This is a genomic window from Pedobacter sp. ASV28, from assembly GCF_016428855.1.
GTDB lineage: Bacteria > Bacteroidota > Bacteroidia > Sphingobacteriales > Sphingobacteriaceae > Pedobacter.
Map to the genome: position 1 here is coordinate 57,672 of NZ_JAELTN010000010.1, position 54,195 is coordinate 111,866.

Annotated in this window: 44 protein-coding genes (1 of these 44 cut by a window edge); 6 read left to right on the plus strand and 38 right to left on the minus strand. The window is 39.0% G+C overall.

Annotated elements, in window-relative coordinates:
• The 26 genes from pgmB to JHD79_RS05515 form a co-directional block, all read right to left on the minus strand.
• Positions 1–31: the 5' end (the start) of a beta-phosphoglucomutase gene (gene pgmB / locus JHD79_RS05390; protein WP_199118186.1), read on the minus strand. 665 nt of this gene lie to the left of the window's left edge; 31 of the gene's 696 nt are visible here — the first part of the coding sequence; its start codon is at positions 29–31; its stop codon lies beyond the left edge, outside the window.
• Positions 32–46: 15 nt separating this feature from the next.
• Positions 47–1,894, minus strand: coding sequence for a glycoside hydrolase family 13 protein (locus JHD79_RS05395; RefSeq protein WP_199118187.1), 1,848 nt, complete (start codon positions 1,892–1,894; stop codon positions 47–49).
• A gap of 11 nt (positions 1,895–1,905) precedes the next feature.
• Positions 1,906–4,347: a TIM-barrel domain-containing protein gene (locus JHD79_RS05400; RefSeq protein ID WP_199118188.1), complete on the minus strand. Its 2,442-nt coding sequence runs from the start codon at positions 4,345–4,347 to the stop codon at positions 1,906–1,908.
• A 67-nt stretch (positions 4,348–4,414) separates the two neighbouring features.
• On the minus strand, positions 4,415–5,881 hold the full coding sequence (locus JHD79_RS05405; RefSeq protein WP_199118189.1) for a SusF/SusE family outer membrane protein: 1,467 nt from the start codon (positions 5,879–5,881) through the stop codon (positions 4,415–4,417).
• A gap of 8 nt (positions 5,882–5,889) precedes the next feature.
• A complete protein-coding gene (locus JHD79_RS05410) occupies positions 5,890–6,660 on the minus strand; it encodes a hypothetical protein (RefSeq protein ID WP_199118190.1) in 771 nt (256 codons plus the stop codon).
• A gap of 7 nt (positions 6,661–6,667) precedes the next feature.
• Complete coding sequence (locus tag JHD79_RS05415; protein ID WP_199118191.1) at positions 6,668–7,165, minus strand: DUF5004 domain-containing protein; 498 nt, start codon at positions 7,163–7,165, stop codon at positions 6,668–6,670.
• Positions 7,166–7,176: 11 nt separating this feature from the next.
• Positions 7,177–8,550: a RagB/SusD family nutrient uptake outer membrane protein gene (locus JHD79_RS05420; RefSeq protein WP_199118192.1), complete on the minus strand. Its 1,374-nt coding sequence runs from the start codon at positions 8,548–8,550 to the stop codon at positions 7,177–7,179.
• A 19-nt stretch (positions 8,551–8,569) separates the two neighbouring features.
• Entirely contained in the window at positions 8,570–11,626 is a 3,057-nt protein-coding gene (locus tag JHD79_RS05425; protein ID WP_199118193.1) for a TonB-dependent receptor, read from the minus strand.
• 429 nt (positions 11,627–12,055) lie between these two features.
• Positions 12,056–13,066 carry a LacI family DNA-binding transcriptional regulator gene (locus tag JHD79_RS05430; RefSeq protein WP_199118194.1) on the minus strand — a complete coding sequence of 337 codons (1,011 nt, stop codon included), beginning with the start codon at positions 13,064–13,066 and terminating at the stop codon, positions 12,056–12,058.
• Positions 13,067–13,150: 84 nt separating this feature from the next.
• Positions 13,151–14,398, minus strand: coding sequence for a beta-ketoacyl-ACP synthase II (gene fabF / locus JHD79_RS05435; protein ID WP_199118195.1), 1,248 nt, complete (start codon positions 14,396–14,398; stop codon positions 13,151–13,153).
• 8 nt (positions 14,399–14,406) lie between these two features.
• A complete protein-coding gene (locus JHD79_RS23125) occupies positions 14,407–14,673 on the minus strand; it encodes a DUF2798 domain-containing protein (protein WP_370583304.1) in 267 nt (88 codons plus the stop codon).
• Positions 14,648–15,403 (minus strand): SDR family oxidoreductase, encoded by a 756-nt coding sequence (locus JHD79_RS05445; RefSeq protein ID WP_199118197.1) that lies wholly within the window; start codon positions 15,401–15,403, stop codon positions 14,648–14,650. Before JHD79_RS05445 ends, JHD79_RS23125 begins: the two co-directional genes overlap by 26 nt.
• Before the next feature lie 25 nt (positions 15,404–15,428).
• Complete coding sequence (locus tag JHD79_RS05450) at positions 15,429–15,914, minus strand: PaaI family thioesterase (RefSeq protein WP_199118198.1); 486 nt, start codon at positions 15,912–15,914, stop codon at positions 15,429–15,431.
• 38 nt (positions 15,915–15,952) lie between these two features.
• Positions 15,953–16,537 carry a TetR/AcrR family transcriptional regulator gene (locus JHD79_RS05455; protein WP_199118199.1) on the minus strand — a complete coding sequence of 195 codons (585 nt, stop codon included), beginning with the start codon at positions 16,535–16,537 and terminating at the stop codon, positions 15,953–15,955.
• Between the two features lie 144 nt (positions 16,538–16,681).
• The gene (locus tag JHD79_RS05460) at positions 16,682–17,950 is read right to left on the minus strand and encodes a DUF1501 domain-containing protein (RefSeq protein WP_199118200.1); all 1,269 of its coding nucleotides are present in this window, start codon (positions 17,948–17,950) and stop codon (positions 16,682–16,684) included.
• Positions 17,951–17,958: 8 nt separating this feature from the next.
• Entirely contained in the window at positions 17,959–19,926 is a 1,968-nt protein-coding gene (locus JHD79_RS05465; RefSeq protein WP_199118201.1) for a DUF1800 domain-containing protein, read from the minus strand.
• Between the two features lie 374 nt (positions 19,927–20,300).
• Positions 20,301–22,376 carry a glycoside hydrolase domain-containing protein gene (locus JHD79_RS05470; protein ID WP_199118202.1) on the minus strand — a complete coding sequence of 692 codons (2,076 nt, stop codon included), beginning with the start codon at positions 22,374–22,376 and terminating at the stop codon, positions 20,301–20,303.
• Between the two features lie 22 nt (positions 22,377–22,398).
• Positions 22,399–23,919 (minus strand): T9SS type A sorting domain-containing protein, encoded by a 1,521-nt coding sequence (locus tag JHD79_RS05475; RefSeq protein WP_199118203.1) that lies wholly within the window; start codon positions 23,917–23,919, stop codon positions 22,399–22,401.
• 13 nt (positions 23,920–23,932) lie between these two features.
• Positions 23,933–25,039 (minus strand): SGNH/GDSL hydrolase family protein, encoded by a 1,107-nt coding sequence (locus JHD79_RS05480; RefSeq protein WP_199118204.1) that lies wholly within the window; start codon positions 25,037–25,039, stop codon positions 23,933–23,935.
• A gap of 1 nt (position 25,040) precedes the next feature.
• Positions 25,041–25,964: an endonuclease/exonuclease/phosphatase family protein gene (locus tag JHD79_RS05485; protein WP_199118205.1), complete on the minus strand. Its 924-nt coding sequence runs from the start codon at positions 25,962–25,964 to the stop codon at positions 25,041–25,043.
• 1 nt (position 25,965) lies between these two features.
• Positions 25,966–26,877 (minus strand): endonuclease/exonuclease/phosphatase family protein, encoded by a 912-nt coding sequence (locus JHD79_RS05490; protein WP_199118206.1) that lies wholly within the window; start codon positions 26,875–26,877, stop codon positions 25,966–25,968.
• Positions 26,865–28,328, minus strand: coding sequence for a SusD/RagB family nutrient-binding outer membrane lipoprotein (locus JHD79_RS05495; protein WP_199118207.1), 1,464 nt, complete (start codon positions 28,326–28,328; stop codon positions 26,865–26,867). The genes JHD79_RS05490 and JHD79_RS05495 overlap by 13 nt, the downstream gene beginning before the upstream one ends.
• Positions 28,329–28,339: 11 nt before the next feature.
• Positions 28,340–31,777 (minus strand): SusC/RagA family TonB-linked outer membrane protein, encoded by a 3,438-nt coding sequence (locus tag JHD79_RS05500; protein WP_199118208.1) that lies wholly within the window; start codon positions 31,775–31,777, stop codon positions 28,340–28,342.
• 219 nt (positions 31,778–31,996) lie between these two features.
• The gene (locus JHD79_RS05505; protein WP_199118209.1) at positions 31,997–32,959 is read right to left on the minus strand and encodes a FecR family protein; all 963 of its coding nucleotides are present in this window, start codon (positions 32,957–32,959) and stop codon (positions 31,997–31,999) included.
• Between the two features lie 102 nt (positions 32,960–33,061).
• Positions 33,062–33,688, minus strand: coding sequence for an RNA polymerase sigma-70 factor (locus tag JHD79_RS05510; RefSeq protein ID WP_199118210.1), 627 nt, complete (start codon positions 33,686–33,688; stop codon positions 33,062–33,064).
• Positions 33,689–33,898: 210 nt separating this feature from the next.
• Positions 33,899–35,173: an Hsp70 family protein gene (locus tag JHD79_RS05515; protein WP_199118211.1), complete on the minus strand. Its 1,275-nt coding sequence runs from the start codon at positions 35,171–35,173 to the stop codon at positions 33,899–33,901.
• Between the two features lie 335 nt (positions 35,174–35,508).
• Between JHD79_RS05515 and JHD79_RS05520 the strand changes: the two genes are divergently transcribed.
• The 5 genes from JHD79_RS05520 to JHD79_RS05540 are packed head-to-tail and all read left to right on the plus strand — an operon-like array spanning position 35,509 to position 41,507.
• Entirely contained in the window at positions 35,509–36,657 is a 1,149-nt protein-coding gene (locus JHD79_RS05520) for a porin (protein ID WP_199118212.1), read from the plus strand.
• Between the two features lie 30 nt (positions 36,658–36,687).
• On the plus strand, positions 36,688–38,118 hold the full coding sequence (locus JHD79_RS05525; protein WP_199118213.1) for an anion permease: 1,431 nt from the start codon (positions 36,688–36,690) through the stop codon (positions 38,116–38,118).
• Between the two features lie 45 nt (positions 38,119–38,163).
• The gene (locus JHD79_RS05530) at positions 38,164–38,829 is read left to right on the plus strand and encodes a succinate dehydrogenase cytochrome b subunit (RefSeq protein ID WP_199118214.1); all 666 of its coding nucleotides are present in this window, start codon (positions 38,164–38,166) and stop codon (positions 38,827–38,829) included.
• Positions 38,826–40,739 carry a fumarate reductase/succinate dehydrogenase flavoprotein subunit gene (locus JHD79_RS05535; protein ID WP_199118215.1) on the plus strand — a complete coding sequence of 638 codons (1,914 nt, stop codon included), beginning with the start codon at positions 38,826–38,828 and terminating at the stop codon, positions 40,737–40,739. Before JHD79_RS05530 ends, JHD79_RS05535 begins: the two co-directional genes overlap by 4 nt.
• Positions 40,740–40,760: 21 nt before the next feature.
• Positions 40,761–41,507 carry a succinate dehydrogenase/fumarate reductase iron-sulfur subunit gene (locus tag JHD79_RS05540; RefSeq protein WP_199118216.1) on the plus strand — a complete coding sequence of 249 codons (747 nt, stop codon included), beginning with the start codon at positions 40,761–40,763 and terminating at the stop codon, positions 41,505–41,507.
• Positions 41,508–41,529: 22 nt separating this feature from the next.
• Here the strand turns inward: JHD79_RS05540 and JHD79_RS05545 are convergent, their stop codons facing one another.
• The 12 genes from JHD79_RS05545 to JHD79_RS05600 all read right to left on the minus strand — a co-directional run bounded on the left by JHD79_RS05545 (position 41,530) and on the right by JHD79_RS05600 (position 53,467).
• Entirely contained in the window at positions 41,530–44,217 is a 2,688-nt protein-coding gene (locus JHD79_RS05545; protein WP_199118217.1) for a TonB-dependent receptor, read from the minus strand.
• A 2-nt stretch (positions 44,218–44,219) separates the two neighbouring features.
• Positions 44,220–45,245: a FecR family protein gene (locus tag JHD79_RS05550; protein ID WP_199118218.1), complete on the minus strand. Its 1,026-nt coding sequence runs from the start codon at positions 45,243–45,245 to the stop codon at positions 44,220–44,222.
• Positions 45,246–45,301: 56 nt separating this feature from the next.
• A complete protein-coding gene (locus tag JHD79_RS05555; RefSeq protein WP_199118219.1) occupies positions 45,302–45,925 on the minus strand; it encodes an RNA polymerase sigma-70 factor in 624 nt (207 codons plus the stop codon).
• Positions 45,926–46,127: 202 nt separating this feature from the next.
• Positions 46,128–46,280: a hypothetical protein gene (locus JHD79_RS05560; protein ID WP_233164581.1), complete on the minus strand. Its 153-nt coding sequence runs from the start codon at positions 46,278–46,280 to the stop codon at positions 46,128–46,130.
• An 82-nt stretch (positions 46,281–46,362) separates the two neighbouring features.
• The gene (locus JHD79_RS05565; protein WP_233164582.1) at positions 46,363–47,610 is read right to left on the minus strand and encodes an RNA polymerase sigma factor; all 1,248 of its coding nucleotides are present in this window, start codon (positions 47,608–47,610) and stop codon (positions 46,363–46,365) included.
• A 27-nt stretch (positions 47,611–47,637) separates the two neighbouring features.
• A complete protein-coding gene (locus tag JHD79_RS05570; RefSeq protein ID WP_199118221.1) occupies positions 47,638–47,979 on the minus strand; it encodes a YciI family protein in 342 nt (113 codons plus the stop codon).
• Positions 47,980–48,112: 133 nt separating this feature from the next.
• The gene (locus tag JHD79_RS05575; RefSeq protein WP_199118222.1) at positions 48,113–49,765 is read right to left on the minus strand and encodes a S41 family peptidase; all 1,653 of its coding nucleotides are present in this window, start codon (positions 49,763–49,765) and stop codon (positions 48,113–48,115) included.
• 75 nt (positions 49,766–49,840) lie between these two features.
• Complete coding sequence (locus JHD79_RS05580) at positions 49,841–50,239, minus strand: hypothetical protein (protein WP_199118223.1); 399 nt, start codon at positions 50,237–50,239, stop codon at positions 49,841–49,843.
• A 38-nt stretch (positions 50,240–50,277) separates the two neighbouring features.
• The gene (locus JHD79_RS05585; protein WP_199118224.1) at positions 50,278–50,736 is read right to left on the minus strand and encodes a hypothetical protein; all 459 of its coding nucleotides are present in this window, start codon (positions 50,734–50,736) and stop codon (positions 50,278–50,280) included.
• A complete protein-coding gene (locus JHD79_RS05590; protein WP_199118225.1) occupies positions 50,733–51,335 on the minus strand; it encodes an RNA polymerase sigma factor in 603 nt (200 codons plus the stop codon). Before JHD79_RS05590 ends, JHD79_RS05585 begins: the two co-directional genes overlap by 4 nt.
• 88 nt (positions 51,336–51,423) lie before the next feature.
• Entirely contained in the window at positions 51,424–53,067 is a 1,644-nt protein-coding gene (locus JHD79_RS05595) for a serine hydrolase (RefSeq protein WP_199118226.1), read from the minus strand.
• Between the two features lie 58 nt (positions 53,068–53,125).
• Positions 53,126–53,467: a DUF6249 domain-containing protein gene (locus JHD79_RS05600; RefSeq protein ID WP_199118227.1), complete on the minus strand. Its 342-nt coding sequence runs from the start codon at positions 53,465–53,467 to the stop codon at positions 53,126–53,128.
• Between the two features lie 120 nt (positions 53,468–53,587).
• Here JHD79_RS05600 and JHD79_RS05605 point away from each other — a divergent pair, with 120 nt between their 5' ends.
• Positions 53,588–54,172: an RNA polymerase sigma factor gene (locus JHD79_RS05605; RefSeq protein WP_199118228.1), complete on the plus strand. Its 585-nt coding sequence runs from the start codon at positions 53,588–53,590 to the stop codon at positions 54,170–54,172.
• Positions 54,173–54,195: the final 23 nt, after the last annotated feature.

Genomic DNA, 54,195 nt, shown 5'->3' on the forward strand with positions numbered 1-54,195 from the left:
ATGATGTATGTGTTGTTCGATCTTCTATCATATTATCTGCTAAAATTTATCGCAACTCTAGCACCAATGTACTTGTTGCTGGAACTTTGATGTTTGAAATATTGTTGAGCACCTCATCAGTCACTATGTTTTTAGCGCTGGTGGAGCTTAAAATCCTTTCTGCAAAACGTATGGTAGGTAATGTCTTTTCTTCAGTATTACTGTTCATAATGACCATGATGGTTTTATTGTCATTGTACCTGAAGTACACATATATACCATCTTCCGGAATAAACTGCATCATTTTTCCCGTTTGTAGCACCTCGTTATTTTTACGGAAATTGGCTAGTTTTTTCACATAATTAAAGGCCTCATTTTCCTTATCTGTTCTACCTGAGGCGGCAAACTTGTTACTTTTGTCGCCCTCCCATCCTCCAGGAAAATCGTTGCGTACCAAACCATCTGGATTGGCATAGTTTTTCATCAATATTTCAGTTCCATAGTAGAACTGTGGAATACCTCTTGTGGTGAGCAGCCAAGCAATGCCCGATTTATATTTGTTAAAATCTTCGCCTACTACAGAATAAAAGCGGCTGATATCATGATTATCCAAGAAAACCACATTACGGGTAGGATCTTTATATAGATAGTCATTGGCGAAAACATTATAAAGCCTTACTACCCCATCCATCCATCCAAATTTTCCGTTTAACGCCTCGTTAATGCCCCAAAGCGCCTGAAAATCTGTTACCCCCTGTAACTTGGTATCTATTCCCTGATTGATTTTGTTCCCTTCGGTAAAATAGGCCTGGTTTGGGACGCCATGTACCCAAGTTTCACCAAAAAATGTGAATCTAGGATATTCAGCAGTAATTTTCTGTGCCCAATCTGCCATAAACTTTAGGTCGTTGTAGGCATAGGTATCTAACCTAAATCCATCCAAGCCCGCATATTCTATCCACCAGATGTGACTTTGGGTGAGGTAATTTTGTACAAAAGCATTGTTTTGGTTTAAGTCGGCCATGTGCCTATCAAACCAACCATTTACCATTAGATCTTTATCTTTTTTAGAGACATAGGGATCCATATGAACCTGCTCGCGATAGGTAGTTTTGGTATAATTAGGCCATTGGTGTACCCAATCTTTCATGGGCATGTCACTAATCGTAAAATGTTCCGTTCCAAAATGATTATGCACCAAGTCTTTGATCATCTTCATTCCACGTTTATGGCATTCTGCTGTTAACTTTTTATATAATTCATTGGTACCCAATCGACTGTCAATTTTATAATTATCTGTGTTGGCATAACCATGATAGGAAGTTTTCGATTGATTATTTTCCAATATGGGATTTAACCAAAGTGTAGTTACCCCTAGTTCCTGTAAATAATCTAGATGGTCAATGATACCCTGTATATCGCCACCATGGCGATAGAATATACTATCCCGATTTAAGGCGGTCTCATTCATTCCCTTCACCACATCGTTAGTTTTATCGCCATTGGCAAAACGATCTGGCATGATCAAATAGATAAAATCTTTCGTGGTAACACCCTGAAATTGTTTAACGTCTTTAAGCCTTTGCTTAAGCTCATAACTGAATTCGGCCTGTTTTTTTCTCTTGACACTAAATATAATAGGAAACCTTCCAGGCTTTACATTTGCAGCCAATTCCAGGTCTAGGAACAGATAATTTGGATTTTCCACCTGATGAACTTTTACCAAGCTCACTCCTTTATAATTAATGGTTACCTTATTTTGGGCTATGTTTTGTCCATGTACCAATAACTGAAGTTTGGAATTATGCATACCTGCCCACCAAAATGAAGGTTCAATACGTGCTAACTTTGGAAGCTGCGCAAACAACCCCATGCTCCAAAAAAGGGCAAAAATGATGGCATATAATTTATTCATGTTAATTTGTCTTAGTATTTAATCTCAAATCGGGTGCTAATGTTTTCCAGTATTACGCTTTTTACCTTACAACCTTCTATAGGACTAGCTGTACCTTGTGGGTCGAAGCGTGAAATTGGATTAAGAAAGGAAAGAAAATCATCTTTTAAGGTCTTACCTGCATTAATTTTATCGATTGCCGTAAATCCATGAAAAACAACTTTTAACTTTGTAAATTTTGACTTGAAGCTCCCTTCTACTTTGTCAAAAACGATCTGTTTTTTTACTGCATCATAGATAATGTTTCTTTTATAGAAATCTCCTTTTTCATAATTATAGCTCTCTCCATCATCTTCATAATAATTAAAGCTATTATTGAGCTCTCCTTTATAGATATGGATCACTAAAGTATCTGTTGGTTTTTCTGCAGTGGTTTGCACCAACGATTGCATGGGCACAATGCTGCTTTCTTTCACAAAGACTGGTAGTTTGTGCAGATTCAAACGTATAATTTTTTCGGTATCGCCTTGCTCTTGCTCATCATTGTAGAGGTTATACCACCTTCCTTGTGGAAAGTAAATATTTCCAAAATCTTTTGTACTCTCGAAAGGTGCAACCAAAAAGGCCTGTCCGAACAAAAACTGATTTTGAAACTGTGTATTATACACTTTTGGCTCAAATGTATAATCGATGGCCAGACTACGTACCACGGGCAAGCCTTTATTTACGGCTTCATTAAATGTAGCGTATAGATAGGGCAATAAATGATAGCGCAAATTGATATAGTTTCTGGAGATCTCGGTTACTTCTTCACCATAGCTCCAGGGCTCTGAAGATTTGGTATTTACTGCGGTATGGTTACGAAAATAGGGGTTAAATGCACCTATTTGTATCCAACGGGCATATAAGCTCACCGAGGGGTTGCCAGTAAAACCACCAATATCCATACCTGTAAAAGCAACTCCGCTCACACCTAAACTGCTCATTAATCGCACCCCCAACAACATATGGTCCTCTTCAGAACGATTATCACCGGTCCAAATGGCGGTATAACGTTGTAAACCTGCATAACCTGCCCTCGTTAAATTAAATGGACGTTTGTGGGTGGCCGCTATGGCCCCCTCAAAGCTGGCCCTTGCCATTTGCATACCATATACATTATGCGCTTGTTTGTGGCTTGCCAAAGCACCATCGTAATTAAAAATAATGTTCGATGGCATTTTTTGTCCCCAACTGGCAATTTCATTCATATCATTCCAAATGCCATCCACACCAGTATTGGAAAAAAAACTGATTTTTTCTTTCCACCAATCCCTACCCTTAACCGCGGTAAAATCGGGAAAATGACACCAGCCCGGCCAAACCTGTGCCGTAAAATCGCTACTGTCTGGATACTTTACAAAAACCCCCTTTTTAACGCCATCTTCATAGGCATCATAGCCTTTTTCTACTTTAATACCAGGATCAACAATTACCGTTGTCCTAAGCCCCATGGCATTTAATTTCTTATTCATGGCCAAGGGATCACCAAATCTCGTTTTGTCCCAAGTAAATAATTTATACTGGTCCATATAATGGATGTCCAACGTAATCCCATCTGCCGGAATTTTCTTTTCCCGCAAGGTTTGTGCTATACGCATCACTTCTGTTTCCGGATAGTAGCTATACCTATTTTGTTGATAGCCCAAACTCCATAAAGGGGGCATTTTCATACGACCTGTTAAAGTGGTATAAGAACCAATGATATCGGCTAATTTTTTATGATAGATGAAATAATAGTTCAATTCGCCACCCTGAGCTGAAAAAGAGGAAAAACGATTGTTGCTAGCGCCAAAATTAAAATCAGTTTGATAAGTATTATCTAAGAAGATACCATAATTCAGTCCATGATGAATGCCGATATAAAAAGGAATAGAAGAATATAATGGATCTTGGCCTGTGGAGTAACCAAAGGCATCATAGTTCCAATTGGTATAACCATTTCCCCTCCTATCAAGATTGCCTGTTTTTTCTCCCAATCCAATAAAACGTTCTGCTTCCTGCATATGCTTATAAGCCGTAGCCTCCTCGGCAACCCAAGAATGCTGCAGACCCTTTTCATCTTCATTAATCACTTTTCCATCTAAGGTATAAAAGGTTATTGCAAAAGGTTTTTTGCTAATAGTCGTGCTTAATGAATCGGTTAGGATGGTTATCTTTTTGTCATCTTGCTTAATGCTGCACTTCGTTTGCTGCGGCGGCATAACTACTGCATAAGAAAAATCATTTCCCAGTATTTTTTTATCTAATCTTACCCTAATTATACTGGGACTGAAAATAGTGATCTCGCCATAGGCATGGTCGGTCTGGAAAGTTATTTTTTGTTTTTCTATGTTAACGGTTTTGATATTTCCAGCAACTAAAACAGGACTATTTTGCGCATCGGCACTAAGCGCAATAACAAAGCAAAAGAGATAGAAAAAAAGTCGTTTCATTTATCGAAGAAGTGAAACACATCCAAAAATTGAGCAAGTTCAACTTCTGGATGTGCTCTTAGCTATTTTATTGATTATAAAAAATATACTCGGAAGTTAAATCGTTAAAAAAGATCTTATAATTACCTGTTTTAACAAATAGATTATTTCCATCTCTTACCCCTACTCCATACTTGCGATTTACATCAGCTGCTGAAGTGCCCCAATTCACATCCCAACCTGTAGCAATTCTAAATTTAAGTTCGCTGTCTTGATCAAATCGTTGGGTAACTTGCCAGATATGAGGATTAAATGTTGTTTTGGTCATTGCATTGATATCGCCCCAACCATTAAAACCTCCAATAATACCAATTGAGGCATATACAGTAGCAGATGAGGCATTATAGGCCACCATAGAAAAAGTAAGTGCCTTGATATCTATCTTGACTGTATAATATCCTGCGGTGGTTACCTGAAATGTTCCAGGATCGGGGTCGGCACTTTGTGGCTTTACGGCCACGCCACCACTTCCGTTGCTACCATATTGTGTATTCCAACTTCCAACCGTTGTGATAAACTTGAATTCACCACTTTGCAAATAACCAGTATAGGTATACAAATTAGAGTTAGCCAAATCCCTAAACATATAAGTTGGATTACCATTATCCCACTGGTGTTCACTGGCCGAACCTACCATAAACAGGTTAACCTCCCTGATTATGCTCAAATCATTTACATAATCGGCGTATTTCTTTACGTTACCCGAAGTAGCTTCTACAGTCCATTGTAATTTTGCCGGAGCTGCCTGATCGGTAAAACCTTTGGAGGTCAGCAACAAGTCCAATGCCTGATGGCTGATGGTAAAGGTAGAATCCAATCCTGCATTATTAGAAGCCACTTCGTAAATTGGGGCATCAAAACTTCCCCCCTCAGCAACCAATTTTAGTTTATAGGTAGTTGGATTGGCTGATTTTCCAGGAAAAGCCTTTTGCCACTTAAAAGTAAACAGATCTACTGTTGAATTGGGGTTGACCACTATACTTGTAGGAGAGGAAACGGGGCCATATAACAGAAAATTACTAATGCCGTCACCAAATCTGGTAATGGCGATATTATAGCTTGTACCAGCCATTTCTTTCTTGCTTCCATTATCGGCCCTTACATTCCAAATCAAATCTGTCTTGGTGCCTTCGGCAACATTCTTCGCTTTAAGTAGATCGTCCAATTGCTTTTGGGTAAGAGTTAACTTATTGCTTTTTCCATTATCATCGGCTGGCACTTCCAACAAAGGTTGTGTCAAAGACCCCGTTTTTAATGCAGCAATAAAAGTATAAGTGGGTGCGGTTGATACGCCAGGTTTAGCGGCAGCCCAAGTAATACGTATTTGGGCATTAGGTGTAGCACTGTTCAATACCAAAATGGCATTGTTATCAGGTGTAGTTAGGTTAAAGGTGCCTAAAGCCTCCCCTTTAACGCTTTCATCAAAATTGATTTTTTTACACCCACCAATTATTACTGATAATGACAGTAATAAATGAAATAGTTTATTCTTCATATCAATAATTAATTAAAAGTTAAATAAGCGACTTCTACAACAGGGCCACTAGTTGCTGTATTTCCTCCATTTGCATCTTTAAGATTTCCCGTAAACTGATAGCTGAATTTTGACAACACCGTTCCCGATGGGATGGTGACCAAACGATCGGGAATAAAGGAATAGGCATACAGTTTATCCGTTTCCTTTTTGGCAATCATATCTACCCTTCTGGCAAATTCATTCCCTGCTGCATCATAAAAAACAATGGTTACCTTCACATCAAATAACCGTTGCAAAGATTGTTCTGTAGCCAGATCTTGATGAAAATAGACTGTAGCCATGTCTGTTTGATCTAACTTGGCAGGAAAAACCCTAAATTGGGTTGGAACAAACACCAATGGATCGAACTTATAAGGCTTATAATCTGGGGTTTGTTTGCTACCATCTTTTGTTTTGGCCAAAAAACCAAAATTGATCAGCTCTGCCGGGCTCTGGCCAAACAGGGTGGTGCCTGTAAATTTGAAAGTAAATTTATTGGTTGCAATCTTGGTGAATTTCGCGGCATCGGAAGAATTCCCCCATTGCCCATTTACCAAACCGTCCTTCCCTCCCCCTACACCATCGTTGGAAAAAGTCCAGATATAAATATCATCTATACCTGCCAAAGGAGTTCCAGTTACATCAAGTGTAATGGTTACTTCATCTTCAGCAGTAAATGTGACTGGACTAAAAGTTACCTGCGAAAAAGCCCACAGTGTACTTAAACTAAATATAATTGATAATATTAACTTCTTCATAACCATATTACTTTTTGGTAAACTCATATTGATAGGAAAGGATCACTTTTCCATTAATTGATTTATTTCTCACCAGATAGAGCTTGCCACTACTCAAACCTGTATAAGAACCTAATGACAAAGCATTAGTAACGGTCCCATTTTTTAAGGCAATGGTTGTGGGAGCCAAATTTTGATCTACCGACCAGTTGCCAGAAGTTAAATCCACAATTTTGGGAGCATTACCATTGGTAATGGTAAAGGTCGAAGGATTCCCCAAAGCGTCTAACTGTAAAGCAATGACCAGATCCTTATAGGCATATACATTGGTAATGTCCAATTCCTTATAGGGAAAGCCCTTTGTTTTAGCGTCTTGATCTACCTGTACTACTTTAGTAAGCCCCCAAGTACCCTGCAATTGTTTAACCACTGCTACATTACTGGTTATCGGACCAAACTTCTCTGGCTTGCATCCGAAAAAAGCAACGGTGCAAAGTGCTATTAATAAATATTTTAATGCTTTCATACGATTTATTTTTAGTTACATCCTCCTTCAGGATTGCGTACAAAACTGGTATTACTTGAAATTTCTCCCTGTGGAAACTGCAACACCAATCCATTACAATTCCAAGCTGCACCTCGTTTATCTATGTTTTCTCCCCTAGCGCCTATACGTTTGATTTCGTACAAACGATCTCCTTCCGCCACCATTTCTATTGCTCGTTCAAATCGGGCGTTGGTTTTAACAAGTAAAGCCGATGAACCTACAGGAATACTTTTGGTACCAGCGTATGCCCGGTTTAGAATATCATTAATATCACCTATAGCCACGTTCAGGTTCTCATTACGCTCTGCAGCAGATTCGGCCCTAATCAATTTCATATCGGTAAGGTGAATCACAGAAACATTAAACCTTTCCTTATTATATTTTGTGGTGGGTATTTCTCCCGGATACTTCACAATATTAAACCATGCTTTTCTAATATCATTAGGCGTATTCACCGCACTATAGACCGCGGCGGTAAACCGAAGGGTAGGTAAATTAAAATCCGATCTGAATTGCCCTCGCAATTCTCCTCCTGTATCATAAGAACCAACGGTATTTACGATCTGAAAAATGGCCTCTGTACTTTGCCCTTCTGAAAATCTTTTTGAATAATCGGTTTCAAAAGTAAATTTGCCACTTGAGATCACTTGATTGGCATAATTATAGGCATTGGCAAAATCATTCATCGAGAAATATACCTTGGCCAATAAAGCTTTTGCCGCCCATTTGGTCGGATATCCCGGGTTTACATCGTTCATTTTATTCTCTGCAATTTTAAGGTCGCTTATAATGAGGTCATAAACCTGTTTAACCGTTGCCCTTACCCCTGCGTCCTTAGCTGTGCTTATTCTCAAAGGCACCCCCAAGTGATCATTATTAGCAGAATAACCATAGGGTTGTGCAAATAGCCTCACAGAAATAAAGTGGGCAAAAGCCCTTACAAATCTTGCCTGACCTTCCAGGTCGTCCCTTTTTGCAGCAGTAACCTCTAAATTTTCCAAGACAGTATTGGCCCTAAAATTGGCCTGATAGATCTCGGTATAGAAATTATTTTTATAATCACCAAAAACCGAAGTTTTTCTACCATAGATTTCTCCAAAATCGCCAGAAAGCAGGTTTCCCTGAATCTGATCGGCCATTAATTCAGAAATGACCTGATATCTTCCTCCAAACACATTCCCGCCACCCAAAATTTGATAGGCCGAATTCATGACTGCAGCAACACCAGCTTCATCTTTAAGCGCCTCTGCTTTGGTAACCACATTCAGCGGTGGAGCATCCAAAAATTTCTTACATCCGGCAAAGGCCGATAAGCATAGAAGAAAAATTAGCCCCTTTATAAATAGTTGTGAAATAGTTTTCATCCTTAATATTCTTTAGTAATTAAAATGATGTAGATAAGCCTATCAACACAGATTTCTGTTGAGGCGTTGTTAAATAAGTCACATTCGGGCTCATGTTCCTGTCTTGAGGAGTGTCAAAATCACGGGCAATTTCAGGATCTCCCCCGGGATACTTGGTGAACGTCAGCAAGTTCATTCCCGTTGCAAAAATCCTAGTCTTGCTCAAGCCAATTTTCTTGGTAAAAGAAGAAGGTAGGTTATAGGCCAAGGTTAATTCCCTTAATCTCATAAAAGAAGCATCGTACAAGAACATGGTTGAATTATAATTCCATTCGCTGGAAAGGCCAGGGTAAGTATTGGTACTCATGGTCAACCTAGGAAACTTGGCTATATCACCTGGTTTCTGCCACCGGTCCGCGATATCTGTCCTTATATTCCAATCTGTCACAATACCTAATTGACGTTTAGCAGAGCCATCATATATATTGCCACCTATGGCAAAAGTGAAAAGTGAAGTCAATTCAAATCCCCTAAAACTGAACGTATTGGTTAAGCCGCCCACATAATCTGGGATGACCTTGCCTACAGCCACCCGATTATCGAGCGAAAAGGTTTTAGTTTGATAACCATCTTTGTCCAACCAGATGGGCAAACCGTCTGCAGGATCAACCCCATGAAACCTAACCAGGTAGTTGGTTCCCACTGGCTTGCCCAATATGATGCGGGTATCGTTGGTTCCACCACCAATGGCATCTGCAGATAAGCTACCTATACTGACTACTTCATTATAATTTTTTGAGATGTTAAAATTTGTCGTCCATTTAAAATTCTTACTTTGAATATTAATTGTATTCAGACTTAATTCCAATCCTTCGTTCAGTATTTCACCCACATTCTGGTAGGCCGTACCAAATCCAGTTGAGGGAGATATGCCACCGTTAATCAACACATCAGTTGTATTTTTACGATAATAGGCAAACTCTCCGCTTATTCTTCCCTTAAACAGTCCGAACTCCAAAGCCAGATCAATGCTCTTAAGCTCTTCCCAATGAAGGTCAGGGTTTTCTACGTTTTGTGGACTAACCGCAACCTGACCGTTATAAGAACCGCTATTACCAAACTTGGCGTAGTATTCTCCTGGCGGAATATTTGCATTTCCCGTAATACCATAGCTGGCTTTTAATTTCAGGTTACTGATGACCTTGTTATTTTTAAGGAAATTTTCTTCACTAACTGTCCATGCTCCTGAGATCGCCGGAAAGAAACCGTACTTACGATTAGGTCCAAATTTGGAAGAACCATCTCTACGGGCCAGTACCTGTAGATAATACTTATTGGCATAAGAATAATTTGCACGGCCAAACAAACTGGCAAATGTTGTTCTATTTAATCCATTCACATAGTACAGCCCATTTTGTCCCGCCAGTTGTTGCATACGCAGATACATGGCATCCAAGTTCTTAGCATAAGGCTCGTTGGCTTCACCACTTATACCATTCGGATATCCATTTTGTTGATAAGCCTGCGATTCGGCTCCGGCAATTAGATTAATTTTATGTTCTTTTCCTAAATAGATGTCGTAAGTAGCCGTACCCGTTACGTTTCTGTTCAATATTTTATTGTCCCACCTATTTGCGAAACCATTGGCATTTCCGGTCAGCTCTCTTGGAGAGAACTGATCTTCTGTCACTTGGAGATTATCCATGTTGGCAATGGCCTTCAGTGCAAAATTCTTGAAGGGCTTTAATTCAAAAGTGATACCGGCCAACAAGCGTTCATCTATACTTTTCCAGTTCATGTAATTAATGGTACGCATAGGGTTTGCACCATTAGTCCAAAAAGAACCGTCGGCATTATATACCGGATAGATAGGTAATGCGGTCGACATGGCATCGCCAATACCACCACTCCACGCCGCACTTACCCGAGTATTTGTTCCCTTACTGTATCCAATATTGATGCTGGTAGAAAAATAACTGGTTGGTTTAACATCCAAATTAACTCTGGCACCATATTTCCCATACGAGTTTCCTTTTAAAAAGCTCTGGAGATCGCTATAATTAGCACTTACATAAGTTCTTATCTTATCTGTACCTTGGCTAAAGGAAATATTTTGTTCATTCAATTTACCGGTTTCGGTTACCAGGTCAAACCAATCTGTATTATTCTGACTAGCTTGTGCCCAGGTTAAGCCCTGAGGAAGTGGGGCCAATCCAGTATTGCCATCGTTGGTCCATGCCTCCTGACGAAGTGTCAACCATTCTGGTCCTGAAACAAAATCTGGTTTGTTGGCATAAGTACTCAAACCAAATTTAGTTGAAAGACTAAATGTTGGCTTGCCGAGCTTTCCCCTTTTAGTTGTAACCAGGATTACCCCATTCGCTCCCCGCGAACCATAAATACCCGCTGCACCAGCATCTTTTAAAATTTCAACAGATTCTATATCTTCTGCATTTAGGGTGGCCAAAGGATTTTGGTTCATTCCGCCTCGGTTGCCATTGAGAAAAGGATCGGCAGTAACGGGAATACCATCTACCACATACAAAGGATCACCTCCCGCACTGATAGAACCCACTCCCCTTATCCTGATCACTGAACCACTGCCAGCCAAACCGCTGCCCTGCGTAACTTGCACTCCTGCGGCCCTTCCCTGTAAACTTGCTTCAAAACTGGGCGTAGGCAAGGCCGCAATCTTATCGCCAGAAACTTTGGCAATAGATCCCGTAACCTCTCTCCTCGTTTGTGTACCATAGCCCACAATCACCACATCATCCAACATTTGATTGTCTGATTCTAAGGTTAAGGTTACATTGGAATTTCCAGCTGTCTTTAGGGAGCGCTCCAAAGTTTTATAACCCATAGAGCGGATCTGCAAGATGACCTCTTCGCTTGTCAATCCCGTAAACCTGAATAACCCGTTATTATCTGTCAATGTGACTTTTGTTGTTCCTTTAATAAAAACAGAGGCTCCTGGTAAAGGCAAACCAGTTTCATCAAGCACTTTCCCGGAGATGACTCCTGTTTGTGCCTGAACTTTAAGCACCGTTAAAAAAAACAGCACCAAAAGACCCTGTTTTAACAGGTAAAAAACTTTCATACTTAAAGCGATTTTTAGTTAATAAATTTGGTTAGATATTTAGTTAAAATACACGAAGAACTAATTTACAAGCTGAAACTGTAATTCAAAATTTATTTGAAAATTAATTTCAAGACCTAAAAATGACATCAAAAACAGCAGCAACATTCACACTTAGCCTCAAACACCCTTTATTCACAAGACCATCAAAAAACCATTAAAAACATTGAAAAACAATACATTATGACCTAAAATAAAAATCACATTGTGTAAAATTAACACTAAGTTATTTTTTACACTAACAATTGGGAACGTTCCCAATTTAAAGAAGCGGTTTTTGACCAAATTTTCGGGAACGTTCCCGAAAAAAGAATAAAATTATTCTTAAAATACACTAAGTGAGAGAAAAATTTAATTTTTGACAAGCAAAAATAGCCCTTATAAAAAGGGCTATTTGGAGGTAGAATTCCTCACGAATAATTTTGATTTTAATACTACTTCTTGAATGGTATTAACGGACTGTCCTCCTTCTAACATATCAAACAATAATTGTGCGGCCTGCCCACCTATTTCTGTAGCTGGCTGCGTAACCGTAGTTAGGGAAGGATTGAGCAATGGAGCAATTTCCAAACTCGAAAATCCAATTACCTTTACTTCTTTAGGAATATTCATTTTCAGATCGAAACAGGCATAATAGGTAGCAAAAGCCAAACGCTCTACAGCGGCAAAAATACCATCGGGCTTTAATTGTTTGAGTGCATCTTTGATAATTACATCATTCTCCTCATAGCTATTACTACAATCAATTACGTATTTATCCTCAAATTTGATATGATGTTTTTCCAAAGCATCAACGTAGCCCTGCATACGTGTTTTACCAATACTCAAACTTTTATTCACTACCAGATAGGCAATTTTCTTACATCCCTGCTCAATGAGGTGCTCTGTAGCCTTAAAGCTACTGTCGTAGTCATTTGTGACTACCCTAGGGGTATCAATATCTTCGTAAACCCTATCAAAAAAAACCAGTGGGAGACGTTTTCCGCCCAAACGGTTCAAATAGTTGTGGTTATTGGCCTCTCCGGAAACAGACATGATGATTCCATCTGCCCTACCGTTATGTAAATGTCTGATAAAGTCAATTTCCTTTTGGTAATCGTCGTCGGTAACATAGATTAGAATATGGTAATTATGCAGTCGGGCAATACGTTCTATACCATGTATAGCTTGCGAAAAGTAATTATTGGCCAGTTCGGGAACGATAATGGCAATGGTGCGGCTCTTTTGTTCCCTCAAATTACTGGCGTAATGGTTAGGCTGATAGTTAAGCTCTTTGGCCTTAGCCAAAATACGGGCCTTTGTATCAGCCTTGATATCACTATTGTCTCTAAATGCCCTGGAAACCGTTGATTTAGATAAATTCAAAGCTTCCGCTAATTGCTTAATATTGATATGATCCATTAGGTATATACAGAACTACAGCAACAAAGATAAAGCATAATCTATGAGTATTTACTACAACAATAGCTACCTGTTCAATTTTATCTATATATACTTCTTAAACAAGCTGCTGGCCGTATGTCCACCAAAACCAAATGTATTGTTCAACACATAGTTCAATGGCTTATAAACGGGCTTACCCAATATAATATTCATTCCTTCCGGAATTTCGCTATCCAGTTCATGTGTATTGATGGTAGCTGGTATAACCCCATGCTTAATGGCCAAAACAGAGATGATACTTTCGATGGCACCTGCAGCGCCCAATAAATGACCGGTCATCGATTTGGTTCCACTGATGGCCACAGGTAAATTGCCGAATAATTTCTTAATACCAACCAGCTCACTGATATCCCCAATTCCGGTAGATGTGGCATGTGCATTAATATAATCCACCTCCTCTGGCGTAATACCAGCCTCCTGTAAAGCTTTCTGCATACCCAATACGGCCCCCAAACCTTCAGGATGTGTACCGGTAAGGTGATAGGCATCTGCCGCCATTCCACCGCCAACCAATTCGGCATAGATCGTAGCTCCCCTATTCAGGGCATGGTCTAAATCTTCCAATATCAATGCACCTGCGCCTTCTCCCATTACAAAACCATCTCTGGCCACATCAAATGGTCTGGAGGCTTCTTGCGGATTTTCATTGTTTTTTGACAAAGCTTGCGCAGAACTGAATCCACCTACCGAAGCTTCGGTAATGGCAGCTTCTGAGCCACCTGCAATCATTACTTTTGCCTTTCCAAGACGTATGGTATCGAAAGCACTAATTACCGCTGTATTCGATGAAGCACAGGCAGAGACCGTACAATAATTTGGCCCATGTAGCTGGTGTCTGATCGAAATTACACCGGCAGCTATATCCACAATCATTTTCGGGATAAAGAAGGGGTTAAATCTTGGGGTGCCATCACCTGCATTAAACTCTTTTAATTGCTGTTCAAAAGTACCAATTCCCCCATTTCCCGTGGCCCAAATCACTCCCACTTCATAACGGTCAACTTCGGGCATGGCCGCAAAATCCAAACCTGCATCAGCAATAGCCTGATCACTTGCCGCTATGGCATATTGGCTAAACAAATCATATTTCTTGATTTCCTTTTTATCAAGATATTCCTCTACGTTAAATCCTTTTACCTCACAGGCAAAATGGGTCTTAAATTTACTACTGTCGAACTTTGTAATTGGGCCTGCTGCACTTTTACCAGCGATGATATGATCCCAAAATTCATTTACCGAGTTTCCCAAAGGCGTAATGGCGCCAAGTCCAGTAATCACTACTCTTTTCATCTTGTTAGTTATCTTAAAATCTTTCGTTCCAATAAATAGTCTATCCACCTTTCCATTGGTGGCGCTATCCTCAATATTGAAGAAACGGCCACAAGATAAGCTATTGGCCACGATTTTAGCCATATTATTAGAAAATGGTGTGTAAAACCTATGTTAATTGCACTCTTCGTAAGCGCTGCTATGCCTTTAGTTATTGCTTCCATTGTTAAAGTAAGCCTTATTCTTTCTTCCTCTGCCGATCGAACTGCTTCAATCCAATGCAGCGCTATTTGCATTCATTACCTTTAATGCTTCTACCGGTGAGGACAAGAATAATTCATAAATCTTCGCTGTGTCTCCAACCCTGATTTCAAACACATCGTCCCTTAAGGAAGTTAACAACTCTTCTGCAACTACCGACGGATGAATTCCTTTGTGGCCATTTATTTCTTTCGAAAATGTAGTGTTCACCAATGGAGGCATAAGCTCGAAAACCTTAACAGAAGTATTGGATAAGGTTAGCCTTAATGAAGTGGTATATGAATGTAATGCCGCCTTGCTAGCTGCATAAGTAGGCAATATAAGGCCAGGAACATAAGCCACCACCGAAGAAACATTTACAATTGCAGCCTCTTTTTGCCCTTTTAATGTTGGCAAGAGCAATTGGTTCAACCTAATTACCGATAAATAATTTGTCAGCATCTCATCTTCTGCAATTAGATAAGAATCTTGGTTTATATTATCTAGCGGGTGTAACATGGCTCTTCCTGCATTGTTGATCACCATATTTAGGGCAGGGAACAACCTATTTAATGTGGCCACCAACTGCTTTACATCATTTGCCTTACTTACATCGGCCCTAATAGCCTTAACCTTAGGCAATTTTATTTTAGCTTCTTCCAAACGGCTTTCATCTCTACCCACAATAATGACTTCATTGCCATTTTCGCTGAGCAGTTTTGCGATTTCGAATCCAATGCCAGCACTTCCGCCGGTAATCAATACGGCATTATTTGTTGTTTTCATTGTCTTTATTATTTTTTATAGTGAATTAAAATTTGAAGATCATGCAAGTACTGGTGGCATGTGCATATAGTTGCCCTTTTTCATCTACCAATTGTGCTTCAACCAATGCTGTTCTACCTCCCACATAAACAACTTTACCTACCGCTTTTAACTCTTCGGTCTTAGTGGTCACTGCTTTTAGAAAATTAACTTTAAGTTCAAGTGTGGTATACGCTTTACCTATTTCGAGTAAAGTATGTAATGAACAGCCCATAGCCGAATCCAAAATAGCTGAAATTACACCCCCATGTACCGTACCGATAGGGTTATAATGAAATTCTTGTGGACGGAAAGAAAAAGATACACTCCCCTCCTCGAGCTCGCCAATCTTAAAATCCAAGGTATATAACAAAGGAGGCAAAGGCAGTTGGCCTGCCCCCATTGCGTTGAGGTAATCTATACCACTCATTTTTAGCGCTTGTTTCGCTGCTGGTTCGGGATTTTCCCAATGGATCTGTCTTGTTCTTTTCATAATTTTATACCAATTGGTATATTTTAGGTTAAAAAAATTTATAGTTCCTCTATCATTTTTTTCATGGATTTCATAATGAGTTCCATAGATTTTGAACTATCTGTTAACTTGGCAATCATAATCCCTCCCTCTATCATGGCAATCATGGTTAAGGCTATGCACTCTGTATCAAGTTCTGTCATAAACTCACCATTTTGTTTTCCTTCCTCAATAATACGCCTGATTTTGTTTTTCCAGGAAAGTATAGCTGAAATGGCTTTTTCTCTTAACGCCGGATGTGTATCATCTGCTTCTGTTGCCGTGTTAAGGATTGGGCAACCTCCTTCAGTAAGCAGGGGATTAAAGATTTGTTGATAATGGGTAGCATATACCATCAACTTATTCCTAGCGGTAACCTGACTGGCAAGTGCCGAAGCAAAAATATTGTTCAATTTCCCAAGGTTATAATCAAAAACAGCCAATGCCACTTCATCTTTGTTCATGAAATTACCATAAACACTGCCCTTCGTAAGCCCAGTAGCTGTTGTTATATCAGCTAGAGATGTACCCGCAAACCCTTTTTTATTAAAAATAGGCGCCGTTTTCTCAATAATAAATGCTTTGGTTCTTTCTGTTTTTGACATATTTCAATTTAACCACACAAATATATACCAATCGGTATTATTTAACAAAACAATTACTCCTAAAATGATCTTTCAAAGACAAAGGCTATAAAAAATCCCCCTAGGTATTATCCTAAAGGGATTTCTATAAATTAATATCTACAGCTATGCCCTCATTACCCCTATTTTCTTTCCATCAAAATCTGGAAATAATACCTTATCATTATTGATGCCCAAATGCATATCTGCCACTTCACTAAATACACTTCTAAAATCAGTAGTTACGGCCAGATCCCTACCATCTTCCAAGTTCTCTTTAGCCAATGGGTTGATCAATCCATGTACCAAACCACCATTTACGCTGTTGCCCAATATAAAGTTACATGAAGCCCTACCATGATCTGTTCCTCCCGTACCATTCTGCGCAACAGTACGACCAAATTCGGTCATGGTCATTACCGTTACCTCATCCTGATAGCGCGACAAATCATTCCAAAAAGCCATGATACTATCACTCAGGTCATTCACGTTACGCGCAAACACGCCCGTATCCTTACCTTGGTTAAAATGCGTATCCCATCCACCAGATTCGGCAAAAGCGACTTCCATACCCACGTCCATTTTAATCAATTGCGCAATTTGTTTCAAAGAACTTCCCAATGCGCTTGTTGGATATGTTACATTATTTTCAGGTTGATAACTTTTCACATCCGTTTTCTTCAACATTTTTATGGCTTCGAAACTTTCCTTTCCAGTGTTTTTCAAGAGATCGGAAGAGGTTTGATCATACAGATCTTCAAAGCTTTTTGAAGCTATGTTTGCTCCTGCCTGGTTCCCTTTCAACTGGATGTTGAAATCGGCCAAGTTTTTTATAGCTACAGCAGCATTCTCTCCATAAAAAGATCTTGGCAAGGAAGAAGTTAAGCTTACGCCCTGAAATGGGGTGGCTGCATCATGACCCAACAGGCCTACGGCCCTATTGAGCCAACCTGAGGAGGTTCCCTTTTTAAATGGGGTACCTGATTCCATAAAATCTTGCGCATCGAAATGTGAACGGGTATTATTAGGCGAACCTATTCCATGTACAATAGCCATTCTTTTTTCCCTAAACATAGGCTCAAAAGCCGCCATTGATGGGTGTAATCCAAATCTGCCATCTAAATCTATCAAAGGTTTTTCTGCACCTGCTTTAGCGGCCGACATAAACAAACCCGGACGAACTGCTTTAAGATAGTTATCGGTAAACGGAGTAACTGCCATTAGGCCATCCATTGCTCCACGTTGGAAAATACAAACCAATATCTTTCTCTTTTTAAAAAGCGAAGGGGCAACTGTACCTGCAACCGCATCGGCCAGAAATCCAGGTATACCACCCAAACCAATTCCAAATAGGGCTAAACCGCCTGCTTTTATAAATCCTCTTCTAGTTGTCATGATTAAAATTATTTACGTTGAAACTCTGGAGAGCCTATAATTACACCAACCACTTGTGCCAACATGGTATTGTTGCCTGCTTGTTGTTTAATGACTGGATTTTCGTTGGCCTTTTTACCACTTCCTATCTTGGCTGTTTGCTTATTGCCTGTTATCATTTCCATATCCTCTCTACCCATCATATCTTGTTGTTTGCCCGCCTTATTTTGTTCTGCGGCATTTGCCACTTTCTGCACCAGGTTAGGATCATTCAGCATGGGCTTCAAACGGCTTATCGTTTCCTCCAAGTTACGCTCTGGCATAATCAGCTTGCTATAAATGGTCAACGCCGACTCTATACTTTCTGGCTCCCGATTATTATTCATAGCAGGAAGATTAAGGCTAATACCAGGAATACGTTGCGAAGCCAAAGCTAAACCAAAGTTCATACGGTTCAATAGCGAACCTGTATTGATCCAATACTGGCCTTGATCTGGAAAACCGGTTGGTGCTTGATAATAATACATCTGCTGTCCCATTTTATTGATCCAACTATAAAGCTCATAAGGCTGTTTAATTGTCGCATCTAAACTTCTTACCGCACTCATGGCCAATTCAAAAGGCGATTTTGTTTTTTCCCTTAGTGAATCTGATGACCAAAATTCGGGTGCATTTACCATCGCAATCAATACACTTTGAATATTCCCATTGGAAGATTGAAACGTTTTGGCCATTTTATCGATCAGGCTTTTCGGAGGTTCATCGCTAACAAAACGGGTAGCCAGTTTCTTAGAAATAAATTGCGCAGTTGATTGATGATGAGCCAACATTTTTAACAGCTCCACCCCTTCTTCATAGCCTCCACCCGCAGCGAACTTCTTACCCAGCACTACTTTTTCCCCATTATCGTGTCTATTCATGGCAAACATAAAGTCACCATCTCTTACAAAACCATTTTTCTCCAGTTTATCTTCACCTATTCTTTCTACTACCTTGCGCATGGCCGAACCATAACCAATTTCTCCCATTGGGGCAATGGTCCAACCTGTAAGCACTCGGGCCGCTTGTGTTACATCACTTTGTGTATAACCTCCATCAACACCAAGTGTATGCAGTTCCATTACCTCACGTGCATAATTTTCATTTAACCCACCTTTGCTATTTTGTTCTTTTAGTTTTTGTATTCTTTCTTTTGCTCTTTTAAGCTGTACAGGGTTCATATTGGCCATCTGCATTTCCATATCCTGATTTTGCATCGGATCATTTTTACCAGAACTGGTAAAATTATCGAGATAGAGTAGCATAGCTGGAGATTTGGCTGTTTTGAGCAACAAATCTTCAAAATTGCCAAAGACATTAGGACGTATCACATCTCGCTCATAAGCCGGGACATAGCTTGCACATTGTGGTTTATTTAAGGCTACATTAAAATGATTAAACCAAAAATCTGTCATGATTTCCCTAAACTGGTTATTGGTGTAGGCTGCTCTTAGTATTTTTTGGCTAAAAAACTGACGATAAAGTTCCTGTAGGGGTTTATATCCCTTTGCTTTCATATAGGCGGCAAGCCCATCACGTTCGTACTTGCTATTACCGCTACTTACTGAATCTTTATTGATATAGCCTTCGTTAATGGCCAGCCTTTTAATTGAAGGTGTTCTCGGATATATATTTTCTACTTCTGTATTTGTAAGACGGATGGCATCATATTTCTCCAACATCTTATCCAAATCTTGGTCTTCTAAATTCCCTTCCAATTGTTTTTTGAGCCACTTATCCAATCCCATTTTTACCACTTCATCAACCTCCCCTACTTTAGCACCATAAGTAAATCTGCTCAATAGGTGTGCAGCCGCCTGTTGCTCGGTTAACCCCGCTTTTTTATAAGGCATATTGAGTTTCTGGCCAACTCCTACATACCGAACAAACGACGAAAACACCAACGCGGAACAGAATAAAATTACGCACAGGTAAAAATTGCGAATATTATATTTCATATCTTTTGGTTTAGTTCTATGGTAAGACATTAGAAGTTTGTGAAAGATTAATTGATCCTAAAATAATTTGGGCCATACTAAAAATTCATGCTTAACTATTCTTTAACAATGGTTTATCCATTTGGTTTACCATATTGAACCTAAAAAATTATTTGATAAAAAACAATTTTCAGCCAATATCAGGTAACATTGTACAACAGCGAATGACACTATCCTATAATACCAATAGGTTTTATCAATTACCTTCATCAAAAAAAAGGATTTTGAGTTGGTAATGGCCAAGACGATTTTTGAACAAAAAAAGCGCTAGTTTTCTTGAGTTAAGCTTTTTAAATACTTTTTAGACAGGTGTAAAACGATAAGTTGGCATTACATTAACGTATTTCCGACATCCAAACTTCTAATGGCACATCTTTTTCAATTTTGGCAGAGGCTTCAAAAACTAAATTTCCACCTTGCATCATTTCATCTTGCGTTAAATAATTACGCTGTAACGGTTTACCATTTAAAGTTATTGATTTAATGTATTTATTGTGAGCACCATAATTATTCACCTTAATATGGAAAGTTTTATGATTTGCCAATGAAATGGTAACTGAGCTAAAAAGTGGTACATTCAGGTAATAAATGGGCCAACCTGGACAAGCTGGCATTATTCCACATGCCGTTAACGCATACCATGCGGACATCGCGCCACCATCATCGTCCATGGTACGGATATAAGCTTTGGGCTCATTTTTATAAACCACACCTATAAAGGGATCAATGCCTTTACTGTTATCGTTAAAATAATATTGAATAACTGTATCAACGGCAAACCGATGCATCAACTCCTGTGATTTCCAAGGCATAGTGGTTACATTATACATGCCGGGCACCTGCAAATCTGGTTCATTGGCATGATTATACATATCTTCATCAAAAAAATGATCCAATTGTTTTACATATTGGTCCATGCCACCCATCAAGGCCACCAAACCTTTTACATCGAACGGCACAAACCAACGATATTGCCAGATGGTACCTTGATATAAACCACGTGCTTGTACTTTATCTACATCAGGCTTGCTAATATCCTTGAAATCCTTGTTCCAGTATTTTTTATAATCTAATGCTTTCTGTTTATATTTTTCACTTAGCTCGGGCTTTTTCAGTATACTTAAAATCTCCGATAAGGCCCAAGTATCATAACTCGATTCCAGCGCCTTATCGGGCTTGGAAAAATCCAGATGATCTACTTCCTTAATAAGCGAATCCGCTATTTTTGAAAAATCTACGTGATAGCCTTTTCGGTAAGAATCCAATAATACTACTATGGCATGTTCCGTTCTTACGGTATTGCTAGGTTCTGTTTGTGTAGCAAAATCCTTTTTACCAGACTCATAAAGATGGGCCAGTGAATTTACCATGCCCTGATATTGATTTGGCCACCCTATGGACAACAAAGGCAGTTGGGTACGGTAATTGTCCCAAACGGCCCAACCATTGTACCTAACCTCATTTACCTGCCTCACTTGTCCATCCGTAGACCTAAATGTACCATCACTTTCCGAAATTATATAAGGTGATTGAAGCGTTCTGTAAAGTAAGGAGTAAAAAAGTTTTTTCCTGGCCGAGTCGCCATTAACAATAATTTTGCTCAATGCTTCATTCCATCCTTTATGTGACTTATCTCTTATTTGGTCAAAACTACTCTTTGACAAGGACGCCTCAGCATAATTCATGCTCACAGAAGAGAAAGCGACTTTAATTTCGGCATTTCTGGAAGTTTCTGGAAGTTGAACCATTAATTTATGTGGTTCAGTTTCTGTTATTTTTACACCTTGACCAAACTCCAAATAATAATAGATCTTATAGGTCCCCGCATTACAAGTAGTACGGGCCTGGATCCAACCACTTATCGTATTTTTTCCCAACTGATGCTCTTCTGCCACAAATTTATTGGCCAATGTATAAGACAGATCAATATAAAATCCTTTTTCTCCCAAGGGGAATTGGTAGCGGTGCATGCCCATTTTTTCAAACACGGTCAACTCTGCCTTAATCTTATTCGTAAAATTTACCTGGTAATAACCTGGGCTTCCCTTTTGGGAAGATTTGATCAGGTCTAAAGAAGGATCCTTTCCTAAAAATGGCTTGATCAATAAATTACCCCCACTACCTTGACAACCTACCCCTTCAAATCTGTTGTGGGTAAATCCTAAAAAACGTTTAGCTTCATATTCATAGCCTGCATGTAGCTTCGGATAAGTTTGTGGGCCAATACTCAACATACTGAAAGGGTAACTGGCCGCAGGCGATAATTGACCATGATCGCCTGAAGTTCCCAAAAACACATTGACTTTACCTGCTATATCATCATTTTGCAAGCTATTTTGCGCCACACTAGCACTAGCCTGTACTATTAAAAAGAATGCCAAAACTGAATTGACGAAAGTTTTTTTTATCATGAGTAAATTGATGTAAACCGATCTAATACATAAATTTCACCGTAGTTATTGCGTTAGCTGTTTTAAAGTTAGCCACATATAAGCCTTTTTGAAAATTAGCAGGAACATTTATACGATTATGCCCCTTGGAAACTGCAATGCTTTTATCCAACATTTTCTTTCCATTAACATCTATGATCTTAAGACTTGACACTCCATGATCATTAGCATAGAAAGTAAGTTCTATGGCTTGCTGTGCTGGCTTTGCCACTACCTTGAACAGGGTTTGATCTTCCAAAGATTTAACAGCCAGCATTTTTGACAAAGACGAATTTCCATCGAAATCTACTTGTTTCAATTGATAATAGCTTGTACCAGAAAGTGGTTTGTAATCTACATAGGTATATCTTTGTGTTGCCGATGTAGTTCCATTACCTTTTATTGTACCTATTGAAGAAAAGCTAATTCCATTGTTAGAGCGTAATAGTTCAAAATGAGAATTATTCGTTTCTGTTTCGGTGGTCCAGTTTAATTTAATACTATTGTTTTGAGGAAAGACATTAAATGCACTTAATTGGATAGGCAGCGCTATCAAATCTGCCATATAATTAGCATAGGTAAAATCATCCAGATAAGCTTGTGCAGTATTACCCGTAGCGTTATAGCCTAAGAACACAAATGCATTGAGTGCTGCATCAGCGGCTAAGTTGTTGTCTGCATCCTTAAAGTTGGCATTACCAGTACTATAAATCAACTGAATACCATTCACCCAGATATGACTTGAACGGGCAGCAACAGTATATGTGGTACCCATATGGGTAGTAGTATTAATTTTAGTATATGTAGCATTTGTTGCTGAGTTATTAGCGTATACCTGGATATAATATTCTCCTCCGTTGGCAAAGGACACGCCGGGATTGAGTGTAGCATCCAATTCCTTAAAACCATCTAAACTGGCTGAAACAGTGCTGCGTTTCTCCCTTATAGATAATTTATAATTCGAGCTAGCCACATTCCAATGCATGAGCAAAATGGCCGGAAGACCACTGGTACTGGCATCATTAAAATTAATATTGTTAGAAAACTGGGTCGCTCCCGAAGAAGGTATAGCCGTACTCCAATCCATTGTACTGGCATCACCACCTATAGCAAATCTATAATCACCAGTGGTTCCAGCCTGAAATTTTAGCCTAAAACCTACACTGATCACACTGGTGCCTGCAATATTCAAGATTGAAAATTTACTGGTTGATGTTGAAGCAGGAGCTTTGAAGAACAATCTGCTTCCCGAACCTATTGTTGCAGAATTAACCAGCGTATAACCACTTACATTGCTATTGCCCGTCCATACCCTAGCTATTTGTCCATCTGCCGGAGCAGGTAATAAAGCATGCTCATGCGCACTTATCCCATCATTAGCCGACATTACACCTGCAGCCGAAGTTGGAGAGAGATTCCCTGTAGCTGTACCAAAATCATACTTCCAGCTTTTAGGTGTTTGCCCATAAACACTATTCACAACAATAGATACTAAAATGAGAAAAATCTGAAATTGCTTTTTCATAACTATTTTTAAATTAATTTTTGTCCAATTTTATATTATACTTTTTTAGAATATCTGTAATCAGTGGCTGGATATGGGCAAGCATCCTTTCATAGCCCAAATCGTTTGGATGTACACCATCTACCGTACCTTCATGATCGTTACCCAACATTTTTTCCGAGGTAATAAAATACAAGTCCTTTACACCTTTATCTAGCAGGGCAAGTACTTCCTGTTGAATGTTAATATTCTGGTTCTTTACCGTTTCGCCAAGAGTTTTATCCCAATAACCAGATTCCCTGATTACACTCTGCATCACGATAATTGGCACTTTAGGATGTTTGCTCCTAATGGTATTGATCATATATGCCGTACGTTCCTTAATTAAGGCCGGGTTGGTATTGGGCACGCAATCGAGAATATAGGCATCGGCATGAATAGCCGCTACCATATCGATCACTTCTGGCTCCATTTTGGCACTTCCACTTAACCCCAGATTAATAAAGTTAATTCCGGTTAGCCTCGATAGCCTGGCCGGATAGGCCATACCTGGTCTGCTAGCTCCTGTGCCCTGCACAATACTAGAACCATAGATCAATACCCTTTTGGCAAAAGGTTCTTCACCTGGGGCAATATTGGCCTTTTTATCTACCCCAATCTGTACTTCATCTACCTTATCATAAAGAGGTAAATACAATAGACATTCCTTTTCGGTATTATCCATTCTGCTAATGATGAGTTCGTCATTACAGACACCGCCCACTTTGCCAATCCCTGCAAATTGCCATTTGTCTCCGCGTTTGATGTAAAGATCGACGCCTTTGTGTGCTGTTGGAAACATATTAGCCAGAGCCCTGCTTTTAGACACACACCACTTGGCTGAAATCACCGTGCTATTTGTTTTAAAAGAAATAGCCAAGCCGGCCGAATTGGTCAATAATTGCGCTACACGAGTGGGCAAGCCTTTGTATTTATTGCTATCTATGCGATCGTAAACATTTTGCGTTTCTTCACTTTTACCAATTAATGTGAGTGCTTTGGCATTTATAAAATTCAACTGTTCGGTCTTTTGGGCATGGGCTATTACAGCGCCTATGCTCAGCAATGTGATAAAGAAGATGGTTTTAAATAATTGCTTCATGTTATTTTGATTTTTTTAGGAGCAGCAGCATTGGATAATGATCTGAGAGCACATCAGTAAGGTCATCCTTCACCAATGTAGCATCAATTGCGTCGACCTTTAAAGCTTCATTGATAAAGATGTAATCGATCCTGGTGTAATTATGATGGCGCCTAAGTTGGGTCGGCGCACTTTTGTCATAGGTAGAGTTAAATAAATGCCAAGTATCCTGCAGGCCGGCATCGAGCAGTTTTTGGATTGCCGTATAATCTATAGCACCATTATTGGTGATCTTCGTTCCTGGATTGTTTTTTTCGGCATTCCATACCAGTCTCATCTTGTCTGCATTTTCATAATCGCTTTTATCTAATGGAGACATGTTATTGAAATCGCCCATCAAAAGGATTTTTTCGTTCTTGGGAATTCGAAGGATGTACTTTAGCAGCGTATCTACTTCAACAATACGTTTCTCATACACCTTAGGGTCAAGATGGGTCACAAAAAAATGATAGCCGGCTATTTTCCCATATAAGAATCCATGCCGCATACCTTCCGTAACCTTAATTACATTGGTAATTGGGTATTTTGACATGAGTGCAATTGGAAAACCAGCCCTCTTCTGTAAAACCGTATAAGGGAAACCCGCACTTTTTGCGAGCTCCACGAGTTTGTCTTTCGAAAAACCATTCAGTTCCTGAAAAGCCACTACATCGGGACCTTTTTCGGTAACCCATCCTTGAAAAGCTTTAATGTAAATACTATCCTTTCTAAATCCTTCATAAACATTATAGGACAGGATCTTAAAGACACCAGGATCTTTTTCAGCAGAAAAAAGCAATTTTGTTTTCTCATAAGCTGCTATATTTTCTTTTTTCTGGGCAAGGCTCCAGTATGGAATTAGCATTAAAGCTATAATTATAATGCTGTACGCTGTTCTTCTTGACATATTATCTTTTTAAAATAAGTATCATTGGATAATGGTCAGATAAATAATCTGTAAAGGTATCTTTAACCAAATAGGCCTGTTGGTAATCTGCAGTTAAGGTCTTATTGATCCAGATGTAGTCTATTCTTGTGAAATTATTGTGGTTCCTTAATTTGGTAGGTGCACTTTTTTCGTAGTTAGCGCGAAACATCTTCCAAGTATCATAAAAATCTTCATTGATGATATTTTGGATAGTAGTATAATCGATCTGCCCATTGTTCAAAACCTTTGTACCTGGATTATTCACTTCCGATGCCTTAACCAGATCCATTTTAGCCGTATTGTCATAAAATGATGCATCTTGTGGCGACATGTTATTAAAATCGCCCATCATCAATATTTTTTCATGCTTTGCGATGCTTTTGGTACGCTGTAAAATGATCTCCATTTCAGATTTCCTGAAATCATAGGTTAATGGGCTCAAGTGGATCACAAAAAAATGGTAATCTAAAATAGTTGCCTCTATAAGGTGAAGATTTGATGGTACTGACTTTACATTGGTTATTGGATATTTTGAAATTAAAGCTACCGGTAAGCCTGCCTCATGATGCATTAAGCTATAGGAGAACCCCATGTCCTTAGCAAAACTTTGCAGGCCTATCTTTGTGAAATTTTTCATTTCCTGCAACGCAATTACATCGGGTTTAACTGTATCAATCCATTTTTTAAAGTTTTCAATATTTACGGGATCATTTCTAAAGCCTTCATAGACGTTATAAGACAAAACCTTTAGTTTTTCTAAAGATGTAGCTTGAGTAATTGCATTTTTTCTACATGCATTCAACACACATACCACTAGCATTAGCGTGACTATACCTTTTAGCATCCATAATTCATGTATGCTAAATCCCTTTGTTTTTTTTATTGTTGCCACCAGACCTTGGTTCTTAAGTTATCACCGCCAATTCTTGCGGCCACCTCATCATAATTGGGTTTATTTGTGGCTTTTACACTTAAAGGGTATTCAAATCTAACGGGCATTACTCCATTATTCTCTACGGCTGGACCTACTGGCAGAACAGGAAATCCTGTTCTACGATAATCATACCAAGCTTCGAACCCAGAAAAGAACATCGCAATATATTTCTGGCTCATGAGGCGTTCCATGTTTGCTGTGGCACCAGTAAATCTAACACCACTTCTACCCAGATATGTGGTTCCTGCTCCGCCATCCCAGGTACATTTCCACTGCCTCCAAGAAGCTTCTACACCTTTGTTAAAATAGGACTGGGCATCTGCACTGATCCAACCTTTTAGTGCTGCCTCACTCAAACAAAAATTCACTTCGGCCCAGGTTAGAATAGGATAGGGATAATCATCGGCTTTGAGGGTAGTAGCATAGGTCGAACTTCCTATACCGTTATTAGCAGCCATTTCTGCCGCTTCCTGCTCGGTATATCCACTTGCAATTCCCGAATAGGCTCCCGTAGAATTTTTAGTGGCATACCTAAACCTTCTGCCATCAACCGTACTATTCATCAGATCCATTAAAGGCTTGCCCATCCTTCTACTTCCACTAAATTCTGTAGCCGACATTTCGAAAAACAGATTGATAAATGGTTTAACACCATTATATTTCATCATTGCTTCATCATCATTGCTTGCAATCAGTGGATATTTGGTAGGATTGCCAAACATCTCGGCAATTTGTGCAGGAGCATTTATCTCGGTCTTGTTGGACACACGTACCAATAACCGTAAACGAAGTGAATTGGCAAATTTCTTCCATTTCACCACATCGTTACTGTAAATCAAATCTGTACTTTCGAATGTTTTGGTTTCATTAAATAAATCATTGGCCTTTTTTAAATCGGTCAACAAACTCTCATACACTGATTTTTGGGTATCAAACTTTGGATAATACAATTCCTCTTTACCTCTAAATGCTTCCTTATAGGGAATATCACCAAACATATCTGTAAGGTTAGAGACAAACCAAGCTTTCATCACCAGAGCTGCTCCCATATTGTTTACATCATTTATCTTTTCGGCTAGCAGGTACATTTCATGCATATCGTTGGCTCTACGGTAAAGATTGGCCCAAATAGGATCAAACTCATTTTCCTTAAAAACATACCTTGCAAAATCGTTCAGCAAACCTGTTTCTACAGTATATTGCATCAACTCATTATTGATCCGATGTGCACGTTTGGTGATAAGCCACATTCCTTCAAACTGTGCAGGAGCCAAAAGTGTACCAGGCGCTACTGCCGTTAAACGGTTAGGATCTTTATTAAGATCTTCAAAATCTTTTGTACAGGAGCTGGTTATTCCTATAATACTGCATAAAAACAATAGGGGTAAGTATCTTAATGACTTTTTCATATCGTATATATTTAAAAAGATGCTTTAATTGTTGCTCCAAAACTTCTTGTGGAAGGGAATTGTCCGGTTTCGAAGCCTGGTTCTACCCTATTTCTGTTTAGAGTGGCTATTTCCGGATCGTATAATGGAAATTTGGTAAATAACAATAGATCTCTGCCATAAACACTTAGAGAAGCCGTTTTAACACCTATCCTATTTACCCATTTAGGAGCAAACCTATACTCCAGGCTAGCTTCTCTAAGTTTAACATAGGAGGCATCGAATGTATTGGCTTCCACATTATCTCTCAGGTACATCTGGGTATAATACCCTGGCGCATCGGCAAGCACATCGTTAGGTCTATAGGTCCCATCTGCATTCCGCTGTACACCTTGACCAATAAACCCCTCATAACGTCCATAAAGGGTAGAAGCCAGTTTTCCATTTCCCGCCAGTACAGAATGGGAAAAAGAATAAATATCTCCACCCATCTGGCCATCAAAAAGGAATGAGAAGCTCCAGTTTTTATAAGTAAACTGATTTTGTATGCCACCCTTCCAGTCTGGCACGGCAGAACCAATGTATTTGATATGATCAGTATCAATAATGGGATAACCGCTTGCATCATGCACAATTTGTCCGTCAGGTGAGCGCAAATAGCCCGAACCATAGATATCGCCTATTGCTCCGCCCACCTTAGCTTGAATATAACCTCTTGGTCCAGTTGCCATAATAATAGTTTCTATACCTTCGGCCAATTCCTTAATTGTACTTTTATTCTTTGACCAGGTTAATGTAGTTTTCCATTTCAATTTGCTACCCTTATCTACAGGACTGCCAGTCAGCGCAATTTCCCATCCCCTGTTGTTAATCAAGCCCGCGTTGAATACTCTATATTGATATCCTGTTGAAGGGTCATTTGGCACCTCCAAGATTTGATTTTTACTATTGGAATCGTAATAAGTCAGATCTAGGTTTAGCCTGTTTTTGAAAAATCTAACATCTAAACCCAGCTCTCTATTGGTAATAATTTCTGGTTTGAGGTTATCTCCGCCAGGCAATGTTGTAGGGTTGGTATAACTCCCCCCAAAATCGGATGTAGTATAATATAAACTTGTTCGATAAGGGCTCGTATCATTACCCACTTGCGCTATAGAGCCCCTTACTTTCATAAACGATAAAGGTTTAATTGCGGAAAGGTTAAGCATTTCTGTTAATACGACACTTCCGGAAACGGAATAATAGAAATAGGAATTATTTACTTTTGGTAAGGCACTTGACCAATCATTCCTTCCTGTTACATCAAGAAATAAGTAAGTTTTATAATTAAATTGCGCCATGCTATATAATCCTTGAACTTCTTTATTGGTCCTGTTAGGCTCTACCAGTGGTCTATCCTTTGCATTTGCCAGGGTATAGATACCCGGATAACTTAGACGTTCTGCAGTAATCATGGTATTTTTAGTCTGCTGACGTGTTATACTTCCTCCTGCAGAAAAAGAAAGGCCTATATTTTCTGAAAGCTTCTCGTCATACTTGTACAAAAAATCGAAATTCTGCTCTTTTGAGCTCACATTTTGTTCCTGATAACGACCTGTGGCAAAACGAATGCTGCTATAGGGCCTACGGAATGTTCTAAATGATGTACTGTGGTCAATTCCTCCCCTTAACTGCAGATTCATTTTTTTGTTAAAGGCATAGGAGGCGGTAATATTTCCAAATATCCGATCGTAATCTACCGTATTGATATTTTCATATAGCACAAAGTAGGGATTGTCTATGGCCGAATTCAACCTGTTGTTTTGTGCAATACCTTCTTGTCCCGGTTTCCAGTAATTGGCATTCCAACCAAAAGGTATATTGGCAGAACCATACATTACCGCATACATATAGGTATTAGAATTATAACCCGACAAGGGTAAATTGTCACTTCCCTTATGGTAATAATTAACCCTGGTGTTCAGCTGAAAATTATTCAGTTTGCTATTGCTAGAAAACGATAAACGGTTAAAGGTGTAACCTGTATTAGGCAAAATGTATTCGTTGCGCTGATCATTATAAGAAAGCCTAATTGCATTTTTACTATCCCCACCTGTGAGGGTGACAGTATTATTATACGTTAGCCCTGTAGTAAAAGCGTCCTTAACATAATTCTTATCTGCTAGCCATGGTGTTTTTGTAGTACCTGTCGTTTGTGTTGACGGATCATACTGATAGAATTGCTGTCCTTCGAACCTTGGCCCGAAAGAACGTGAGGAATGTGTACTGGCACCATCGGGACTGGCACCATAAGAATAATATAGATTTTTACCTGCATTTCCAGCTCCATATTCATACTGAAAATCGGGATAATGCAACACATTATCTATGGTTATCCCACTGTTAAATGCCGCACCAAATCTTTCCTTTTTTTCTGAATTTGATTTAGTGGTAATTAATATAGCCCCCGATGCTGCCCTAGAGCCATATAAAGCCGCAGCTGAAGGCCCCCTCAAAATGCTTACCTCTTTAATATCTTCTGGATTAATATCACTCAGTGCATTTCCATAGTCAACTGGGGTTTCGGTACCACCTGTAGCGCCATAGCTTAGGCCATTGTTACCGATCATACCACTGGTTACAGGAACACCATCTATTACGATTAAAGGATCTCCCTTCTCCAGATCCAGTGAATTTTGACCACGCAAGGTGATCCTAACAGACCCTCCTGGCCCAGTTCCCGTTTTTGATATATTTAATCCAGGCACTTTACCCGACAGTGCATTCACCCAATTACTGGGTGCTGTTTTAGCAATCTCCTCTCCGTCTATCTTTGAAACTGCATAACCTAAACTCTTTTCTTCCCTTTTAATCCCTAAAGCCGTAATCACCACATTATCGAGCTCGTTAGTTTGCTGTTCGAGTATAATGGAAATGGAAGAGTTACCCGCCTTTACATTTTGTATCTTTTTGGTCTGATAAGACATAAAACTTATTTCCAAGGTATAGGCATCTTTTTCCACCGGTATCTTAAAAATACCCTGATGATTGCTGGTTACATTCTTTCTTAGCTCTACTACCGTAATATTTGCACCGGGCAATGGACCACCCTGTTCATCCATCACCTTACCTATAATAAATTGTGTTTCCTGTAGATTGGCATTGCTGTCTTCTTTAGTTACAATCACGATCTTATTGGCTTGGAAAATATATTTTAGCGAGGTTTTTTTTAACAACTGCTCCAATACCACTACTATAGGGGCGGCTGTTACATTGATGTTTATTTTATCATAGCCCTCTACAAGTTTTTCATTAAAAACAACCTGAATTCCAGATGTCTTTTGAATGGCTGCTAATGCCGTTCTTAAATTTTGATTTTGAAGATGAAGGGTGATCTTTACTGTTGGAGGAGATTGGGCTTTTATATTTCCTGTCCAAAGAAAAGGGCCGTACATCATGAAAAGAAATAACAAACGATAGAAATGTTTCATATATGATCTAGCTACTTTAAGTACATCTCAAATTCTATTTGATGTACCTGTTAATTAGAGATATATCCTACAAAAAGCTTGATGGTAGTATACCGGACAAAAAATAAAACATAACAAACTAATTATCAGCGAAATATTTTACAAAAACAATAAAAACAAATGCCATTATAATGCATTAGTGCTACATCAAATCATTTAAAATAATTGAGAAATATTCTTTTATTTTTTCTGGAAAAAGACGGTATCACCTTTAAGTTGATAGGCAAGATTATTGGCACTGCTTAAGACTAATAATATATCCTCTAGTCGATCGCCCTGGCTAAAGCCAGCAGTAAGACGATATTCTTTTATGCTCTCCTGCTCAAAGTAGATTTTCACTTTATATTTATGGCTTAAAGTAGCACATACATCTACCAAACGGTCATTATTGAAGCTAAGGTTTCCTTTTTGCCAGGCAATTACATTATTGGCATCTACACTTTCTTTTTGCATTACGCCTGTATTTGCCCTTACAGTTACTTGTTCATCTGGTAAAAGTAGAATACTGTTGGCCTTATCTCCATCTTGATTGCTATTTTCACTTACCCTTACTTTGCCCCTGGTCACGGCAATCTGAATATGACCTAGGTAAGTATAAGCTTTAACATTAAAGGCCGTACCTAATACTTGGGTGGTCAGATTTTTAGAAACCACTATAAAAGGCTTATCCTCATTATGGGTCACATCGAAATAGGCCTCTCCTTCTATAAGAAATACCTCGCGATTGGCCCTGTTAAATTTTTCAGGATATTTAAACTTGCTATTGGCATTTAACCATACTTTAGAGCCATCACTTAAGGTTAACTGTAGTTGTTTACCATCTAACACTTGTTTCTCGATGTATACAACAGGATCAATGATATTATAAATTTCTTCCTTAAGGAATAAAAAAGAACAAAAGAACACGATAATTGCAGCGGCAATCTTTACGATAAAATTCCAATTCTTTTGTTTCACCGCTATTTGCTGATCAATCCGTTCTTTTATTAATCTTCCACTGGTTATTTCTTCTTCCGCTGTCCATTCCCAACTCCCTCCTTCAGACTGGGCATCAAACCACTGCTCTAAGATTTCTTTTTCCTTAGCTGTGCACTTGTTATTACGATAACGTTCTAAAAGTTCATCGATACCTTTTATATCCATAGTATGATAATATCCTGAAAAATAGGCTTTGGTAGTAGATATTTCAAAATATTTTATACAACAGACTAAAAATCAGCAAAATAAAACAGTCCAACATCTGTTTTATGAGAAAAAAATATTTATTAGGTACTTTACAATTGGAGACAGCATCAAGAAACCGATCAGGAACATGGTATCGTTGTTCAATACCAACTTAAAATGCTTCAAAGCATTGTTTATTTGTTTTTTAACAGTTTTATCTGAAATATTAAGTTTTTCGGATATTTCTTTGTGGCTAAGATTTTCCCGCCTGCTCAACACGAAAACCTCTCTCATTTTTACGGGTAGTTTTTCAATCTCTATCTCAATAATAGCATTAAGTTCCTTTGCCGCATAATCTTCATTGACTACATCCTGTCTTTCTACCAAATAAGTGGCCAATGTTTCGGCATGTTTGCTCTTTTTCAAGGTATCCTGCACATAGCTTATTCCTTTATAACGTGCGGCGGTGAACAAATAAGCAGCTAATGTTCCATTGACATTTATCTCTTTCCTACGTATCCACAACGATACAAATATCTCCTGCACCATATCTTGTGCAGCCTCCTTGTCGCGAATAGCTTTTACAATATAAAGAAATAACCTATTCCAGTAACGATTATAAATCTGATCAAAAGCCTCCCTATTTCCCTCGCATAGCAAATGGAAAAGACGTTCATCTTCTACAGCATGATAAATTTTGTTGGACATGGTTTATTTGGCAAAACTAATCTAGTGAAATTAAATTAAGGTTTGCTTAACATTATCAATAAATACCATTTCGCTTTTCCCTTTTCAAAATGCCTATTAAAATGAGCTGTCCGTAATCCCTCACCGGAGAATCAATAAATTTACCATAGATGCCGAAATGGGCCTCAGTACCTTCACCATAAAAAAATAGTTTGAGCAGGCAATAAGTTCTTAATTCGATCCTTCAAATAAGTAACCACTATATGCCAAACCTTTGGCCACACTTTTAAAATTGTCTCCAGCATTCAGGGTAAGATGGGGAAATTTATTTTTAAATAATTTCTGAATGCTGCCCACCATAGAAGTACCTCCCGTTAAAAAAAGACTATCAATATCCTTTACCGCTATATCATGTTGCAACATGAACTCATTGAGGTAAGCCGAAATCCGATCCACATCCTTTTTAATTATCTGCTCATAATCTTCCAGTGAAATATTCTCTTCAATTTGGATGTCCATTTGATGATAACTAAAAGAAGCCTTGTTTGCATTTGACAAAGTGATTTTAGTGCTTTCTATGGCCTGAAATACCGAATAGCCCAGATTATTTTCGATGAGGGTGATCAGGTTTTTAAATTTTCGGTCTTTTCCTGAGTAATAATAATAATTTTCAATGTCCTTCTTAATGCGCTGTCCATTAAAAAAATTCATTTGTTCCCAGGTACAGATATTGGCAAAAAGCGATTTTGGAACCGTTAGTACCTTACCTGGCGTAGCTTCATATTGCGTATGCTTACCAAAATAAGGTGTGCCCTTTTCCCACATAAAAGCCGAATCAAAACTGTCTCCTCCTACATAAATACCTCCCGTAGCCATCATGTCGTTCTTACGGTCCTTGCTACCCACCTTTGTAGGGTCGAGTACCAAATAAGTGAAATCTGTAGTACCTCCGCCCAAATCGGCTACCAATACCTTTTCTTTTTTTACAAGTGTCTTCTCATAAGCGAAAGCCGCTCCTATAGGCTCAAACTGAAAACGAACTTCGGTAAATCCGGCAATCTCAGCTGCTTTGTTCAGCCTGTTTTGTGCCAAGGTATCCTTCTGCACATTATCATCATCAAAAAACACCGGCCTACCAATTACCGCCTTTCTACAATCCTGTCCAATCAATGCATCTGCCCTGGTTTTCAATTCCTTTAAAATAATGGCCACCAAATCTGAAGCATTATATTTTTTATTATGTATACGCGTTTCGGTAAAGCTACTTCTAGATAAAATCTGCTTAATGGATTTTATGAAACGTCCTTTCATGCCATCATTCAGATAGGCCGAAATAGCCTCTTCACCTACCACATAATTTTTAGCATTCCCAGCCATTAACTGATGATAAAAGTAAATAAGTGAAGGGATAATGATGGTACTATGAATTTCTTTCGAATCTTCATCATAGATGGCCAATGCCGAATTGGTCGTTCCAAAATCAATTCCGTATAAAAATTTCTTCATGGCGCAGGAGATAAAACAATAAAATTGGTGGAGGGGCGGCGAAGGTACCAAAAAGTAGCCAGAAAAAAAATGGCAAGCTATTTTTTTCCTTAAAAACTGGCTAAAAATGAAATTATTATCTCTTCCAATCTTCGGTACAGGTTAATGGTTATTATAGCGTGAAATTTAGACAGGTTTTTGGTCATGAACGCTATCCTATTAAATTCAACACTGATTACTTTATAAAAGCCATAGTCCATTTAAAAACCATGATTTAAAGACAATAACACACGCATTAATTTATTTGTAAGTTAGCCTCAAAGCTTATATCTTTATATAAGTCATAATCGTACATTATGAAAAACGCGCTTTCAATCTGTATTTATATATTTTTATTTTCCATTTCTGCCTTGGCGCAACAAAAAGATATTGCAGGACTAGACAGGGATACGATTACCAACTACTCTACTTATAAACGATCTATTGGCTTTGCTGGTCTACTACAAACCAGGGCCTTAGCTTCTCTAAGCAAAGATGTAGATGTTAATGGCAAAAACTTCGATGCCTCATCTCCCAGCAAAATAACCAACACCTTTCTTTTAAAGCGGGCGCGTCTACAGGTAAAAGGAACGGTTAATGATCACTTTTCTGCCAACCTGATGGTTAATTTCGCAGAATTCAATGCCAATCCCATTAATAAAGTATTGGAAAACGCCTACATCAAATATTCGCTAGGCAGACATTTTAACTTGCAGGCAGGCCAGTTTAGGCCTTTTTTTGGCATTGAAGATGCCCTTCCGGTAGATATCATCAGAACCCTCGACTATTCAAACCAATATTATGCCTTTGGGGCCAGTGGGTGGCAGAGCTTCCAGGTGGGTGTTTCCGTATTTGGCGACCTCACCAAAGAGGATAATCTTCCTGTACGCTATTATGCGGGTATATATAATGGCAATAACAGAAACCAACTCACCGATAACGACAATTCAAAAAATGTTTATGGCCGATTAGAAACTAGCCCTACAAAAGATATAACCATTGGTATCAATGCCGCATCTGGCAGTTTTGGAGCTGGCACAGGCAGTGCTTGGGGAAGCGATCTTTTAGGAAGGATTATACTGGCCGAAAAATGGAAGCTATTATTGGGAGGTGAATACAAAACGGGTACTAATTTTGTTCTTTTTAACACCTATACCACTAAGCCTGAGCTGAGCATGGTGAAAATGCGTGGATTCTATATTTTTCCCATACTCCGTTATGAATATAAACGGCCCCGCGTTCGAGCCATTGAGTTTTCAACCCGGTATGAGTATTTTGATGAAAACTACAAATTGGACAGTAACCCCAGACAGACCATCATTCCTAACCTCACTTTCATATTTGCTGATGATTTTTATGCCGCCCTGCAAGGCGGGGTGTCCATTGATCTATATAAAACAGATATACCCTTAACTACTACTTATGCACGTAATTTAGGTTACCTTCAATTGCAAATCAGGTTTTAATTACTATCCATTACAACTAAACTCTTTTTTATGAAAGAAATCAATTTAAAATCACTGGTCATAACGGTTGTGGTTGGTTTAATTATCTGGTTTATTCCTGTGCCAGAGGGCGTAAAACCCAATGCATGGCATTTACTGGCCATTTTTACCGCCACCATTTTAGGAATTATATTAAAGGCTGCATCTATGGGTACCATGGCTATGTTAGGTATGACCGTATGTGCAGCCACCCAAGTGCTCGCTCCCGGCGATCCGGGCAAATCAATAGCCAATGCGCTAAGTGGTTTCGGCAATGCAACCATCTGGCTTATTGGTCTGGCATTTTTTATTGCCCGTGGTTTCATAAAAACTGGCTTGGGTACCAGACTGGCCTACAACTTTATACGTATTTTCGGAAAGAGCTCCCTCGGCCTAGCTTTTGGCCTAAATACAGCGGATCTGATATTGGCTCCTGCTATACCCAGCAATACGGCAAGGGCAGGTGGAGTGATATTCCCCATCATGAAATCCATTGCGATTAATATGGGTTCTGAAAATGACAAACCAGAAACCCATCGTAAAATAGGCGCTTTTCTAACTTTGAGCAGTTATAATGCTAACATGATTACCTCCGTCATTTTTCTTACGGCTACCGCCAGTAATCCCATGGCTCAAAAGTTCGCCAAAGACTTGGGTATAAACATCACTTGGAGCAGTTGGTTTATAGCCGCTGTAATACCTGGCTTGGTCTGTTTTTTACTGGTTCCGCTGTTCTTATATAAATTCTATCCGCCCGAGCTAAAAAAAACGACCGAGGCACCCGCCATGGCTGCTCTAAAATTAAAGGAAATGGGGCCAATAACTACACAGGAATGGCTAATGGTGGCTACATTTATCATCCTACTGGTGCTCTGGATATTCGGCAATCTGTTTGCCATTGATGCCACTACAGGTGCCTTAATTGGTTTATCCATTCTACTACTCTGCGGGGTATTGACCTGGGAAGATGTGAAATCGGAAAAGGGGGCATGGGATACCATTGTATGGTTTTCTTCCCTAGTGATGATGGGTTCCTACCTTAACTCCTTAGGTTTTATCGGTTGGTTTGGGCATTTGGTGGGAGCAAAAATGTCGCATTTAAGTTGGCAGATGGCTTTTCCCATTATCATTCTGGTCTATTCCTATTGCCATTACATGTTTGCCAGCGCCACCGCACAGGCCGCAGCCATGTATTCTGTATTTTTAGCAGTAGGCATATCGGTAGGTGTACCTGGTACCATGTTAGCTATATTTTTAGGTGCATGTGCTACATTGATGGGCTCATTAACCCATTATGGACATGGGCCTGCCCCTATCTTTTTTGGCAGCACGTACGTAGACATGAAAGATTGGTGGAAACATGGCTTTTTTATCAGCATCCTATTTTTATTGGTGTGGTTTGTAGTAGGTGGATTATGGTGGAAAGTAATCGGTTTATGGTAAAGCTACAACCAACACATTTTTTGATAACCATATTCTCGTATCTCGATGAAAACTACTACACTTCAACATAAATTATGGATGTCCGGCACAGGGCTTTTTCTGTGTTTCTTTCTAATTATCCATCTGTTGGGCAACTTGCAACTGTTCTTACCACCCGAACAGGCTAGAGAACAATTCAATTGGTATTCGCACTTACTATCAGGCAATATTATCATAAAGACCGTGTCCTATGTACTTTATATCTCCATTATTGGCCATACCATTTATGCCTTAATCATTACGAGAAAAAATGCAGCAGCCAATGGAACTAAATACGCCTATGATAAACGTGGTACGGCCAGTGTGTGGTACAGTCGAAATATGGGCCTATTAGGCACCATCATATTCATATTTCTGATCATCCATTTTAAGGATTTTTGGTACCAATACAAATTTACCGATCTGCCACTTGATGCTAAAGGCCATAAGGACCTCTATACCATTGTGACAAAGGCCTATCAGCAATTGTGGTATGTGTTGGTGTATGAAGTAGCCCTCCTCGCCTTAGGTTTCCATTTACTTCATGGTTTCTTTAGTGCAGCACGTACACTGGGTGTCTTTCACCCCAAATATGTGAGATGGGTGAAAACATTAGGATGGGTATACACGCTAGTGATTATCCTAGGATTTATGGCCATGCCTATTTTCGTTTATTTAAATGGCTTATCATGAAGTTAGATGCAAAAATTCCGGCAGGTGAGCTTGCCGAAAAATGGAGTAATTATAAAAAACATGCCAAGCTTGTTAATCCGGCCAACCGAAAAAAGCTCGATATCATTGTGATCGGCACCGGGCTTGCCGGGGCTTCGTGTGCAGCTTCACTAGCGGAACAAGGTTATCACATCAAATCATTTTGTTTCCAAGATACCGCACGACGCGCACATTCAGTAGCTGCCCAAGGTGGAGTTAATGCTGCTAAGAACTACAAAAACGATGGCGACAGCGTATATCGGATGTTTTACGACACCATCAAAGGTGGTGATTTCCGATCTCGTGAAGCTAATGTTTATCGGCTCGCAGAATGTTCTGCAGCACTTATTGACCAGGCTGTTGCCCAAGGCGTTCCTTTCGCCAGGGAATATGGTGGTTATCTTAATAATAGGTCTTTTGGCGGCGTACAGGTCTCGCGTACTTTTTACGCACGTGGACAAACCGGGCAACAATTATTGTTAGGTGCCTATCAGGCCCTGATGCGGCAGGAAAGTTTGGGGAAGGTAAAAACCTATACCCGACACGAAATGCTTGAATTGGTAGTTATTGATGGTAAAGCCAAAGGCATTATCGCCCGCGACCTGCTTACGGGGCAAATAGAACGTCATGCTGCAAATGCCGTGGTACTGGCTACCGGCGGGTACGGAAAAGTATACTATTTATCTACATTGGCCATGGGCTGCAATAGTTCAGCCATATGGCGTGCCCATAAAAAAGGAGCTTTCATGTCTGGCGTAAGCTGGATTCAATTTCACCCTACCTCTCTACCACAGTCGGGAGAGCACCAGTCTAAGCTGACCTTAATGTCTGAATCCCTACGTAATGATGGCCGGATCTGGGTTCCTAAACAACCTGAAGATAAACGAATACTCAAAGATATTCCAGAAGAGGAACGGGATTATTACCTCGAACGTCGCTACCCGGCCTTTGGCAATCTATCGCCTAGGGACATTGCCTCTAGGGCGGCCAAAGAACGTATCGATGCCGGCTGTGGTGTTGGCCCAATGAGAAATGCAGTCTGCCTTGATTTTTCAAAAGCAATTAAAGAGCAGGGAAAAGACAAGATCAAGGAAAAGTATAGCAACCTGTTTACCATGTATGAAAAAATAACAGGAATCAATGCCTATGAACAGCCCATGCTCATTTCACCGGCAGCACATTTTACCATGGGCGGATTGTGGGTTGATTATCAGTTGATGAGCACCATTCCTGGCCTTTTTGCCCTAGGAGAGGCTAATTTTGCAGATCATGGTGCTAACAGACTGGGTGCTAATTCATTATTACAGGCGTGTGTGGATGGTTATTTTATTGCGCCTTATACCATTCCCAATTACCTGGCAGATGAATTAAAGGCAGAAAAAATAACAACTGAGCATGTTGCTTTTATAGATGCAGAAAATGCCGTGAGGACGCAATTAGCCTTATTTTTAAAAATAAATGGGCATCTTTCTCCTGATTATTACCACAAAACATTGGGCAAGTTATTGTATGACAAATGTGGACTGTCACGTAGTAGAGAAAGTTTGGAAACTGCCATCATAGAAATTAAACAATTAAGAGAATCGTTTTACAGGGATCTTAAAATAACAGGCGATGACAAAGTGAACAGTGAGCTAGAGAAGGCTGGAAGAGTAGCTGATTATTTAGAGCTTGGTGAATTGATGTGCTATGACGCACTGACCAGGGAAGAATCATGTGGCGCCCACTTTAGGGAGGAATACCAGACCGCTGATGGTGAAGCCCTGCGCAATGACCAAGATTTTTGTTTTGTATCCGCCTGGGAATGGAAAGGGAACAACCTGGAACATGAGCTCCACAAAGAGCCATTGGTATTTGAAAATGTTGAACTTACGGTTCGGAGTTACAAATAATTTACATTTAAATCTATTCACATGAAATTGAGTTTAAAGATTTGGCGGCAGGAAAGTTTTGATGCTAAAGGATCAATGATCAGTTACCAATTGGACAAGGTATCGTCGGATATGTCATTTTTGGAAATGTTGGACCTACTTAACGAGGAGCTCGTTCAAAAAGGAGAACGCGTCATCGAATTTGATCACGACTGCCGAGAAGGCATTTGCGGGCAATGCGGCATAATGATCAATGGCCGGGCACATGGTCCCTTATCTAATACGACTACCTGTCAACTACATATGCGTAGCTTCAAAGACGGCGACACCATTTATATCGAACCATTTAGGGCAGAGGCATTTCCCATTATACGCGACCTAAAAATAGATCGTAAAGCATTTGACCATATCATACAAGCTGGAGGATATATTAGCACATCAACAGGACAGCCTCCAGAAGCCAATAGCATCCTAATCTCGCACGATAACACAGAAGCAGCATTTGATGCTGCTGCCTGCATTGGCTGTGGTGCCTGCGTGGCGACCTGCAAGAACTCAAGTGCTGCGCTATTTACTTCGGCAAAGATTACCCACTTGGCCTTATTGCCACAAGGTAAACTAGAAGCTGCCCAACGTGTAATCAACATGGTCGATCAGATGGATACCGAAGGTTTTGGCCATTGCTCCAATACCGAGGCCTGCGAAGTGGAGTGCCCACAAGATATAGCCGTACTACATATTGCACGTATGAATTACGAGTACAATAAAGCACTGGTATTTAAGCCATAGCACCGAATTTATCTTGGCTATTTTACTTGATCCTTCCATTTTCATTTTCAAGGGCAGAACTCCTATTTCTTGGCCCTTTAGCATTACCTGCCGCAAATCTATAACTAAAATTAAGCTTCACCTGACGGGTTTCAAAATAGCTGTAATTATGAACATAAAGTCCATCTATACGCTGTACCGAACTGGCCTTGCTTCCTTTATAGATATCACTAAAAACAAGTCTTAAAGTAGCTTTTTTGTCCATAAAATTATGCTGCAGGCCTATATCTACCTGACTGGTTGCCTTGGCAAACTGATTGGCACCAGCTAATCGTTTCGAATTATAGAAACCTACTATTTCTGCTGTTAACTGATATGGCAATTTAAAAGATTGTTGCAGGTTCATTCTACCTGCCACTTGTTTTAGATTTAATTTTCTTCCTCCTCCAAAGTCGATATCATTATGAAGTCCAAAAAAAGTTCCATTGAATGTGATGTTCCACCACTTATAAGGACTAAGCATTTGGGTTAATGTTAGTGCCAAATGCTGTTGTGTTCCAAGATTACGGGGAACCATCACAATCTTAGTATCATCAACTACATCTGTTACTTCTACACTGAATTTATCTGTATAAGTATAACCAAGGCCAATTATGGTTGAACTTTTATACACATACTGCAAAAGCAGGCGATGACTAAGTTGAGGGGTTAAGAAAGGATTTCCTTGCCAATAAGAAAGTTCATCTAACAAATAAATAAACGGGTTAAGATTTTGATACGCCGGTCTGTCAATCCTCCGTGAATAACTCAATGAAAAGTTATGCGCTACCGATGGCTTTATGGTGGCAGATAGAAAAGGAAACCAATTGGTGTAATTTCGCTCTGTAGCGTTTACGTTACCTGCTACACTGGAAATCTCATCTAGTTTACCATTTGAAGAGGTGTTTTCTACCCTTAAACCAGCTTGCAGCTGCCATTTACCAAAAGTCTTCTGATAGTTAACATAGGCATTTGCAATTTCCTCACGATAAACAAACCTGTTCGATCTATCAGGGTCAATAATTTCACCTTCAGTTTTTATCTCTAGAAACTTTGAATCATTATCTGCCGATACCGATGAGTATTTAGCTCCAGTTTCCAGTTTACCTTTCCAGAGGTTTGTGGTATAATCTACTTTTATAGCTCTTAAACCTATATCTATAGCATTTACAGAGCGGTAAAGGTTATCACTTAAAATGACATGATCAGCAGTAGTATACTTGTTAGACTGCAGGTTGCCAGAGCCTTTTGTAAAATCGCCATAGTCTGCATCAACATTAACCACTCTTCCCAATGTATCTTCATATTTGTAGTTCAAGTTAACGTTGTAACGTTGGGTCTTTTGATAATAATAATCGTTAATGGCCGTAAGTGTCTGGTCTACATTATTGGTTTGAGCAAGGCCAATATCGGTTCTGGTATCCGTTATTCCTCCTCCAAAAATGAAATTACCATTTAACAATATGCCTATGGTATGGTTTTTATCAATAGCAAAATCGGCACCTAACCTTGAGCCCATTTTTTTGCGTTTGTCTATATCATCGGTAAAACTGTTATAGAACTTACTTTCCTGCATTCGGTCGGCACCATACAAATAGGAGTAATAACCTATAAAATGACTGTAATTCCCAAAAATATTGAGTCTATTTTTTCTAAAATTCAAAGATAAGTCTTGATTATTCCTAAGGTATACGCCGTAGCTGAGACCAGTAGTAAAAGCAGCATTGAAGCCCTGAACAACGGACTTCAAGGTTCTTACATTAATGATTCCCGCTGTACCCGAAGCATCATATTTTGCACTTGGACTGTTAATGATTTCTATCGATTTAATATCTGAGGAGGACATAGACTTCAGCAATTCCGCAACCTCTCTATTGGAGAGATAAGTTTGCTTGCCATCAATCAACACCGCAGCTCCAGCTTTACCATTAAGCGAAATGTTATGGTCTGTTCCTACACTTACTCCCGGAGCCCTGCCTAACAATTCAAGTGCATTTGTTCCTTGTGCACTGATACTTCTAGAAACGTTAAAGACAATGTTACCGCCTTCCATTTCGATAATTTTCTGATTTCCGGCAATATTTACTTCTTTCAATTTTTTTGCCTTCGGATCAAGCTTGAGCTTTCCAAATTCTTTTAATCTAAGCTCATTTTCCCCATAGAAAAAGTTAACCGTCAGCCCTTCATAACCAAGAGATGAGATCTTCAGCACGTAAGCTTTTTTATCTCTGAGTGTATGAAAAAAACGAAACTCGCCATGTTCGCTGCCAATGGCTCCATTTACCTGACTCCCATCTTCCAAAAGTGAAATTGTTACAAATGGCACAGCAAGCCCCTCTGGATTGACTACTCTTCCAGACAATACGGCCCTAGGTATTCCCATCTCTTCTTTTTGCAGGATTCTTCCAATGACGATCAGGTTTTCAGCTAGCAACTGATAGGAAAGCCGTTTGCTCAAAAGTAGGCTGTCCAACACTTTGGAAACTGGCAAACGGGAAGTATGGATTGAAACCAATATCGTATCTGCAACCACTTCGTCACTGTAGATAATGTTATACCCACATTGTTTTTTAATTTGATCAAATAATAAGCCAATAGGCTGTTGGTAGAGGTTTACCGTTAATTTTCGATCTTGCCCATAAATAGCAAGACAGTTAAACGCCAATATGGCCAATAATATAATTTTCCTCATCCTTAGTCTTTGATCACTACCAACCTATCGTTGATGGTATAAGTTAACGGATAGGAAAGTTTTAGAGCGGCCAAGGCCTGATGTAGGGTCTCATTAATAAAAGTTCCACTAAAGCGCTTATCTTTTAGTCGTTCGCTCTGTATCTCTATCTTGATCTCGTATTTTTTTTCCATTCGAACAACCAAATTTTCTAGTTTTTCCTTATTGAAGATCAGCGTATCTGAAACCCATTTTGTATCCTTTAATAGCATACTCGGTTCCACCAATTTCACCAAAAATTTATTTTGATCTCCATTTGAAGGATTATTGGAAAAAACAAGTTTTTCATTGGGCCTGAGCAACACCTTATGCTGCTTATCCAATTTATCGGTTACCTCAATTGATCCCCTGATCAGTGCTACCTGTATTTCAGCATTTTCTTTATGGGCATTAACATTAAAGGCAGTGCCTTTCACTTCAATATCGATATTTCCCGCATGGATGAATAATGGAATGTCCTTATTTTTAACCACATCAAAATAAGCTTCGCCCTCCAAAAATATTTCACGTCTGTGCCTACCAAAAGCACTATTATAGCTGATGGTCGATTTTTTGTTTAACCAAATTCTGGTACCATCATCTAATATCCTGAAAGTCTTTCGCGTGGTGGCAGTCATCATAATGGATCCTTCCTCAGCATAGCGGTTTAACAAATGATAACCCAACCAACTGATTCCCGTTAAAAGTATAAGTACTGCCGCCACCTTGAGCAAAGCTGCGTAAACACTGGATTTATTTGCCTTTGAATGATCGTAACGTTCTTGAAAACCCCGTTCTTCAGCGGCCTCAATTTTTTCCCAGATTTGGTTAAGCTGATCTATTTTGGGTTCGATCGTTTTGTGGTGCTGAAAATAGTGGCCAAGTTCAGTAGCCAGCAATTGATACTCTTCATTATTTTCAATGGCCTTGGCCAAGGCTTCACTATCAGCACTGGAAATCTCTCCAGAGAGTTTACCAGATAGTAATGCTAAGAATTTTTCTTTATTCATTATTCAAGGCTTATGGTTTAAAGACCCCAGGTTTTAAAGAATTACTCATCGTACGCTCAAAAAAAGAATATGGACAGACTAGAAATGACCTGTGCCTTAGGGATTTTTGCTTGCGGATGATAGCCCAAATAATCACTTATGGCCGCTGCAAGCGTTTTTACTGCCTTATATAATTGATTTTCTACCGTCCTCTTAGAAAGATCCAAAATCTGGGCAACTTCACTGCTCTTTAATCCCTGCTCTTTCACCAATTTAAATATTATTTGACGTTGACCTGGAAGAGATGCAACCGCAAGATCAAGTATTTTGATCAACTCCTTATCTTCCATGGCCATTTCGTAGACATGAGGAATTTGCTCCAATACTTGTTCAATGGGAGGTTCTGTAAAAAACTGCTGCCTTTTTTTGTTAGACCTGATTAAATTAAGACAAGCATTTTTTGTAGCGACATAGAGATAGACTTCGGGATTGAGCACATTCGATAGTGTTTCCCGCCTTAGCCATATTTTCACAAAAAGTTCTGAAGTAATCTCTTCTGCGCTCTCCAATTGTTTGGTATACTGCTTTGCAAAGGCAAGTAGCTGATCATAGTATGCTACAAACAGCTCATCGAATGCGGGCTTGTTGCCATATTGGATTTCCCTGAATAATAGTGCAATCTTACTTTTTTGTGCTGGCATTAATATTTAACCTTTATAGACGTATGAGCTTGGTATGATGAATAATGACACCAAGATCTCAAGATATACTTATCCAAAGATAAAATTTAGCCAATAGGATATGGTGATAGTTGCTTGGTTTGGTTTCCTTAAATTTCAAATAATACATTAAAGAAGCTAAATAAAACAAATTTTATAGTGCGTTATGGTTTTTTCTTCTCCTTCAGAAAGCACAAAGAGAAGGCTGGAACCCATTTTGGCAAAAAGCTACCTCATATAGTTCATAGATCTTTGCCGCATCTTCGGTTACTTTCGAGGTCAACAACCTTAACCTACTGCCCAAAGCCATCTTTCCGGTTCTTTCAAATAATTTCATATATAATCAATTACATAATTAGTTATGAAAATGTAAAAAATATTTATTCCTAAAAAAAGGAAGCCCTTAAAAAGTTTATATCTTATGGTCGGTTATGGCTAGAAATGGTTTGTTGCCTATATTTCAGTTTGCTGATCTGTCCTTCCACAAATCGTTTGTCTACTCTCGACCTGGCAAGGTTAAGGGCGGCTTCATAAAATTTCAATGAGCAAACTGCCCTATCGAGTTTGTCATATATATAAGCTTTACAGAGATAGTAGAAAAAAACATATGGCCCTTTGACCAATAAAGCCAAACTATCTAGCTCTTTCAATAATTGATCGGAAATGTGCATATGGCATTCGGCAATGATACGATTGAGCTTATAGGCTACCGTTTCGGGAAACAGCGCTTCCAACTGCCTATGGAGCAAGGCGATTTTTTGCCAATCTGTATCTTTAAATGTCAACGAAGAACAATGAACAGAAGAGATCAACGCTTCGAGGTAAAAGCGATCTGGTACCTGTAAGCATTTGGCAGCCTTCTTCAGGTGGGCAAAACCTTCGGCCATCAGCTGTCTGTCCCAAAGGGATCGATCCTGCGCTTCGAGCATTATCCAGTCCATATGTTGGTCTTTCCTTGCCGGAAAGCGAGATACATTCAAAAACATCAAAGCCAATAGCGCATGTGTATTGCCATCATCTATTTTTGACAATATTACATTGCATAATCGCATGGCCTCGTAACATAAATCAGCATTGATTCCCTCTTGTTTTCGGGTAGTTTTATAGCCCTCGTTAAACAAGAGATAAAGCACTTGACGGATAATGGGCAAATTTACCGTAAAGTTTTCCCTTTGGTAATCATCATCTGGCTTAAACCTTTTTAGTTCTTCTTTATGACGTAAAATCACCTTCTTTACTGCCTCTTCGTTTGTTAACAAGGCATTAGCCATTTCTGGATACCCAAAGCCACACAGATAATAAAGTGTGAGCATGATTTTGTTCTTTACAGAAACATGCAGCTGTGAGAAGAAAAGCAGAAGATTCATTTGGCTATCGTTGGCCTCCTCGAACAGCTCATAACTAGCTTCGGTCTCTTGTCTTAACGAAGTCTCCCTTCGTTCGCTACGGCGTTGTTTGTTCAGCTCGTTCAGCATTTTATGAATAGCAACCTTCATGAGCCAAGCCGAGGGATTTTGGGGAACACCTTTAAACTTCCAATTGGTCAGCGCAGCTTCAAAAGTATCCTGTAGCACATCCAAAGTGAGGTCAACATGCTGATAACCGTAACGTTGGTTCAATACGGCAATCATCTTTCCCGAATTTTCTCGGAAAAGATGAGTTGCCAATTCGTTAATTTTGGTCTCCAAACGACATTAATTTTCGTCCATTAATATCACTTCCCTAAGTTCCAAGGTGGAACCTCTTTGCAAATCTGGACAACCTTTGGCAATCTGGGTAGCTTGTGCTAATGACTCGGCAATCAAGAAATAATATCCACTAATACACTCTTTGGCTTCTACAAATGGGCCATCAGTGACCGTACTTCCCTTAATTATCGCCCCATCTGCTTCTAATGGATTGCCGTCCTTAAAATGTCCTAGTTTTACCAAACTTTCTACCCAAGCCATATGCTTTGCAATGTCATCCTGCATTTCTTCAAAGGATAGTTTTCCATAATCTGCACTTTCTCTGATCAGCATTAAAAATTCTTTCATAATTCTTGATTGTTAAATATTACTGTTATACCTATGACAATCTCAATTACAAATTAGGGACATTTTTTTAAAGAAATTTGTTTAACACAAATTAAATGGACAAATGCACAAAGAAGAGCAAGTTAAGCAAGTTTCAATTACTTAATAATTCGATGGCCTTCTGCATTGGCTTATCGATAGCCTTTATAATATCCTCCAATTTTTGAGCAATTGGATAATCTGGTAGTGTCCCTCTATCTTTATACCTGACTTTTTTCACTTCGTTGAAATAGGCAAATCTAGGAATCACAATCTGTATTTTGCTATTTGGCAATTCTATCTTTATTGTCTGTCCAGAAGTATTCCCATAATAGGCTCCACCAGTTTCTTCGCCAACAAAACTCCCTATGCCATTACTTTTTGCCATTGCACAAAAATCTGCGGCTGAAGAAAATGTAAGTCCATCAATCAGAAACATGATCTTTCCCTCAAAACTTTTTCGCTGTGGCTGCTGCAATTCAACTAAAGGATTATCTGAGATGGCTTCTGCGTTATTTGCCTTATATATGGATTTAAAGTATCGAAAGGGCTTATGACTTAAATAAGAAAATAAAAGTGGCCCATAAATATCCAAGCCACCTGCATTACCTCTTAGATCGATGATTAGTTTATCAGTCTTATCTTTATCCATCTGCTGAAATGATTTTTCGAGAAATGCTTCAACATTAAGTTTAGCTTGTTTTAATCTACCTTGATCAAAGGTTTTAATGGTAAGCAGTACAATTCCAGATGGCAGATGGCTAAACTGTAAATCCTTTGCGTTCGATTTTGTGTTGCTGATGTTATCATCAAGATCTTTGGCAAGGACTGCGTTGATTTTTACGGTAACTCGCCCCTTTAAGCCTTTACGATCTACCATAAATGAATTGCTATTACCATACACCAGTCGATAAAGAAAAGCAAAAGCTCCATTATTTAAGATTTGCTGCTTTTTGGTCTGAATTTGTCCATCGGCCGGAAGATAATCAAATAATGTTTTTTTTATTTCTTTCATCGGTATCCCATTGATAGCTAAGATCTCTGTTCCAATTGGAAGTTCACTAAACTTGCTATAACGTACTACGGTATTCTCGTTGGTAAAATATAGGGAAAGTGGAAAAATAGGGGTATCATTTCCATAAGCTTTTAATATTTTGGAGGAAAGATTGGTTCCGGTATGCCCGTCCTGAACCTTACTGATCAGGTACATAATTTTTTTCCCAAATTCAAGCTGGCTCATTTGTTCATCAATGGATAGCAGGCCATCATCAAAGAGTTTTTTGATTTCCTTTTTACTGCGATAACGGTAAAGTCCAGCATGCTCTTTTTCCATATAATTTCTGAAAACCAGAAAATCCATGGCCAAAAGCTCTGGGCTGATCATTTTGAGCTTGTCATACCCAGCTTCCACAAGCCTATTATCCATTACGATCTGCGTTATACAGGTATCTTTACTATTTAAAATGATGTTGAAACCATAGGTATTTCCAGGTTCCGCCCTAAAGGTAATGGAATCGATATCCGTATAAAAGCTAATGGTCTTACTAACCAAAGGCTGCAAAGGGTGATAGATATCTGGTTTTGTTTCGGGAGAAAGGCTCCATATACCACTTCGCCATACATAGCCATCTTTGATCAGTACATTTTTTGATGTAGCCCTGATCGATGGCAGATTCTCTTGTCCAAATGCTGGAAAATATAACAACAGCACGAGAATTAGGGCCATACCCTTCCCTGCCCAAACAGGACTATCTTTAATTTTTTTCATGATGATATCGTTTTATGTTTAAAATCTCTCAGCAATAATCGATCAGCAACCTTCCATATGTTGGGCCAATATTGCCTATTTCTTGGTTTTCTTTATATATAGAAAATATCCCAAAAAGCTTAAGGCTATACAGAGGGAAAGTATGGCCAATGAATGGATCCCCAACGGAAGAGAGTAATGAACAAGGATTAGTCCAATGGAAATTCCGGTCAGAATGGCAAACCATTTCAGGTTAGCATCTCCCTCATGATCTGAATTTTGGTTCAATATAGAGGCCGCTAAATTTTCGGGAATACCTTTTTCAATAATTTTTTTCCTCAGGCGATGTGCCAGTATTTTTTTAACAAGCGACAGAATAAAGATCATAAATAGGGCTACGACCAAAATCGTTGCACTGATATTAAAAACATCTTCATCAATAGTTGGACCTAATGGCACCTGTAAAATAGCTATGGTATTATTCAATGTTTTCATTTTTTGCAATTTTTAATGGATTAGACAGGTGAGCAGATTTAATGTTGCAATTTTATATGGTCAATTACCTTTATCTTTTCTTGAAATTTCATCCAAACATCCAAAAGTAGCCCAAGAAAAAGCAAGCTCGCAGAAATCACGATCAAAAGGTTTATTAAGGGTTCTGTAACTATAAAGTTGAAAAATTGCCCCCTTAGGACATAACAAACTGCGCCGAAGCTCAATGCAAGAAATGTAAGCCAGCTCAGGACCATCAAAAGAACAGATGAACCGATAGCCTTGGGCTTTGGTAATTGCGCCACAACTAATTTGGCAAGGTCGAAATCAAATGCAACTGCAGGCTGCTGTTTAATTTCATGAAAAATCAATTTGTAGGTCGCTACGGAATGCTGACATGTTATGCACTGATTCACATGTGTTGTCCAATGTACTGGACTGTGGGCCTGATCTATCGCAAATGCCTGTATCTCTTTTTCTGAAAGATGTGCTTCGCTCATAAGTCCTCCTGTTTATAATTTAACAAAATATATGTTTTCAACGCTTTTCTGGCCCTGAATAAATAGTTTTTAAGTGTTCCTTCTGGCAATCCGGTAATCTCCATAATTTCTTCATAGCTCAATTCCTGATAGTGGAACAGGGTAATCAGTGTGGCGTAAACCTGAGGCAACCTGCTTATTGCCTGCTCCAATACGTCGGCAAGTTCAGACCTGAAGAGGTTAGCCAAACTTTCATTTGTTGAAAAGTCGATAAAACGGTTAGCCATTTTTTCTAACAAATCATTACCCGGGTTTTCGGCAGTTGATAGGTTGTCAGGTAAGATCAGTTTCTTCTTCTCCAAATAATTATAACAGGTATTATAGGCGATACTTGCCACCCAAGTAGACAATTTACAATGGCATCTAAAATCTCTGATGTGACGATAGACCTTAAGATAAACATCCTGTGCCAAATCCTTTCTATCTTCAGCATTAGGAACCATCTTAAACATGATCTGTGCAACAAGTCCCTCGGTACTCCTGATCAGTACAGCAAATACCGGATCTTCTCCGTTGGTTATGCGCTTTACGATTTCCCGGTCTTCTAATTGATTAGCCATTATCCGCATTTGACAGGCAACTCGAAGAAAGGTTGCAACTATTGTAAATATAAATAAATAGAAAGATACCCTACAGTTAAACAGGCCATTATAATTTCTTTGCCATCATTTCGCTATTCTGGATCTTGGTTAAACCAATTATATGACCTTTGCCATCCACATTAAAAATAATTGACGCATCCAAATCGCGGGCAAAGAACTTGTGTTTAGCAAAAGGCACCAATTCCTTTTTATCTTTGCCCACCTGTCCGAACAGCATATTGTTTTCCAACACCACTTCAAAAACGGGCCCTTTATCAAATTGATATTTACCGGCATACTTTTGCATCAATTTAAGAGGAATATTGATTTTCCGCATCATTTCTATCTCTTTATCCTTTCGCTTTCCTTTATTCGGTAGTCCTGTACCAATTATGGTAAAACCAATGATCTGATTACTTTGGTCTCTTTCGAAATTGAAGCTGGAAAGGCTATTTTCCAACACGAAATCATCTTTTTTATAAGGGATCAAACGGCTTCTCTTGCCTCCTCGGTAGTAATACATCAAATTACCGTCTTGCACCCTTATGGAGTATTCCCCTCCATTTGTTAAGACATATATTCCCTGATAGGCTTTCAATTCAGACTGCTTCATTTCAATAGGGACGTAACCATAAGGTTTTTGTAGTTGCACAGCCAAAATTTTTGAGGCCAATAAATCCAGATCAACAGGACTATCGCAGTTTCTTAAAATTGATATGGATAGGTTTTCTTCTGGCAGATAGGCAGCATAAGTGAAAAATCCGTTAACTATGCCAACATGTTTAACACTTGTACTCCCCTGAACATTGCCAATCTCCCATCCGTAACCATAACCCGTTAAGCGTCCATCATTAAGTTTACAAGAGGTATAAGCTTTTTTAAGGGATTCGGGTTTAAGAAATTTTCCATCATGCAGCGCTGTATACCATTTTTGAATATCTTCAACAGTAGAGGCCAATGAGCCTGCAGCATAAGGCAAGGTCATACTCAAATAATCGGCATTTTCAAGATGTCCATTCCTATTTGTATATCCTGCTACCCGATTAGGGATCAACCTGGTTGAAGTGTCATAATAGGAATCCTTCATACCTAAAGGTTTAAAAATGGTGTCGTTTATATATTCTCCATAAGGTTTACCTGTTATTTTTTCAATAATGTATCCCAATACTACATAACCTGAATTAGAATAACTATAATCTGATCCAGGTACAAATGCCAAAGGTTCATCCTTAAAAAGATCTATCAATTGCTTAGGGCCAAGGTCTTGACGTTTCAACGCTTCGGTAAAACTACCTAGACCAGTGTAGTTTTTTATTCCCGACGTGTGTGTAAGTAGAGCTTCTATAGTGATTACCGGTGTTTTTTCAGGAAAATCTGGAATGTATTTACAGATATCATCCGTAATGGCCAGTTTATTTTCTTCTGCAAGCTTGAGTATAGCGCAAGCCGTAAACTGTTTGGTGATAGAGCCTAATCGGAACACATTATTGGCTTGTATTGCTACATTAAGCTCGATATTGGCTTTTCCAAGAACATTTTTATAGAGAAGCTGATCCCCTTTGGACAAGTAAATTACGGTGCCCACACCATCTTCGGGAAATTGACTGGCTACCAGTGAATCAAATAATTGTCGATTATTTTGTCCCAAAGTTATTATAGGGATAAGGATGGGAAATATAAGGCATAGAAATGCCTGTTGGAATGTCTTCATTCTTTTTAAAGTTTAATTGATAAATATTAAAGGCCTACGGATCTTATAAACAGCGATGCTACCCTCTCTTATTATGCATTCGCCTTAAGAGCAAATAAGAGGAAAGGAGCGCAATACCCAAGCCTAAGAATATAAAAAAGACAATGGTTATATACATATCTAGTTTAAAATATATGCTGACTTTGGCACCTACGGCTATCCCAAATGCAATACCGAAACTAATTAGCCCAAATACCATTAGAAACGGCAATAAATTGGTCTGATTTTTAAAATGATCAGACGGAAGCCCCCTTTCTATGATTTCCATGCGCTCTTTATGTCTAGTGGTAAAATAATAATAACTAATTCCAAATACGACCAGGGATATGGATATGAATAATGCTGCCGATGTTGTTTCCATAAATTGATTTGTTAATGTATCTTATAGGACTAAATAAGATGACAAGTGGTCACATGTGTGACCTATCATTAAAAATGCTAGTCTAAGGATCTAGAAGAACAAAATTAATTAGCCATAGGCATGCTATTTGGCCAAAATCGGGAAACGGAAGATTATTTTTTAAAGAAAGCTATACTTGGGGAACGAGAAGGGTTTGAATATCTTGTTGGTACTTATCAAAATCTGTCCTATACCATTGCTTTCAAAATTTGCGGAAATAACGAAGATGCCGAAGAAGTAGTTCAGGATGCTTTTATGAAAGCTTTTAATGCTTTGGCCAATTTCCGTAGTGCTTCAAAATTTTCAACCTGGCTTTATAGAATTGTTTACAACACGGCCCTGACTAAAAAGAATACCAAACGAGCAGATAATGTGGAATTGAATGAAGAATTGGATACCGAGCGATATTTATTAGATGAAAAAAGAGAAATTAATGGGCTGATACTGTCCGACCGAAAAAAATATATTGACCTGGCACTCGCGGAACTACCGGAAGAAGAAAGAATGGCAATTACCCTCCATTATATGGGAGAAAAGAGTATTACAGAAATAGCAGAAATACTTGAACTGGGAAAGTCTGCTATTAAGATGAGGTTGATGCGCGGAAGAAAAAAACTGGAAGAATCTCTAAAAGATTTACTTACTGATGAATTAAAAGATTTATGATAGCCTCAGCATGAGTGTACCAC

Bases quoted from the DNA above. Each gene is read 5' to 3' on its own strand.
- JHD79_RS05395 (WP_199118187.1), bottom strand. From the start codon at position 1,894: ATGAATAAATTATATGCCATCATTTTTGCCCTTTTTTGGAGCATGGGG.
- JHD79_RS05400 (WP_199118188.1), bottom strand. From the start codon at position 4,347: ATGAAACGACTTTTTTTCTATCTCTTTTGCTTTGTTATTGCGCTTAGT.
- JHD79_RS05405 (WP_199118189.1), bottom strand. From the start codon at position 5,881: ATGAAGAATAAACTATTTCATTTATTACTGTCATTATCAGTAATAATT.
- JHD79_RS05410 (WP_199118190.1), bottom strand. From the start codon at position 6,660: ATGAAGAAGTTAATATTATCAATTATATTTAGTTTAAGTACACTGTGG.
- JHD79_RS05415 (WP_199118191.1), bottom strand. From the start codon at position 7,165: ATGAAAGCATTAAAATATTTATTAATAGCACTTTGCACCGTTGCTTTT.
- JHD79_RS05420 (WP_199118192.1), bottom strand. From the start codon at position 8,550: ATGAAAACTATTTCACAACTATTTATAAAGGGGCTAATTTTTCTTCTA.
- JHD79_RS05425 (WP_199118193.1), bottom strand. From the start codon at position 11,626: ATGAAAGTTTTTTACCTGTTAAAACAGGGTCTTTTGGTGCTGTTTTTT.
- JHD79_RS05430 (WP_199118194.1), bottom strand. From the start codon at position 13,066: ATGGATCATATCAATATTAAGCAATTAGCGGAAGCTTTGAATTTATCT.
- fabF (WP_199118195.1), bottom strand. From the start codon at position 14,398: ATGAAAAGAGTAGTGATTACTGGACTTGGCGCCATTACGCCTTTGGGA.
- JHD79_RS23125 (WP_370583304.1), bottom strand. From the start codon at position 14,673: ATGCAAATAGCGCTGCATTGGATTGAAGCAGTTCGATCGGCAGAGGAA.
- JHD79_RS05445 (WP_199118197.1), bottom strand. From the start codon at position 15,403: ATGAAAACAACAAATAATGCCGTATTGATTACCGGCGGAAGTGCTGGC.
- JHD79_RS05450 (WP_199118198.1), bottom strand. From the start codon at position 15,914: ATGAAAAGAACAAGACAGATCCATTGGGAAAATCCCGAACCAGCAGCG.
- JHD79_RS05455 (WP_199118199.1), bottom strand. From the start codon at position 16,537: ATGTCAAAAACAGAAAGAACCAAAGCATTTATTATTGAGAAAACGGCG.
- JHD79_RS05460 (WP_199118200.1), bottom strand. From the start codon at position 17,950: ATGACAACTAGAAGAGGATTTATAAAAGCAGGCGGTTTAGCCCTATTT.
- JHD79_RS05465 (WP_199118201.1), bottom strand. From the start codon at position 19,926: ATGAAATATAATATTCGCAATTTTTACCTGTGCGTAATTTTATTCTGT.
- JHD79_RS05470 (WP_199118202.1), bottom strand. From the start codon at position 22,376: ATGATAAAAAAAACTTTCGTCAATTCAGTTTTGGCATTCTTTTTAATA.
- JHD79_RS05475 (WP_199118203.1), bottom strand. From the start codon at position 23,919: ATGAAAAAGCAATTTCAGATTTTTCTCATTTTAGTATCTATTGTTGTG.
- JHD79_RS05480 (WP_199118204.1), bottom strand. From the start codon at position 25,039: ATGAAGCAATTATTTAAAACCATCTTCTTTATCACATTGCTGAGCATA.
- JHD79_RS05485 (WP_199118205.1), bottom strand. From the start codon at position 25,964: ATGTCAAGAAGAACAGCGTACAGCATTATAATTATAGCTTTAATGCTA.
- JHD79_RS05495 (WP_199118207.1), bottom strand. From the start codon at position 28,328: ATGAAAAAGTCATTAAGATACTTACCCCTATTGTTTTTATGCAGTATT.
- JHD79_RS05500 (WP_199118208.1), bottom strand. From the start codon at position 31,777: ATGAAACATTTCTATCGTTTGTTATTTCTTTTCATGATGTACGGCCCT.
- JHD79_RS05505 (WP_199118209.1), bottom strand. From the start codon at position 32,959: ATGGATATAAAAGGTATCGATGAACTTTTAGAACGTTATCGTAATAAC.
- JHD79_RS05510 (WP_199118210.1), bottom strand. From the start codon at position 33,688: ATGTCCAACAAAATTTATCATGCTGTAGAAGATGAACGTCTTTTCCAT.
- JHD79_RS05515 (WP_199118211.1), bottom strand. From the start codon at position 35,173: ATGAAGAAATTTTTATACGGAATTGATTTTGGAACGACCAATTCGGCA.
- JHD79_RS05520 (WP_199118212.1), top strand. From the start codon at position 35,509: ATGAAAAACGCGCTTTCAATCTGTATTTATATATTTTTATTTTCCATT.
- JHD79_RS05525 (WP_199118213.1), top strand. From the start codon at position 36,688: ATGAAAGAAATCAATTTAAAATCACTGGTCATAACGGTTGTGGTTGGT.
- JHD79_RS05530 (WP_199118214.1), top strand. From the start codon at position 38,164: ATGAAAACTACTACACTTCAACATAAATTATGGATGTCCGGCACAGGG.
- JHD79_RS05535 (WP_199118215.1), top strand. From the start codon at position 38,826: ATGAAGTTAGATGCAAAAATTCCGGCAGGTGAGCTTGCCGAAAAATGG.
- JHD79_RS05540 (WP_199118216.1), top strand. From the start codon at position 40,761: ATGAAATTGAGTTTAAAGATTTGGCGGCAGGAAAGTTTTGATGCTAAA.
- JHD79_RS05545 (WP_199118217.1), bottom strand. From the start codon at position 44,217: ATGAGGAAAATTATATTATTGGCCATATTGGCGTTTAACTGTCTTGCT.
- JHD79_RS05550 (WP_199118218.1), bottom strand. From the start codon at position 45,245: ATGAATAAAGAAAAATTCTTAGCATTACTATCTGGTAAACTCTCTGGA.
- JHD79_RS05555 (WP_199118219.1), bottom strand. From the start codon at position 45,925: ATGCCAGCACAAAAAAGTAAGATTGCACTATTATTCAGGGAAATCCAA.
- JHD79_RS05560 (WP_233164581.1), bottom strand. From the start codon at position 46,280: ATGAAATTATTTGAAAGAACCGGAAAGATGGCTTTGGGCAGTAGGTTA.
- JHD79_RS05570 (WP_199118221.1), bottom strand. From the start codon at position 47,979: ATGAAAGAATTTTTAATGCTGATCAGAGAAAGTGCAGATTATGGAAAA.
- JHD79_RS05575 (WP_199118222.1), bottom strand. From the start codon at position 49,765: ATGAAAAAAATTAAAGATAGTCCTGTTTGGGCAGGGAAGGGTATGGCC.
- JHD79_RS05580 (WP_199118223.1), bottom strand. From the start codon at position 50,239: ATGAAAACATTGAATAATACCATAGCTATTTTACAGGTGCCATTAGGT.
- JHD79_RS05585 (WP_199118224.1), bottom strand. From the start codon at position 50,736: ATGAGCGAAGCACATCTTTCAGAAAAAGAGATACAGGCATTTGCGATA.
- JHD79_RS05590 (WP_199118225.1), bottom strand. From the start codon at position 51,335: ATGGCTAATCAATTAGAAGACCGGGAAATCGTAAAGCGCATAACCAAC.
- JHD79_RS05595 (WP_199118226.1), bottom strand. From the start codon at position 53,067: ATGAAGACATTCCAACAGGCATTTCTATGCCTTATATTTCCCATCCTT.
- JHD79_RS05600 (WP_199118227.1), bottom strand. From the start codon at position 53,467: ATGGAAACAACATCGGCAGCATTATTCATATCCATATCCCTGGTCGTA.
- JHD79_RS05605 (WP_199118228.1), top strand. From the start codon at position 53,588: ATGCTATTTGGCCAAAATCGGGAAACGGAAGATTATTTTTTAAAGAAA.